This is a genomic window from Arcicella aurantiaca, from assembly GCF_003148625.1.
GTDB lineage: Bacteria > Bacteroidota > Bacteroidia > Cytophagales > Spirosomataceae > Arcicella > Arcicella aurantiaca.
Window position 1 is genome coordinate 1 of record NZ_QGGO01000012.1, and the last position, 57,671, is coordinate 57,671.

General features: G+C 35.5%; 49 protein-coding genes (1 of these 49 running past the window's edge). 19 read left to right on the top strand and 30 right to left on the bottom strand.

Features of this window, described 5'->3' with window-relative positions; genetic code table 11:
* The 4 genes from LV89_RS12275 to LV89_RS12290 form a co-directional block, all read left to right on the top strand.
* On the top strand, nucleotides 1-203 hold a 203-nt coding region (locus LV89_RS12275), incomplete at its 5' end, for a transposase (RefSeq protein ID WP_211321200.1).
* Between the two features lie 218 nt (nucleotides 204-421).
* Nucleotides 422-3,592 carry a SusC/RagA family TonB-linked outer membrane protein gene (locus LV89_RS12280; protein ID WP_109743196.1) on the top strand — a complete coding sequence of 1,057 codons (3,171 nt, stop codon included), beginning with the start codon at nucleotides 422-424 and terminating at the stop codon, nucleotides 3,590-3,592.
* Between the two features lie 84 nt (nucleotides 3,593-3,676).
* The gene (locus LV89_RS12285) at nucleotides 3,677-5,473 is read left to right on the top strand and encodes a RagB/SusD family nutrient uptake outer membrane protein (protein ID WP_109743197.1); all 1,797 of its coding nucleotides are present in this window, start codon (nucleotides 3,677-3,679) and stop codon (nucleotides 5,471-5,473) included.
* Nucleotides 5,474-5,682: 209 nt separating this feature from the next.
* Complete coding sequence (locus LV89_RS12290; protein ID WP_109743331.1) at nucleotides 5,683-9,267, top strand: VCBS repeat-containing protein; 3,585 nt, start codon at nucleotides 5,683-5,685, stop codon at nucleotides 9,265-9,267.
* 134 nt (nucleotides 9,268-9,401) lie between these two features.
* On the opposite strand, the gene LV89_RS12295 is transcribed toward LV89_RS12290, so the two are convergent.
* Both LV89_RS12295 and LV89_RS12300 read right to left on the bottom strand, forming a co-directional pair.
* Nucleotides 9,402-9,869, bottom strand: coding sequence for a hypothetical protein (locus tag LV89_RS12295; protein ID WP_146199153.1), 468 nt, complete (start codon nucleotides 9,867-9,869; stop codon nucleotides 9,402-9,404).
* Between the two features lie 123 nt (nucleotides 9,870-9,992).
* Complete coding sequence (locus tag LV89_RS12300; RefSeq protein ID WP_109743199.1) at nucleotides 9,993-10,547, bottom strand: YqgE/AlgH family protein; 555 nt, start codon at nucleotides 10,545-10,547, stop codon at nucleotides 9,993-9,995.
* A 79-nt stretch (nucleotides 10,548-10,626) separates the two neighbouring features.
* On the opposite strand from LV89_RS12300, the gene folK reads away from it, so the two are divergent.
* The gene (folK, locus tag LV89_RS12305; protein ID WP_109743200.1) at nucleotides 10,627-11,100 is read left to right on the top strand and encodes a 2-amino-4-hydroxy-6-hydroxymethyldihydropteridine diphosphokinase; all 474 of its coding nucleotides are present in this window, start codon (nucleotides 10,627-10,629) and stop codon (nucleotides 11,098-11,100) included.
* A 184-nt stretch (nucleotides 11,101-11,284) separates the two neighbouring features.
* On the opposite strand, the gene LV89_RS12310 is transcribed toward folK, so the two are convergent.
* The 5 genes from LV89_RS12310 to bshA form a co-directional block, all read right to left on the bottom strand.
* A complete protein-coding gene (locus LV89_RS12310; protein WP_109743201.1) occupies nucleotides 11,285-12,670 on the bottom strand; it encodes a HAMP domain-containing sensor histidine kinase in 1,386 nt (461 codons plus the stop codon).
* Between the two features lie 259 nt (nucleotides 12,671-12,929).
* Nucleotides 12,930-13,613 carry a response regulator gene (locus LV89_RS12315; protein WP_109743202.1) on the bottom strand — a complete coding sequence of 228 codons (684 nt, stop codon included), beginning with the start codon at nucleotides 13,611-13,613 and terminating at the stop codon, nucleotides 12,930-12,932.
* 259 nt (nucleotides 13,614-13,872) lie between these two features.
* Nucleotides 13,873-14,523 carry a sterol desaturase family protein gene (locus LV89_RS12320; protein ID WP_109743203.1) on the bottom strand — a complete coding sequence of 217 codons (651 nt, stop codon included), beginning with the start codon at nucleotides 14,521-14,523 and terminating at the stop codon, nucleotides 13,873-13,875.
* A gap of 271 nt (nucleotides 14,524-14,794) precedes the next feature.
* Entirely contained in the window at nucleotides 14,795-16,078 is a 1,284-nt protein-coding gene (locus tag LV89_RS12325) for an NAD(P)/FAD-dependent oxidoreductase (protein ID WP_109743204.1), read from the bottom strand.
* Between the two features lie 537 nt (nucleotides 16,079-16,615).
* Nucleotides 16,616-17,776, bottom strand: a complete 1,161-nt coding sequence (gene bshA / locus LV89_RS12330) for an N-acetyl-alpha-D-glucosaminyl L-malate synthase BshA (RefSeq protein WP_109743205.1) — start codon at nucleotides 17,774-17,776, stop codon at nucleotides 16,616-16,618.
* A 254-nt stretch (nucleotides 17,777-18,030) separates the two neighbouring features.
* Here bshA and LV89_RS12335 point away from each other — a divergent pair, with 254 nt between their 5' ends.
* From LV89_RS12335 to purN, 4 genes are all read left to right on the top strand, one after another.
* A complete protein-coding gene (locus LV89_RS12335; protein WP_109743206.1) occupies nucleotides 18,031-18,918 on the top strand; it encodes a geranylgeranylglycerol-phosphate geranylgeranyltransferase in 888 nt (295 codons plus the stop codon).
* Between the two features lie 114 nt (nucleotides 18,919-19,032).
* Nucleotides 19,033-19,272 (top strand): hypothetical protein, encoded by a 240-nt coding sequence (locus LV89_RS12340; RefSeq protein WP_109743207.1) that lies wholly within the window; start codon nucleotides 19,033-19,035, stop codon nucleotides 19,270-19,272.
* Nucleotides 19,254-19,646: a type II toxin-antitoxin system VapC family toxin gene (locus tag LV89_RS12345; protein ID WP_109743208.1), complete on the top strand. Its 393-nt coding sequence runs from the start codon at nucleotides 19,254-19,256 to the stop codon at nucleotides 19,644-19,646. The genes LV89_RS12340 and LV89_RS12345 overlap by 19 nt, the downstream gene beginning before the upstream one ends.
* Before the next feature lie 39 nt (nucleotides 19,647-19,685).
* A complete protein-coding gene (gene purN, locus LV89_RS12350) occupies nucleotides 19,686-20,252 on the top strand; it encodes a phosphoribosylglycinamide formyltransferase (protein WP_109743209.1) in 567 nt (188 codons plus the stop codon).
* A 74-nt stretch (nucleotides 20,253-20,326) separates the two neighbouring features.
* Here purN and LV89_RS12355 read toward each other — a convergent pair whose 3' ends face one another.
* From LV89_RS12355 to LV89_RS12375, 5 genes are all read right to left on the bottom strand, one after another.
* Complete coding sequence (locus LV89_RS12355; protein ID WP_109743210.1) at nucleotides 20,327-21,580, bottom strand: MFS transporter; 1,254 nt, start codon at nucleotides 21,578-21,580, stop codon at nucleotides 20,327-20,329.
* Between the two features lie 125 nt (nucleotides 21,581-21,705).
* Nucleotides 21,706-22,995, bottom strand: coding sequence for a rod shape-determining protein RodA (gene rodA, locus LV89_RS12360; RefSeq protein WP_109743211.1), 1,290 nt, complete (start codon nucleotides 22,993-22,995; stop codon nucleotides 21,706-21,708).
* Nucleotides 22,996-23,202: 207 nt separating this feature from the next.
* Nucleotides 23,203-25,206 carry a penicillin-binding transpeptidase domain-containing protein gene (locus LV89_RS12365; protein WP_229201508.1) on the bottom strand — a complete coding sequence of 668 codons (2,004 nt, stop codon included), beginning with the start codon at nucleotides 25,204-25,206 and terminating at the stop codon, nucleotides 23,203-23,205.
* Nucleotides 25,207-25,299: 93 nt separating this feature from the next.
* Complete coding sequence (locus tag LV89_RS12370; protein ID WP_109743212.1) at nucleotides 25,300-25,662, bottom strand: DUF1304 domain-containing protein; 363 nt, start codon at nucleotides 25,660-25,662, stop codon at nucleotides 25,300-25,302.
* Nucleotides 25,663-25,990: 328 nt separating this feature from the next.
* Nucleotides 25,991-26,197: an AtpZ/AtpI family protein gene (locus tag LV89_RS12375; protein WP_109743213.1), complete on the bottom strand. Its 207-nt coding sequence runs from the start codon at nucleotides 26,195-26,197 to the stop codon at nucleotides 25,991-25,993.
* 275 nt (nucleotides 26,198-26,472) lie between these two features.
* Between LV89_RS12375 and porW the strand changes: the two genes are divergently transcribed.
* The 3 genes from porW (at nucleotide 26,473) to LV89_RS12390 (ending at nucleotide 32,199) form a co-directional block, all read left to right on the top strand.
* Entirely contained in the window at nucleotides 26,473-28,617 is a 2,145-nt protein-coding gene (porW, locus tag LV89_RS12380; protein ID WP_109743214.1) for a type IX secretion system periplasmic lipoprotein PorW/SprE, read from the top strand.
* A 210-nt stretch (nucleotides 28,618-28,827) separates the two neighbouring features.
* Nucleotides 28,828-31,179, top strand: coding sequence for a penicillin-binding protein 1A (locus LV89_RS12385; protein WP_109743215.1), 2,352 nt, complete (start codon nucleotides 28,828-28,830; stop codon nucleotides 31,177-31,179).
* A gap of 3 nt (nucleotides 31,180-31,182) precedes the next feature.
* A complete protein-coding gene (locus tag LV89_RS12390) occupies nucleotides 31,183-32,199 on the top strand; it encodes a GntR family transcriptional regulator (RefSeq protein ID WP_109743216.1) in 1,017 nt (338 codons plus the stop codon).
* A 123-nt stretch (nucleotides 32,200-32,322) separates the two neighbouring features.
* Here the strand turns inward: LV89_RS12390 and xylA are convergent, their stop codons facing one another.
* Together xylA and LV89_RS12400 are read right to left on the bottom strand one after the other, a co-directional pair.
* Nucleotides 32,323-33,654, bottom strand: a complete 1,332-nt coding sequence (gene xylA, locus LV89_RS12395; protein WP_109743217.1) for a xylose isomerase — start codon at nucleotides 33,652-33,654, stop codon at nucleotides 32,323-32,325.
* 162 nt (nucleotides 33,655-33,816) lie between these two features.
* Nucleotides 33,817-34,692: a helix-turn-helix domain-containing protein gene (locus tag LV89_RS12400; RefSeq protein WP_109743218.1), complete on the bottom strand. Its 876-nt coding sequence runs from the start codon at nucleotides 34,690-34,692 to the stop codon at nucleotides 33,817-33,819.
* Between the two features lie 198 nt (nucleotides 34,693-34,890).
* On the opposite strand from LV89_RS12400, the gene LV89_RS12405 reads away from it, so the two are divergent.
* On the top strand, nucleotides 34,891-35,610 hold the full coding sequence (locus tag LV89_RS12405) for a 3-keto-disaccharide hydrolase (protein WP_109743219.1): 720 nt from the start codon (nucleotides 34,891-34,893) through the stop codon (nucleotides 35,608-35,610).
* Between the two features lie 404 nt (nucleotides 35,611-36,014).
* Here LV89_RS12405 and LV89_RS12410 read toward each other — a convergent pair whose 3' ends face one another.
* Nucleotides 36,015-36,734: a pirin family protein gene (locus tag LV89_RS12410; RefSeq protein WP_109743220.1), complete on the bottom strand. Its 720-nt coding sequence runs from the start codon at nucleotides 36,732-36,734 to the stop codon at nucleotides 36,015-36,017.
* Nucleotides 36,735-36,874: 140 nt separating this feature from the next.
* Nucleotides 36,875-37,465: a Crp/Fnr family transcriptional regulator gene (locus LV89_RS12415; RefSeq protein ID WP_109743221.1), complete on the bottom strand. Its 591-nt coding sequence runs from the start codon at nucleotides 37,463-37,465 to the stop codon at nucleotides 36,875-36,877.
* Nucleotides 37,466-37,774: 309 nt separating this feature from the next.
* Here LV89_RS12415 and LV89_RS12420 point away from each other — a divergent pair, with 309 nt between their 5' ends.
* The 3 genes from LV89_RS12420 (at nucleotide 37,775) to LV89_RS12430 (ending at nucleotide 42,082) form a co-directional block, all read left to right on the top strand.
* The gene (locus tag LV89_RS12420; protein ID WP_109743222.1) at nucleotides 37,775-38,788 is read left to right on the top strand and encodes a zinc-binding alcohol dehydrogenase family protein; all 1,014 of its coding nucleotides are present in this window, start codon (nucleotides 37,775-37,777) and stop codon (nucleotides 38,786-38,788) included.
* Between the two features lie 296 nt (nucleotides 38,789-39,084).
* On the top strand, nucleotides 39,085-41,013 hold the full coding sequence (locus LV89_RS12425) for an HsdM family class I SAM-dependent methyltransferase (RefSeq protein ID WP_109743223.1): 1,929 nt from the start codon (nucleotides 39,085-39,087) through the stop codon (nucleotides 41,011-41,013).
* Between the two features lies 1 nt (nucleotide 41,014).
* Entirely contained in the window at nucleotides 41,015-42,082 is a 1,068-nt protein-coding gene (locus LV89_RS12430; protein ID WP_109743224.1) for a restriction endonuclease subunit S, read from the top strand.
* A 79-nt stretch (nucleotides 42,083-42,161) separates the two neighbouring features.
* On the opposite strand, the gene rho is transcribed toward LV89_RS12430, so the two are convergent.
* The gene (gene rho / locus LV89_RS12435; protein ID WP_109743225.1) at nucleotides 42,162-43,871 is read right to left on the bottom strand and encodes a transcription termination factor Rho; all 1,710 of its coding nucleotides are present in this window, start codon (nucleotides 43,869-43,871) and stop codon (nucleotides 42,162-42,164) included.
* A gap of 378 nt (nucleotides 43,872-44,249) precedes the next feature.
* Here rho and LV89_RS12440 point away from each other — a divergent pair, with 378 nt between their 5' ends.
* Both LV89_RS12440 and LV89_RS12445 read left to right on the top strand, forming a co-directional pair.
* Nucleotides 44,250-44,498, top strand: a complete 249-nt coding sequence (locus tag LV89_RS12440) for a hypothetical protein (protein ID WP_109743226.1) — start codon at nucleotides 44,250-44,252, stop codon at nucleotides 44,496-44,498.
* Between the two features lie 160 nt (nucleotides 44,499-44,658).
* Nucleotides 44,659-45,720, top strand: a complete 1,062-nt coding sequence (locus LV89_RS12445) for an NAD-dependent epimerase/dehydratase family protein (protein WP_109743227.1) — start codon at nucleotides 44,659-44,661, stop codon at nucleotides 45,718-45,720.
* A 19-nt stretch (nucleotides 45,721-45,739) separates the two neighbouring features.
* Here the strand turns inward: LV89_RS12445 and LV89_RS12450 are convergent, their stop codons facing one another.
* The 5 genes from LV89_RS12450 to LV89_RS12470 all read right to left on the bottom strand — a co-directional run bounded on the left by LV89_RS12450 (nucleotide 45,740) and on the right by LV89_RS12470 (nucleotide 48,940).
* Nucleotides 45,740-45,931 carry a hypothetical protein gene (locus LV89_RS12450; protein ID WP_109743228.1) on the bottom strand — a complete coding sequence of 64 codons (192 nt, stop codon included), beginning with the start codon at nucleotides 45,929-45,931 and terminating at the stop codon, nucleotides 45,740-45,742.
* Between the two features lie 13 nt (nucleotides 45,932-45,944).
* Nucleotides 45,945-46,424, bottom strand: a complete 480-nt coding sequence (locus LV89_RS12455; RefSeq protein WP_109743229.1) for a DUF6934 family protein — start codon at nucleotides 46,422-46,424, stop codon at nucleotides 45,945-45,947.
* A 103-nt stretch (nucleotides 46,425-46,527) separates the two neighbouring features.
* Nucleotides 46,528-47,187, bottom strand: coding sequence for a LysM peptidoglycan-binding domain-containing protein (locus LV89_RS12460; protein ID WP_109743230.1), 660 nt, complete (start codon nucleotides 47,185-47,187; stop codon nucleotides 46,528-46,530).
* A 61-nt stretch (nucleotides 47,188-47,248) separates the two neighbouring features.
* Nucleotides 47,249-47,731: a 5-(carboxyamino)imidazole ribonucleotide mutase gene (purE, locus tag LV89_RS12465; protein WP_109743231.1), complete on the bottom strand. Its 483-nt coding sequence runs from the start codon at nucleotides 47,729-47,731 to the stop codon at nucleotides 47,249-47,251.
* Between the two features lie 87 nt (nucleotides 47,732-47,818).
* Complete coding sequence (locus LV89_RS12470; RefSeq protein WP_109743232.1) at nucleotides 47,819-48,940, bottom strand: 5-(carboxyamino)imidazole ribonucleotide synthase; 1,122 nt, start codon at nucleotides 48,938-48,940, stop codon at nucleotides 47,819-47,821.
* 182 nt (nucleotides 48,941-49,122) lie between these two features.
* Here LV89_RS12470 and LV89_RS12475 point away from each other — a divergent pair, with 182 nt between their 5' ends.
* On the top strand, nucleotides 49,123-49,695 hold the full coding sequence (locus LV89_RS12475; RefSeq protein ID WP_109743233.1) for a DUF6580 family putative transport protein: 573 nt from the start codon (nucleotides 49,123-49,125) through the stop codon (nucleotides 49,693-49,695).
* A gap of 221 nt (nucleotides 49,696-49,916) precedes the next feature.
* On the opposite strand, the gene der is transcribed toward LV89_RS12475, so the two are convergent.
* The 8 genes from der to LV89_RS12510 all read right to left on the bottom strand — a co-directional run.
* The gene (der, locus tag LV89_RS12480) at nucleotides 49,917-51,239 is read right to left on the bottom strand and encodes a ribosome biogenesis GTPase Der (RefSeq protein ID WP_109743234.1); all 1,323 of its coding nucleotides are present in this window, start codon (nucleotides 51,237-51,239) and stop codon (nucleotides 49,917-49,919) included.
* A gap of 171 nt (nucleotides 51,240-51,410) precedes the next feature.
* On the bottom strand, nucleotides 51,411-51,797 hold the full coding sequence (locus tag LV89_RS12485; protein ID WP_109743235.1) for a PIN domain-containing protein: 387 nt from the start codon (nucleotides 51,795-51,797) through the stop codon (nucleotides 51,411-51,413).
* Nucleotides 51,797-51,952 carry a hypothetical protein gene (locus LV89_RS25185; RefSeq protein ID WP_158279576.1) on the bottom strand — a complete coding sequence of 52 codons (156 nt, stop codon included), beginning with the start codon at nucleotides 51,950-51,952 and terminating at the stop codon, nucleotides 51,797-51,799. The genes LV89_RS12485 and LV89_RS25185 overlap by 1 nt, the downstream gene beginning before the upstream one ends.
* 96 nt (nucleotides 51,953-52,048) lie before the next feature.
* Nucleotides 52,049-52,954 (bottom strand): GTPase Era, encoded by a 906-nt coding sequence (gene era / locus LV89_RS12490; protein WP_109743236.1) that lies wholly within the window; start codon nucleotides 52,952-52,954, stop codon nucleotides 52,049-52,051.
* Between the two features lie 8 nt (nucleotides 52,955-52,962).
* Nucleotides 52,963-53,394: a group I intron-associated PD-(D/E)XK endonuclease gene (locus tag LV89_RS12495; protein ID WP_109743237.1), complete on the bottom strand. Its 432-nt coding sequence runs from the start codon at nucleotides 53,392-53,394 to the stop codon at nucleotides 52,963-52,965.
* 499 nt (nucleotides 53,395-53,893) lie between these two features.
* Complete coding sequence (locus LV89_RS12500; protein WP_109743238.1) at nucleotides 53,894-54,514, bottom strand: hypothetical protein; 621 nt, start codon at nucleotides 54,512-54,514, stop codon at nucleotides 53,894-53,896.
* A gap of 30 nt (nucleotides 54,515-54,544) precedes the next feature.
* Complete coding sequence (locus LV89_RS12505; protein WP_109743239.1) at nucleotides 54,545-55,276, bottom strand: ABC transporter ATP-binding protein; 732 nt, start codon at nucleotides 55,274-55,276, stop codon at nucleotides 54,545-54,547.
* 101 nt (nucleotides 55,277-55,377) lie between these two features.
* Nucleotides 55,378-57,671, bottom strand: the 3' portion of a protein-coding gene (locus tag LV89_RS12510) for a tetratricopeptide repeat protein (protein WP_109743240.1). It continues 148 nt past the right edge of the window; the window shows 2,294 of its 2,442 coding nt (coding positions 149-2,442); its start codon lies off the right edge, out of view; its stop codon occupies nucleotides 55,378-55,380.

Genomic DNA, 57,671 nt, shown 5'->3' on the forward strand with positions numbered 1-57,671 from the left:
CAATTGAGGTAGAGTCAGCTTTTGGAGACATCAAGTATAATATGAAATACGATAGGTTTATTCTCAGAGGAAAAGAAAAAGTATATATCGAATATGGAATTCTCTCAATGGCTCATAATCTCAGAAAGGTTTACTGCCAACAAAGTGGCTGTTGGAAGGAGTATTATGTCCAAAGAGCCAGTAAAAAGGGTAAAAAGGCATGAAAAAGCCGTTTTATTCACTTTTTCATGCCTTTGAGAGCTAAAATGTTAGAAGTGAATCAACTCAATCTTGAATTTTGTAACAAAAATTACGGGGTTATGGACTTTTTACACAACCCCTAATGATTTGTTGTTGCCTAAAATCAGATAGCATTTAATCGAGTACCTCAAATACATTTAAAATTTTACCATTTTTCTCATTTTTTTAACTTAACAACTTTATGAAAAATAAACATTTACGACAAAGTATTTTTTTATTGCTCACATTTCTGAGTTTTTATGCCTCTGCACAGGATAGACGTGTAACAGGTAAAGTCTCAGGGGTGGACGGACAAGGCATTCCTGGGGCATCTGTATTAGTGAAAGGTACACAAACGGGTACATCAACTGGAGCTAACGGAGAATTTGCTATCAATGTAAAAAGTGGCAATGATGTATTAATGATTTCGTCTGTTGGATATACAGCAAGAGAAGTAAAGGTTGGTTCTCAATCAAATATCGGAATTACGTTAACTGAAGATATTTCTGCCTTAGAAGAAGTGGTAGTGACTGGTTATGGTTCTCAATCAAAAAGAGACATTACAGGTGCAGTAACCACAGTGGCAGCAAAAGATTTACAGTCTGTACCAGCAACTACTTTTGCACAACAATTGCAAGGTCGTGCTTCAGGTTTGAGTATTGTCAATGATGCTACGCCAGGTGGTAACGCAACGGTGCGTATTCGTGGTTTTGGTACAATTGGTAACAACGACCCTCTATTTGTAATTGATGGTGTGCCAACTGAAAACCAAGGAAACTTAAACCCAAATGATATTGAGACTATCCAAATCTTGAAAGATGCTTCTTCTGCATCAATTTATGGTTCTCGTGCGGGTAATGGTGTTGTTATCATCACGACTAAAAAAGGAAAAGCAGGTGTGCCAAAAATCTCATTCAGTAGTTATTATGGTTCACAAAAAACATCGGAAGATGTTCAAGCTTTAAATGCTAAAGAATTGGGTCAGTATTTATATTTAGCTGATAAATATGCAGGAAAAACGCCTTCGCACGGTCAATATTCTTATGGAGCAAGTGGTGAAGTTACTATTCCAGCGTATGTATTTCCAAGTAGAGGAGCAGAAGGAACTGCCGCAGTTGACCCTAAATTATATTCATTAACGCCTGATAATATCTACGCAATCACAAAATCAGCAGATACTGATTGGTGGAAAGCTGTAACACAAACGGCACCGATTCAAAACTATCAATTGAATGCTACTGGTGGTACAGAAAATGGTCGTTATGCACTTTCATTGGGATATTTCAACCAACAAGGTGTTGTGAAATTCATTGGCTATGAACGTTATACATTGCGTGCAAACACAGAATTCTCAGCAGTTAATAAGCGTTTGAGAGTAGGTGAAAACTTCACAGTATCTTTTGATAACAGACAAGGAGGTTTTGGAAATAACGAAGAACAAAATGCCGTTTCAGGTTCTTACAAACACCATCCATTATTACCAATTTATGATATTGCAGGAAATTTTGCAGGTAGCCGTGGTGAGAACTTAGGTAACAACTCAAACCCTTATGCAACACTTTATCGTCAGAAAGATAACCATACTTACCGTCTAAGAACTTTCGGTAATGCTTATGCTGAGTTTGACATTATTCCGAACTTAACAGCTAAAACAAGTTTCGGTATTGACTTAACTGGCGAGCGTGGATTGTATATCGGTCGTGCTAACCCAGAATATGTAGAAGGTAGCTTCAATAACGGTTCAACTTCACAAAATATCTACGATTATCAGTGGACTTGGCAAAATACATTGTCTTACAGCAAAACATTTAAAACTGTTCACAAATTTGATACTTACATTGGTCTTGAGTCTATCAAACGTTTTAGAGAAACTTTTGGAGCTGGTAGAAATGGTTATGCTTTCGAGACTAATCCAATTATTAGCTATTTAGATTTAGGAGACCCAACTAAGGTGTCTAACTATGGTGGTGTAAATGATGACTTTACGCTTTGGTCGCAGTTTGGTAAAATCAACTATGCTTACGACAATAAATACTTAGTTCAATTTATCCTTCGTAATGACGCATCGTCTCGTTTCTTGAGTGCTTCTCGTAGTGCATTATTCCCTGCGGTCAGTTTAGGATGGCGTTTATCGGATGAGAAATTTATGAAAGAACAATTGCCAGCAGTAAATGACTTAAAATTACGTTTCGGTTGGGGTAAAACAGGTAACCAAAAAATTGGTGACTACAATGCCTATACTACTTATCGTTCAGATATTTTCCATGCAGGTTATCCAATTGATGGTAGCCAAATCACGCCAACGATTGGTTATGATGCTCAAAGATTTGGTAATCCAAATGCAAAATGGGAAACAACAACTTCAACAAACTTTGGTTTAGATGCAGCATTGTTAAACAGTAAATTGACATTTGAATTAGACTTCTGGACACGTACAACCTCTGATATGTTATTTACTGTACCTATTACTTTCACGGCTGGTGATGCAACACCTCCTGCCTTGAACGTAGGACAAATGACCAATAAAGGGATTGATTTTGGTTTGAATTACAAAAACTCAATTAAAGACTTCCGTTATAGTATTGGTGCCAATATTTCATCTTACCGTAATAACGTAGATAAATTAGATGCCAGTCCAAATACAAGATATTTCGGTAATAGCTCACGTGTTCCAGCACTTACACTTACACAAGCAGGTTTACCAATATCTTCATTCTTTGGTTATAAAGTATTAGGCATCTTCCAGTCTGACGAAGAAGCAAAAGCATGGGCTCCGTATGCAGATGGTTACAACAAAGCAGGTAAATTCAAGATTGCTGATATTAACGGTGATGGTAAAATTGATGATAGCGACCGTACAATTATTGGTAGTCCGCACCCAGATTTTGTATATGGTTTGAACTTGAACTTAGGTTACAAAGCATTTGATTTAACAGTTTTCATGAATGGTACACAAGGCAATAGCATCTTCAACTATACTCGTTATTTTACTGACTTCAACACATTCCAAGGAAACCGTTCTAAACGTGCCTTATACGAAGCATGGCAACCAACAAACAAAGGCGGTACTGTGCCAATTATGGATGCAAACGACCAAGTTAGTAGCCGTCCATCAAGTTATTTTGTAGAAGATGGTTCATATTTCCGTATCAAAAACATTCAGTTGACTTACAACTTGCCAAGAAGCATTGGTAAAAAAGTTGGCTTGGATAACGCTCAGATTTATGTACAAGCACAAAACTTGGCAACATTTACGAAGTACACAGGTTTGAACCCAGAAATTCAGACAGGTAATGACAACACAATCGGATTTGACGGTGGATATATGCCTGTGTCAAGAACGTTTATTTTAGGTTTGAATCTTGGATTCTAAAATTTTTGTAATTGCTTGATATATAAGTGATTGACGAACGATAAATAACGAAAAATATATTTTCACAAAAATTTTAATTAGAAAATGAAAAGTAAAAATATCATAAAATTTAGTTTGACTTTTGCATTAGCAGCAGGAATTGTTACAGCTTGTAACGACGATTTCTTGACTCGTGAACCACAAGGTCAATACAGCCCTTCTGCTTTACAAACGGCAAAAGGAGTTGAAGGAGTTCTCTTGGGAGCTTACGCAATGTTAGATGGTCAAGGGTTGGACGGTCAAGATGCTTGGAACAACGATATTCAAAGTTGGGTATTCGGTGGACTTGCCTCTGACGATGCTTATAAAGGAACTGACGCAGGTGACCAACCTGAAGAATCATTTATCGAAAAATATGACTTTCAAGCTACAAACGGACATATTAAGAATAAATGGAGAGGTCTTTTTAAAGGCGTTGCTCGTTCAAATGATGCTTTAAATACTTTGAAAGCCGTAACCGACATCAATGCTGACCGTAAAAAGCAAATTGAAGCAGAAGCTCGTTTCTTGCGTGGAGTATTCCATTTTGAAGCAAAGAAAATGTGGAAAAATATTCCATATATCGACGACAAAACGTACAACTTGAATGACTTAGAAAGTACAAAAGTACCAAATGACAAAGATGCTTGGCCTTCAATTGAAGCTGATTTTCAAGCGGCAATGGCAGTTTTACCCGATAAACAAGCTCAGGTTGGTCGTCCGACGAAATGGGCAGCAATGGCATTTTTGGCAAAAGCTTATATGTTTCAAGGTTTTAACATCAGTACAGGTGCTGCCAATACCGCAAAATTGCAAGCAGCAAAAGCAATATTAGACCAAATAGTGGCAAGTGGAAGATTCAAATTGGTTGATAATTTCCGTGATAATCATGATGCAAGTACTCGTAACAACGTAGAATCAATCTTCGAAATTCAGTATGCGGCTTCTTCTGCAAACGCTGATGCTGCCGATGCAGGTGTTGGTTTGGCTCACCCATATACTTCTCCTTGGGGATGTTGTGGATTTTATCAGCCATCACAAAACTTAGTGAATGCTTTTAGAACAGATGCCAATGGTTTACCACTTTTAGATACTTTTAACGATGTAGATGTGAAAAATGACCAAGGTGTTGGACAAGATGACGCTTACGAACCATCAACGGCAAGTCTTGACCCACGTCTTGACCATACTGTTGGACGTAGAGGTATTTTATTTATTGACTATAAAATCCACAACCGTGATTTTATCCGTGACCAAACGTATGCAGGCCCATATTCTCCTAAAAAACACATTCCTTCAAAAGCATTTACAGGTATTGCAGGATGGGGTAATTTAACAAGTAATAACTACCGTATTATGCGTTACAGCATGGTGTTGTTATGGTTAGCAGAATGTGAAGTTGAATTAGGAAATTTAGATAAAGGTAGAGCTTTGGTGAATCAAATTAGAACTCGTGCTGCTAATCCTTCAGGTTTTGTTCAAAAAGCAGTTCAAGGTTCAAGCCGTGACGCATATTCTTTAGTTTTCGACTCAAAGGGCAATCCCGTACCAGCGGCTAATTATGTTATCAAAACATATTCGTCACCTTGGACAGACGCTGCTACTGCACGTAAGGCAGTTCGTTTTGAAACTCGTTTAGAATTTGGTATGGAAGGTCACCGTTTCTTCGACTTAGTACGTTGGGGTATTGCTGCTGAAACTTTGAACAAATACAATGCAGTTGAAGCAACTAAACGTGTTTATAAGAAAGGAGCAAACTTTGTGAAAGGAAAGCATGAATTCTTCCCAATTCCTCAGGAAGCAATTGACCGTTCAGAAAAAGACGGGAAACCAACACTTACACAAGACCCTTCTTACAAATAGTACGATTATTATAAAATAGCAAAAAGAGACGGTAGCAATGCCGTCTCTTTTTTATGGATATAACTTCATGATTAACAAATGCTCATTAGAGTTTTCAATTTAGGATAAATTAAACTCTAATGATTTTAGAAATCTTACATAAAATCGTATTAAATTTATATTTTTATATAAAATCAAAAAAGTATTTCAATTCTGAAAGCATTAGAGTTATGACCCGCAAATACCAACTTTTACTATCAATAATTATTTCCTGCTTTTTATATTCTTGTGGTGATGATACCGTTTTTACAAAACTCCCAACAGAAAAAACCAATATCAGTTTCTCTAATCGTATTACCGAATTAGATACCATGAATATTCTCACTTTTGAGTATGTAAATAATGGTGGAGGAGTTGCATTGGGAGATTTTAACAATGATAAATTAGTGGATGTTTACTTTACGGGAAACCAAGTTGACAACAAACTTTACCTCAATAAAGGAGATATGAAGTTTGAAGACGTTTCTCAAAAAGCCAATGTGGAAGCGAAAGGAAAATGGTGTTCGGGCGTGGCAGTGGTGGATATTAACAATGATAAATTATTAGATATTTATGTATGTGCAACCGTAAAAAAAGTAGCTAATGAGCGTGCCAATTTATTATATGTAAATCAAGGAGTTGGAAAAGATGGTGTGCCAATTTTTAAAGAAATGGCTAAAGAATATGGCATTGCCGACACCACACATACAACCAATGCGGTTTTCTTTGATTATGACAATGATAGTGATTTAGATTTATATGTATTGGTAAATGAAATGGATGATACTCGTTTTCCGAATAAATATCACGATAAAATTGTAGATGGCTCGTCGAAACGTACTGATAGATTATACCGTAACGATTTCTCAAAAGAACTTAATCATCCCGTTTATACCGACATTAGCAAAGAAGCAGGAATTTTAGTAGAAGGTTATGGTTTGGGGGTAAATATTACGGATATTAACCGTGATGGGTGGAAAGATATTTACGTAACCAACGACTATTTAACCAATGACTTACTCTACATCAATAGTGGAAGTGTAAATGGTGCTTCGCCAAGATTTACAGACCAAGCGACTGATTATTTTAAGCATACTTCGCATTCGGCAATGGGTAATGATGTAGAAGACTTGAATAATGATGGTTTGGTAGATATGATGTCGGTAGATATGATGCCAGCGGATAATTATCGCAAGAAAATGATGACGATGGCAAATAATTATTTAGTTTATCAAAACAACGAACAATATCATTATACCTTTCAATACCCAAGAAATACTTTACAGATAAATCAAGGTATTAATCCTAAAACTGGAAAGCCTGTTTTTAGTGAAATGGGTTTACTGGCAGGCGTAGCAGAAACGGATTGGAGCTGGACGCCCATGATTACCGACTTTGATAATGACGGTTTCAGAGATATTATCGTTACCAACGGATTTCCTAAAGATATTACCGACCAAGATTTTATGGCGTATCGAAACGACGTTGGAAATTACACCGAAACAATGTCGCTTTTAGAATTAGTACCCTCTGTGAAAATCTCTAATTATGCCTTTAAAAATAAAAGTAAAGTAGGCGATGCCCAAATTGGTTTTGAAGACGTAACAAAAGCATGGGGAATAGATGTACCAAGTTTTTCAAATGGAGCCGCTTATGCAGATTTGGACAATGATGGCGATTTAGACTATGTTGTCAATAATATTAACGATTCGGCTTCGGTTTATCGTAATAATTCAATCCAACTAAAACCCGAAGAAAGTAATTACCTCAGAGTAAAATTCAATGGTTTGTCGAATAATATAAACGGAATTGGAGCATGGGTAGAAATTGCTTACGATAATGGACAAAAACAGGTTTATGAAAATACGCCTTATCGTGGATATTTATCAACCATTGAAAATGTGGCTCATTTTGGTTTAGGTAAAACCAAAAAAATTGATGAAGTAAAAATTATCTGGCAAAGTGGCAAACAACAAATCCTCAAGAATATTCCTGCTAATCAAGTGTTAATTGTTGATGAAAGATTGGCGGTGAGTAGTACAAACAATGCAAATACTACGGTATCATTATTTAAAGACGTAACTGATTCGTTAGCTATCAATTATGTCCATTCAGAATTTGATGCGATTGACTTTAACATTCAAAAATTATTACCTCATAAACTTTCTCAATTTGGACCTGCCATTGCCGTTGGAGATGTCAATGGAGATGGCTTAGAAGATGTATTCATTGGTGGTTCGATGAAAAAGAAAGGCGTGTTTTTAGTACAGAATGCCGCAGGGAAATTTGTAAAATCAGATTTAATCTTGAATGAAACCGACGAAACAAAATTAGCGGAGGATATGGGCGTGCTTTTATTTGATGCCGACCACGATAACGACCTTGATTTGTACATTGTGAGTGGTAGTAATGAATTGCCCAAAGATTCACCCGATTATCAAGATAGATTTTATGAAAATGATGGAAAAGGACATTTTGCACAGAATAAAAATGCACTACCCAAATTCTTGAAAAGTGGTTCATGCGTGAAAGCAACAGATTATGACCATGACGGCGACCTTGACCTTTTTGTGGGTGGACGAATGGAAGTAAGTGCATATCCAAAACCTGTTTCAAGTTATATTTTACGGAATGACTCTCGTGCTGGACAACCTGCAAAATTTACAGACGTTACCGCTCAAATCGCTCCAAATTTGAATAATATCGGTTTAGTTTGTGATGCTCTGTGGACTGATTTTGATAACGATGGTTGGGTTGATTTAATGCTTGCAGGTGAATGGATGCCGATAACAATTTTGAAAAATACTAACGGAAAATTTGCGAACATAACGCCAAGTACCGCCTCGTTGAACAAAGAAGTGGGTTTGTGGACAAGCTTAACAGCGGGAGATTTTGACAATGATGGAGATATGGATTATATCGCAGGAAATATGGGTGTAAATTCCCTCATGCGTGCGTCTGACGAATATCCTGTGAGTATTTATGCCAAAGATTTTAATACTGATGGTAATTATGATGCCATTCCAACGGTATTTTATAAAACTAAAGAAGGGGAAAGAATAGAAGTTACTTTTCATGGAAGAGACGATTTGGCAAAACAAATGAATACCATTCGTAAGAAATTTGATAACTTCTCGAAGTTTGCCAATGCAGGAATTAAAGACGTTTTATCGGAAGATGATTTGAAAGACGCATTGATATTTAAAGCCAATCATCTAAAAACCAGTTATATTGAAAATCTTGGAAAAGGAGAGTTTAAAATTTCAGCTTTGCCTTTGCAAACACAAACCGCTCCAATAAACGGAATGTTAGTGGAGGATTTTGATGCTGATGGAAACTTAGATATTTTGATGGTGGGTAACGACTTCGGTACAGAAGTTTCAGTGGGGCGTTTTGATGCCTTCAATGGTTTATTATTGAAAGGAAATGGCAAAGGACAGTTCAAACCATTGACATTATCCGAAACTGCTTTCTGTGTGGGTGGCGATGCTAAAGGTTTGGTAAGAGTTACCAATGCCAAAGGACAACCTTTGATGATGGCAACGCAAAACTTAGCCGAACTGAAAACCTTTAAAGGCACGAAAAACTATATTTCAAAACCTCTACAATCGGGTGATATAGTAGCGATTGAGAAATTGAAAAATGGCAAAAGTAGGAGAGTAGAAGTTGGTTATGGAACGTCATTCTTATCTCAATCATCAAGAAATTTATTACTTTCTCCCGATGTAAAATCGGTTGAAGTGATTGATAGCAAAGGGAAAAAGAGAAATTTGTAAGTAGGGGTTGGGATTTGGGGGCTTTTCATCAAACTGTGTCAATTTCTACTTTTGGTTTCAAAAATGCTTATTTCAAGGCAATGAGACCACTTTTTAAAATACTTGACACAGTTTGATGAAAAGCCCCCTGTAATCTATTCTCTATCATCTATAATCTGCTCTCTATCTTCTTCTTGGCTTCCTCTAAAACGTTCTTGATAGTTTTCCAAAAGCTTTTCTAATTGCCAAGAAGTGATGGAAAGTTTATTGATTGGAAATTCTTGAATGCGTCCATTATTGGTAAAAATGAAAGTTTCTGAATATTCACTTTTCTTTATATCAGGACGAATTTGTAGTCCATGCACCATCGCCCAAGACACAAAAGGCTGACCGATTACTTGTATGCCATCTTGACTAAGAATGAGCTTTGGCTGAGCCTGTGAGCTTTTTATATATCTGTAAATCAGAAAAACAGATATTGCCAAAAACAAAATTCCGAGAAAATACTCCGTTTCAATCAAGAAAAAAATCATGTACAAAGCATTCCCCAAACCGCCTAAAAGAAACATAAGGTGGTCGGTCGGACGAGTATAAATGATGGTGTGTTCGGGTATTTCATTCACGTGTTTGGGATATTTATTGGTTATTAGTTATTGGGAATTGGTTATTGGGAATTAGTTCTTGAAAGAATAAAATCACAACTCACTAATTCATAATTCACTAATTCTCAATTCAAAAATTCACAACTAATTAAGTCTCGGGTCGATTGGGTAATTTGCCATTACTTTAAAATCTCCGCCCATATCTTTCAAAATATTTCGCCAAAAATTTTCCGCAGGCGTATCAAAAATTACATCTGCGGTTGTTTTAGAAACAATCCAAGAATCCTTTTTTAGTTCATTATCAAGTTGGTCAATTTCCCAACCCGAATAACCGATAAAGCAACGAATATCATTGGCAGACAAAACGCCATTGTTCAATAACTCCTTGACTTGCTGAAAGTTACCGCCCCATGTTACGCCTTTCATTACTTCTATTCCACCATCAATCACATCTGGGCGACGATGCAAATAATGTAAAGTATTATGTTGCACAGGACCACCCACAAAAAGAGGAATATCTGGATAAATATTTTCTTCTAAAACATCTGCCAGAAATAGACTTGAGGTTTGATTCAAAATCAAACCAAACGAACCTTGAGTAGTTTCGTGTTCACAAATCAACACGACACTTCTTGAGAAATTTGGGTCACCCAAAAACGGTTCAGAAATCAACACAGAGCCTTTTGATATATTTCGCATTTGTTTTATGAGGTGTTTATAAGCCCAAATGAATAAAAATTAGGCTGTTTATTTACGTATCTTTGTTATTAAAAATACGATGCAAACGGCAAATCTCCAAACTGTATATTTACTTTTAGGCTCTAATTTAGGAAATAGAGAAGAAATACTCAATCAAGCTATTACCGCAATTCAAGAAAATGTTGGTGTAATTATTTCACAATCAAAATATTATGAAACTCCTGCTTGGGGAAAAACTGACCAACCTGACTTTTTGAATATCGCTTTAGAAATAGCTACAAATTTAATGCCTTTAGTTGTTTTGGAGAAAACTCAGGCTATTGAACAACAGTTAGGAAGAGTAAGAATTGAAAAATGGGGAGCAAGATTAATTGATATTGATATTATTTTTTACGGGCAAGAAATCATTAATATTTCCGAGCATCTCAATATTCCGCACCCACTGATGCAAGAACGACTTTTTGTATTAGAACCAATAGCAGAAATTGCTCCTGATTTTATACATCCTGTTTTGAAGAAATCTGTATCTGAACTTTTGGAAGAAATTAGTTGATTGGTTATTGGTGGATTGGTTATTAGTTATTAGTGGATTGGTGGATTGGTTATTGGTGGATTGGAAACTGGTTATTGGTACATTGGTAAATTAAGACCGATACTTAAATACAAAACTCGACCAATTAACTAAGCCACCAATCAACCATTAACCAATCAACCAATAACCAATCAACCAATAACCATTAACCAATGCCAACTTTAGCACCGACTGAATACGGTAACCAAAGCACAAAAACTGTCTGATTATCAATACATTGCACTTTGATGTTTCCTCCGTGCAGTTTTACAATTCTATTTACCAACGACAATCCAACACCGTAACCTTTGATACTTGCAGTGTTTTGACTGCGGTAAAAAGGTTCGAAAATCAGGTCTATTTCTGGCTTTTCCATTTTCCCTTGATTGATAAATTGAACCTCAATATGGTCTTTCAAAAAGTGTAAACTTACTTTTACCAAATGGTTTTCGGAAAACTTACAGCCATTTTCCATCAAATTTACAAAAGCAGTTTTGAGTAATTGAGCATTTCCTTTTACCACCAATTGTGTATCTTCTTCCAATTCATCGGCAAAATCTACTTGTACTTGATAATTTTGTTCGGCTTGCAAAAGTAAATCGCCCGCTTCCCAAATTGTTTCATCCAAACGGACTTCATCGTACATCAATTTATGATTCAAATCGCTCACTTTTGCCAACTCTAAAAGTGTGTTTGAGAGCTGTCCCATTTCTCGAATATCCTGCCTAACAGACTGCAAAATAGTTAAATATTCCTCTGGCGAACGACTTTTCAGCAAGGCAACATCAATCTGTGAACCGATTTTCATTAAAGGGTTTTTCATCTCATGCGAGACATTGGACACGAATAAATTTTGTAGTCTGAAAACCTCACTTAAACGTTCTAAAAGTTCATTAAAAGTAGCGGTAAGTCGCCCGATTTCGTCCTTAGGATTTTGTATCGTCAATCTTTGGTTGACATTCTGTGGATAAATGGTTTGTACCTGCTGAATAACCTCCGAAATGGGCGATAAAGCTCGTACTGCAAAATAATATCCTACAAAAGTTACCAATAAAAACACACATAAAAACAACCAAACCATGGTATTAAATAGGTTTTGTAAGTCTTTTTTACCCGATAAATCCATCGCCCCTGCTACCGTAACCACACGATTGAAGCGGTCAGTATAAAGCATTCCTACAATTTTAAACTCCCCTTGCTTAAACCTTGCAAAATGTTGTTTCCTGATTTGATTTAGCATTTCGGGAGAAATCTTAAAACGACTCGTATCGTTTCTGGAATATACTTTTAGGTTTTTATAGTCGTAAATAATGAGGTTTTCACGATAAAGAACGTCGTTATTGGCTTTCTCAATTTTCTTTAAAAGTTTTGCATTTACTTCTTTAACGGTTACCAATAATTCTGCTGATGTTGTGGCTTTTTGAGTAAGGCGTTTGTAAAATTCTTCCTCAATATAGTTATGACGAAGCCAATAAATTACCACGAAGATTGCCAAAACAATCACCGAAACTAATAACGTAAATTGTAAAGTAAGTTTGGCTCGTATTTGCATATTTTCAGTGAACAGTTAGCAGTGAACAGTTATCAGTTAACAGTAAACAGTTAACAGTAAACAGTTAGCAGTGAACAGTAAACAGTTAGCAGTAAACAGTTAGCAGTGAACAGTTAGCAGTTAGCAGTGAACAGTAAACAGTTATGAATTGAACATTGGTAACTGTTCACTATCTACTGTTAACTGTTAATTGTTCACTATCTACTGTTAACTGTTAATTGTTAACTGCTAACTGTTAACTGTTAACTGATAACTGAAATTATTCTTCCATTTTTAGTACATATCCTACGCCATATTGCGTATGAATGAGCTTAGTGTCGTAATTTTTATCTACTTTTTTTCGTAACATGGTCATAAAAACCTCAATGACATTTGTTCCCATATCAATTCTGCTATCCCATACTTTTTCAGCAATATCAGCTTTTGAAATTACCTTTCCGTGATTTCTTAAAAGGTATTCCAACAGAGCAAACTCACGAGCAGTTAAATCAATTTTACTGCCACCTCTTGTAACTGTATGAGCATCAAGATTCATTTCTAAATCCCCATAATTTAGCAAATTACCTGTCAAGGGTAAAAGCGACTGCGTGCGTTTTGCCAAGACTTTTATTCGTGCCAAAAGTTCTAAGAAATCGAATGGTTTTACTAAATAATCATCAGCTCCTGCATCAAAACCCATCAATTTTTCTTCGATACTTCCCAAAGCAGTCAACATCAAAATGGGCGTTGTAATACCTTCCGCTCGTAATTCTTTGCTGAGTTGTAAGCCATTCATTCCCGGCATAATAATGTCGGTAACAATAATTTGATATTGGTTTTTTTTAGCAAGATGCTTCCCTATCATTCCATCGTAAGCAATATCTACCTCAAAGCCATTTTCTTCAAGTCCTTGTCGGAGAGATTGTAACGTTTTGGGTTCGTCTTCAATTAGCAATATTTTCATAACTTATGAGTAGGACAGGTTTCTAATCTGTCTGTTTTGTTTTGACACTTGACAGGTTGGCAACCTGTCCTACTAAATCTATCCAAAGATAAAATAAAAAACTCCACATGAAGCATTATGCTATGTGGAGTTTTTGTTTGTAATTTATACCGAACTGATTACTGTTTGTAAAAAAGGAGTAATTTAAGCTATTGATTTTCAGTAATTTACTCATTCACTTTCTCGCAAATCGCTTTTCGCTTAGTATAATATCTCAATGTTAAAGATTTTCTGAAACTTTCGATTTATCCATCGTTGCCATTGTTCCAAAAACATAATCCCAAATTGGAGACGATACTCCAAAAACGGCATTTCCATCTTTGTAATGATGCACAGCGTGATTAATCCATAATTGTTTTAAGAAATTTTTGGGTGGTGCATACGCATGAACAGCATAGTGTACCAATAAATACGCAGCATATCCCCAAATAAAACCGGGAAAAAATGAATAAGCAGCTTCGCCCATTAAAACAAAAAATATCGTAAAAAGCGTGATTGCAGCTATTGCAGCAAGAATTGGCGGCATTGCCAAACGAGTTTTATCTTTCGGATACTCGTGATGTACACCGTGAGCCACGTATTGAAATTTCGCTCTGGCTTCGGTAGTTGGTTCGATGTGGTAAACACTACGATGAACCCAATATTCAACGAAAGTAAATGTGATTGCTCCTAAAGCAAACAAACCACCAATTGCGGTATTACTAAAATTTGTATGCGTAAAAGCATAGTAGCCCAAAATTGCTCCTGAAATGAAAAACATTGATACAGGAACTGCTATATGGGTATGCGATAGTTTTTCTAAAATTGGGTTGTCAAACAACTGTTTTGTCCCACTATTTTTAGGTCTTATCTTTTTTTGTGTTGCTTCCATAAAACTCTTTTACTCGTAGGTTTTAGCTTATTTTGTTGAGAGATTGTACTCTTAATGAAATTGTACTTATTTAATAAATATTCAAGAATAGTTATCTTTTCATTGAATTATAACCACAAAGATACGGAATAAATTAATTTGAATATTGAGGTTTTACAAAAAAATAGTAATCGGCTATAAGCTTCAGCTATAAGTTTTGTGACATCAATTAATCCAATTACAATTCTCTCTTCTAATTTGAATTGTTCAGCAACTGATTGATTAAAACCTTTTAACTCTTCGGCGACTTAGCCCTAATAATTAATCTCAACGATTGGTCATAAGTAACATAATTCCAAAGCCAGTTTATGAAAATTAAAAGTCTGTTTTTTACGCCTACAATGGCTATTAAGTGAACAAACATCCACGTCAGCCAAGCGAAAAATCCTTGAAAACGCCAAAAAGGCAAATCAACCACCGCTAAATTTCTTCCAACGGTAGCCATCGAGCCTAAATCTTTATAAAAGAACTCAGAAAGTATGTTTCCACGAATGAGATTTCTCAGGTTTTTTGCTAACAATTTACCTTGTTGAATGGCTGGTTGTGCCACTTGCGGGTGTCCGTTAGGATATTTTTCTTCGGTCATAAAAGCAACGTCACCCAAAGCAAAAATGTTTTCATAACCTTCTACCTGATTATAACGATTTACTTTCATGCGTCCACCTCTGGCTAAAACATCAGGATTAATTCCTTCAATTGCATTTGCCTTCACTCCTGCTGCCCAAACTAAATTATTGGTACGAATCGTCGTTCCATCATTGATATACACAAATTCACCGTCAAAATCGGTAACTCTTGTACTTAATCGCACATTTACGCCCAATTGTTCAAGATATTCCTTTGATTTTATCTGAGCATTTTTTGACATTGGTCCTAACAACTCCGCTCCTGATTCAATGATATGAATTTGCATCAAATCAAAATCTAATTCGGGATAGTCTTTCGGAAGAACGTGTTTTTTCATTTCTGCCAAAGTCCCCGAAACTTCCACACCAGTTGGACCTCCACCAACCACAACCACATTCATCAACCCAACTCTATCTTCTTGATTATCAGAAACCAATGCTTTTTCAAAATTTTCTAAAAGTCTATTTCTCAAACCCAATGCTTCTCCAACAGACTTCATTGGCAAAGCTTTTTCTTGAATATTTTTATTGCCAAAAAAGTTGGTATCTGCTCCAATTGCCAATACTAAATAATCGTATTGTAATTCCCCCAAATCCGTTTCAATGGTATTGGTTTCTGTAACAATCTTCGTCACCGAAGCCACACGTACATGAACATTGGGGTGATTATGAAACGCCAAACGAAGCGGAAAAGAAATCGCCGATGGCTCAAGTCCAGCGGTGGCAACCTGATAAAAAAGCGGTTGAAATTGATGATAATTGTTTTTATCAATCAAAACTACTTGAAAATCGCTATCTCCAGCAAGGCTCTGAGCAAGTTGCAATCCTCCAAAACCTGCTCCAATAATAATTACTTTTTTCTGATTAGTTTGTGGAATATTTAAGGGCATAATAGACTATAATTTAAGTAATGGATAATTAACAATGGACAATTCGACAAAACACTGTCAATCAAAAATTCAGTAAAGAGGAAAATCAATTATTTAACGGAACTATCTACTATTTGGCGGAAGATTTAAGGTTAAACTTCTTCGAAGTTTACTACTACACTTTCAATTTTTCTACAAAGGTTAAACCTCTCCGAGGTATAATTTGACATAATTTCGGAGAAATTTAACCTTTGTAGAACCAAAACAATATCAGTTTAGGGGCTTCGGAGAAGCCTAACCTTAAATCCGCCAAATATTAGACTTCCTGCGAAAGTGTTTTATGATTGAAAAATGGTATATTTTCGAGTGAAAATAGAGAAAATTTTGAAAGCATAGCAGAGAAATGGGGGATGCCCAATCTTGAAAAACTTTCGCTATTTGTAGCCGAAAAGATGTTGTTTGACGACTTAAAACACTTTCGCAGGAAGTCTAATATTAAAGTCTATTTTCTCCATCACTTACAATTTATAACATGATTAGTTTCACATTTTACAAACTTTACTTCTCAGCACAAATCTGTGCGGGGAATTTCCAACTTGTTGCCGTTATTTTTTCATAATAACGCTCGTACAAAGGTAAAATATTTTCAATATCAAATTCTTTTGCTCTTTCCAAAGCATTATGTTTAAATTGATTCAACCTATCGTCATCTTCCAAAAGTGAAATTGCATTTTTTGCCATATCATCTACGTCTCCAACTTTTGAAACATAACCTGTTACTCCGTGAATATTAACTTCTGGTATTCCGCCTGCATCTGATGAAATAATTGGCACTTCACAAGCCATTGCTTCTAAAGCCGCTAATCCAAAACTTTCTTTCTCGGAAGTCAAGAAAAATAAATCTGCTAAAGATAAAACTTCTTCAATAACATCTAATTTTCCTAAAAATCTAACGTCTTGTTGAACACCTAATTCACGACAAAGCATTTCAATACTTGTACGTTCTGGGCCATCACCAACCAATAATAATTTACTCGGAATTTTCTGGTTCACTCGATGAAAAACTTGTACGATGTCTTCAATTCTCTTCACTTTTCGGAAGTTAGAAGTGTGCATCAATAATTTTTCTCCGTTCGGACAAATCGCTATTTTAAAATGGTCTTTTCTTAGTTTTTTGAAACGTTCTAAGTCAATGAAATTGGGAATTACTTCAATTTTGTTAACAATTTCAAATTCTTCGTAAGTTTCTTTTTTCAAGCTTTCAGAAACCGCCGTCACGCCGTCTGATTCGTTGATTGAGAAGGTAACGACTGGTTCAAATGATGGGTCTTTACCAACCAAAGTAATATCTGTACCGTGAAGTGTGGTAATAAATGGAATGTGGATTCCTTTGGATTTCAGAATTTGTTTTGCCAAATAAGCAGCAGAAGCGTGTGGAATAGCATAATGAACGTGTAATAAATCAAGGCGTTCGTTAACAACTACATCTACAATTTTACTCGCCAAAGCCGACTCATACGGTAAATATTGGAAAAGCGGATAAGATGAAATACTCACTTCGTGGTAAAAGATATTTTCATTAAAAAAATCTAACCTTGAAGGCTGAGAATACGTAATAAAATGCACTTGATGACCCACTTTAGCAAGGGCTTTTCCTAATTCGGTGGCTACTACACCACTACCTCCGTAGGTTGGATAACAAACAATTCCGATTTTCATTTATCAATATTCAATGTGGAAAGAAATAATGAGCGATTGACAGAATGTTGATTTAGATTAAACACTAAAACCTAATTTTAACATCTATTCATAATTAGAACAAAGAAAATATAAAAATGTCTCATTCATTAAAAGATTTTCTTTTTTGGGGGACTAAAAAGAGATAATTTTGGGTATTGGGGATAAGAAATTGGGATTTAGTTGTTCATAAAATTATGACCTCCTACCTTCTAAGTTTTAATCTCTAAAACAATATGAAAGAACCTCGCAAAGTAACATATCTCCAAACCTTACAAGGATTTATACGTTTAATTCGTTGGCAGAATTTGGCGATTATTGTCTTTACTCAATACTTCACCAGATTCTTTTTAATTGAAGATAAAACACTATCAATCAATCATTTATTTGAAATCCTCAAAGAGAGAAACCTGTTTTTTATTTCACTTTCAACAGTTTTGATTGCCGCTTCGGGTTATATCATTAACGATTATTATGATGTAAAAATTGACTTAGTTAATAAACCTGAAAGAGTTGTTATTGGTCGATATATCAAACGTCGTTGGGCTTTGTTGATTCATCAAATTTTCAATGGTTCTGGCATTTTGTTGGGTTTATTTGTCAGCCGAAAAGTGGCTTTGGTGAATTTGGCAGCCGTTTTTTGCTTGTGGCTTTATTCCAATCAATTGAAGCGGTTAGCTTTTTGGGGAAATTTGATGGTTGCCATTCTCACGGGATTTTCTTTGTTGGTTTTAGCTGTTTATTATCCCGGGCATCAACGAGAAGTATGGATTTATGCTATTTTTTCATTTTTCATAACCCTGATTCGGGAAATAATTAAAGATATGGAAGACGTGAAAGGTGATGAAAAACATGGTTGCAGAACATTACCAATCATTTGGGGAATTGCCCGTACCAAATTATTGCTTTACTTCCTGATTGCTTCTTTTATTTCAACGCTTTTCATTTTAGCAACACAACTTCCAAACAATAGAATTGCTTATATTTTTTTATTAATGATGTTTCCTGTGGGATTTTTGACATACAAATTAGTGTATGCCGACAAACCCCGAGACTTTTCTTTTTTGAGTAACGCCTGTAAAATTATTATGCTAATTGGCGTTTTGACGATGATTTTTGTATGAAAAACCTTGCCATTTTTGCATCAGTATAAAGCAAAGTTGGTTAGTGAATAAAAATCAAATTTTATACATTTGTATTAAACAAATCAATTTGAGCATTATAAAATATTTAAAATCATGCTACAAACTTATGAAGGCACATTGAATAATGGGCAAATTACTTGGAATCACCCAAATGATATTCCTCGTAAGGCAAAGGTTTTGATTACGATATTGGAGGAAGAAAAAGAGGTTGAAAAAAAAACAAAACCTTCTCTACAATTTAGAGGAGCTTTAAAACATTTAAGTCAGGAACAGAAAGACCAAAATAACCAAGAACTCCAAAATTTACGTGACGAATGGGAAAGAGCTATCTAATTGATACCAATGTATTTACAAAATATATTCAGGGAGAGTTGTCCGAAAAAGGCGACGAGTTGTTAGATAACATTTTCAATACTTTTAGTTGTAAAATTTCAGTGATTACACGTATTGAATTATTAAGTTGGAATACCAATCCGACTACATTAAGTTTAATTGAAGAATTCATCAATATTTCAGAAGAGTTTGGATTAACTGAAGACGTTATTGGTAAGACTTCTGAAATACGAAGAAATTTAAAAGTGAGACTTCCCGATGCCGTAATTGCTGCTACTGCATTTGTCAATGACTTAATCTTAATTTCTGACAATGACAGCGATTTTGGAAAAATTCCTTCTTTAAGATATATCAATCCCACGAAACTTAAATAAAATTCGGGTTTACATTCAACTAATTATCCGAAAACAATAATGAAAAACCTTGCCATTTTTGCATCAGGCTCTGGCTCTAATGCCGAGCGAATTGTTGAATATTTTGCTAACTCTCAGGAGATTAACGTAAAAATGTTCCTTTGTAATAATCCCGAAGCTGGCGTTATCCAACGTGCCGAAAGATTACAAATTCCCTTAGTGATGTTCGACCGCCCTGCTTTTAAGTCGGGAGAAGTCGTGAAAACTTTACAAGAAAACCAAATTGATTGGGTGATTTTAGCGGGTTTTCTGTGGCTTGTACCCAAAAATATGGTAGAGGCTTTTCCAAACAAAATCATCAATATTCACCCTGCACTTTTACCAAAATTTGGAGGAAAAGGAATGTACGGGCATTTTGTACATGAAGCCGTTGTGGAAAACAAAGAAACGGAATCGGGTATTACCATTCATTTTGTTAATGAACATTACGACGAAGGAGCAATCATTTTTCAAGCGTCATACCCCGTTACGCCTACCGACACCCCTGAAGACGTAGCCGCCAAAGGGCAAGTTTTAGAACATAAACACTTTCCAGAAGTGATTGAGAAAGTGGTTTTAAACTCGTAAAACTATCAAAAAATAACGCTTTGCATTGGTTCAACAATACAAAGCGTTATTTTTTTGAATAGATATTTATCACATTATTCAACGAAATCTAAATCCTTAGAAAACGTTTCTTCTAATTTATAAGTCCCCAATAAAGCGGCACCATAACAAATTATTCCTATAATTAAAGCAGCAGTAACAAGCCCAAAAGATGGAATCAAAGCTTTGAAACCAACCGTAATTGGAATTAATGCCCCACGTACAAAATTAGGAACAGTAGTTGTTGCAGTTGCTCTGATATTTGTACCAAATTGCTCTGAAGCCATCGTAACGAAAACAGCCCAAAAACCTCCTCCAAAACCTAAAAGTAAACAAAGAATGTAAAAAACATTGGCAGATAAACCGTTGGCATTGAGAAAAACAATGGTGACTAAAACGGCAAAAATCACAAATATGTAAACGGTTTTCTTTCTACTTTTCAAAACTTGGCTTACCCAACCACTCAAAAAATCACCCAAAGAAAGTCCTGTGTAGCAAAACATAATGGTTTTTCCTCCTGTAATTTCTCCTTGAATATTCAATACTTTGCTCATTTCTGGAGCAGTTAAAATTAAAATCCCCACAACGTACCAAACAGGTAAACCAATCAAAATACAGTAAAAATATTTCATAAAACGTTCTCGATTCGAGAAAAGACTTAGGAAATTCCCTTTCTCTATACCTGCTTCTACCTTCTGAAAAAGTACCGATTCAAAAGTTCCAAAACGTAAAATCAATAAGAAAAGCCCCATTCCTCCACCAATAAAGTAGCAAATTCTCCACCATTCTGGGTCTTGACTTGCACCCCCAACTGCTGCCGCTGTTACGGCTCCTAATGCACCTGTTCCAGCAATCACCAACGCTCCGATTCCTCTTTTTTCTCTTGGTAAAGTTTCATTAACTAAGGTAATTCCAGCTCCTAATTCTCCTGCTAAACCAACTCCTGCCATAAACCTGAGGATTCCGTATTGTGTTATTGCTTCTAAAAATGCAGTATCTTGAACAAATCCATTCAAAACATTGGCAGTTGAATACATCAAAATTGAGCCAAACAATACCGATTTACGCCCTTTTTTATCTCCCCAAATTCCCCATAACATTCCGCCAATCAACATTCCTGCCATTTGAATATTAAACAGAGAAAGCCCTTCTGATAATTGTTGTGCTTTATCTAAACCTAAATTAGCAAGACTCGGATTACGCACTACCCCGAAAAGAATAAGGTCATAAACATCCACAAAATAGCCCAAAGCAGCTACGGCAATCAGTATTTTTGCATTTTTAGAAATAGAGGTATCTGTTGTGGTCATATTGGAATTGTATGTTAGAGATTGACGATTAATCTTTTGTTTGAACTACGATTTATTGATTTTAGGATTTAGCACTCTCTCCAACTATTATTCGTAAATCGTAATTCAAAAAATCTTTATTCTTTTTACCATCTTGATAAAACCTGAGAACGGTGAGCATCAATTTTTAAGAAAATGAATAATAAAATAGAGAACGACCAAAGCGAAGAACCTCCATAACTAAAAAACGGCAAAGGAATCCCGATTACGGGCATTAAGCCAATTGTCATTCCAATATTAACCATAAAGTGGAAAAACAAAATTGAAACAACGCCATAGCCATAGACTCGGGCAAATCGAGATTTTTGTCGCTCTGCTAAGTAAATAACTCTCAATAATAAGCTCAGAAACAAGCCCACCACTAATAAACTTCCTGCAAAACCTTCTTCTTCGCCAACAGTACAAAAAATAAAGTCGGTACTTTGTTCGGGTACGAAATCAAATTTGGTTTGTGTTCCTTGTAAATAACCTTTCCCAATTAATCCACCCGAACCAATTGCAATTTTAGCTTGACGAACATTATACCCCGTTTTCTTACGGTCAAAATCAGGGTCGATTAATACTTTTATACGGTTTCTCTGGTGTTCTTGGAGAACATTATTAATTGCCCAATCAACCCCCGTAGCAAAAACACCCATCGCAAAAGCAACGCCCAAAATCATCAGAATATTCCGAGTTTTGCGTTCATAACGTGGTAAAATCCAGATTATTAATCCCGATAAAACCGCCAAACCCACAAATATTTGCCAAGAAGGATAAATCAGTGACAATACAAATAATATAATAATACTCAGAAATGATGCAGGATAAACTCCCGGAAGACCTTCACGATATAACAAAACCATGAATGAAGCAAAAACCAATGCAACTCCCGTTTCTTTTGAAAGTAATATCAACACAGGTGGAATCAAGATGATAAGAGCTACATTAAATTGGTCTTTGAAACGAGACAAATTAACCATTGGCGTACTCACGTATTTTGCCAGAGCTAAAGCCGTTGCCATTTTAGCAAACTCAGCGGGCTGTATCTGAAAACCGCCAATCCGAATCCATGAGTGCGAACCTTTAATCTCAGCCCCAATCACAAAAACGGAAATTAGCATGAAAATAAAGAAACCATAAATGAAAAATGCAGTCGTTTCATAAAAACGGTAATCAATTACTAAAATCGCAATAATTAATAAAACCGTAGTGCCAATCCAGATAAGTTGTTTACCTGCATTGGTATCGAAAAAGCCAGCGTCGCCAATCCAAAGCGGGTTTTCGGGATTATAAATTGCTGCATATATATTTGCCCAGCCTACTATCACACACACGATGAAAAGGAGGACAGTAATCCAATCTAAATTTTTTGATATTTTCTCTTGTCTTGCCATTATTTTAGTGATTAGTGATTGGTTACCGATAATTAGGAATTGGTTATCTCAAATAAGTAGGGGTTGGGATTTAGGTGTTAGGATTTAGCACCATCATAAGCCTGATTATCAATGGCTTATAAAATTCCAAAAATGGTTTAAATTTGAACGATTACTTATTTAAGCACAACCAATAACTAATAACCAATTAACCAATAACTATTTCCTTTACCTCTTCGGTTTCATCGGAATTTTAAAGGTATTTGGTTTTTCTGCCCCCATGAGTGGTAAAGTTTGTGGGGTTGTTAAAAACAATTCTTCATCTACTTTTTTCACAACACTGTCTTTCTTAGCAGAAGGGTTTTTAGAATTGTCTGATTTGGGAGTAGTTCTAATTATATTGATTGGATAGCCCTTATTCATCCATTTTGTTTCAATGGCTTTTCTGTCAGAATGCCCTTTAATGTATTTTTCAACACATAATGAAGCAATTGGAGCTGCATGAGCCCCACCAGAACCTGCATTTTCGACAAAAACAGCAATGGCAATTTTAGGATTTTCTCTCGGAGCAAAAGCTATAAAAATGGAGTGGTTTTCTCCGTGTCGGTTTTGTGACGTTCCTGTTTTTCCACACATCTGAATATCACTCAAACGTCCGTCTCCCGAAACTGTACCATTATTAACTGCCGCAACCATTCCACCGATAACGGTTTCAAAATGACGGCGGTCAATGCCTACGGAAATTTTTTCTTTATATTTTTCGTCAATATCCCCAACTTTCCCAATTCCTTTGACTAAGTGTGGGCGATAATACCAGCCTCTATTGGCAATAATTGCTGCTACATTTGCCATTTTCAGAGGATTTACAATAATTTCTCCTTCTCCAATACTATTACTGGCAATATTTGAAAACTTCCAACGAAGCGGTGCTTTTTCTTGCCCTCCGTACATTTTATCATAATACGGAACATCGGGCAATTTTCCTTTTTTCTCATTCGGAAGGTCAATTTCTAAAGATTGTCCTATACCGAATTTAGCAACCATTTCGTCCCATTTTTCTAAACCTACTGCCGATTTTTTAAAAACATTGGTTTCATTGTTCTTATAAATCATTCGTTTGTAAGTCTGGTAAAAATATGGGTTACAAGAATACTGAATGGCTTTTTGTACATCACTTGCTACGGGGTGATTGTGGCTACAATTTATTGGAGAGCCGCCATGCCCAAAACCTGTTCCTGCCGAAATAGCCCCCATTTGCAAAGCAACCAATGCTTGGATAATCTTAAATGTTGAACCTGGTCGATAATACGCACTTGGTGGACGATTCAACAACGGATGTAATGGATTTAGATTTAAGGTTTGGAAGTATTTAGAGTACGTTCTTCCCGATAACAAACTTGGGTCATAAGTTGGAGCAGAAACCATCGCTAAAACTTCACCTGTTGAGGGTTCAATGGCTACCACACTACCTACTTTGTGTTGCATCAAACTATCTGCATAGGCTTGCAAATTGATGTCGATAGACGTAATTAAATTTTTACCAGCAATAGGGTCTTTATCAAAAGCACCGTTTTTAAACGCACCTTTTTCAACACCCCGACTGTTTACCATCATGTATTTAATGCCTCTTTCTCCTCTGAGTTTTTCCTCATATTGGCGTTCCAAACCTGTAACGCCTACATAGTCACCCTGACGATAATAGTCGTCTCCAGTTTCCTCTTGTTTCAATAAGCGTTCTGGACTGATTTCCCCAACATATCCTAAAGCATTAGCCATAGCTTTCGAGTCGTAGGTACGTAAAGCACTAACCTGAAAGTCGAATCCAGGATAATCAACCATTGCATCTTGTACACGAGCATAGTCTTGTCGAGAAAGCTGACGTAACATCAATGACGGACGAACGGGAGAGTAAATTCTGGCAAGATGAGTAAGGCTGTCAAACTCAGGGCGAGTAATACCAAAAATCTCACAGAAACGAAGCGTATCTGCAACTTTTGCTTTTTTGGGCGTAACATACAAATCATAAACAACGGTATTGCTTACAATCAGTTTTTTGTTTCGGTCATAAACCAAACCCCGAAAAGGTACTTGAATCAACTTTCTGATGGCATTATTTTCAGCATCAAGTTTATAAGTTTCGTCGATGACTTGTAAATAGAATAATCTGCTAACGTAAATCAACGCTATCAGAATAAAAAATCCTTGAATAAATCGTTTTCTAATCTCTTCCATTGGGGAACGAGTAATTGGGTAAAAGATGGATGAGTAATGGGTAATTAATAATGGACAATGAGCAATTAGTAAAGTGAGTAATTATCAATTAATCTATCTCAACAACGTCAAAGCTAAAGCAATAATTGCAGGCATTGCTTGCGTAAAAAATATTGATTTTTGTGCTGTCAAAGCACCGTAAATTCCTGCCACGATAATACAACCTAAAAAGAAGCAAGCCACATTGACGCTCCATTGTGAGTCGGTAATTAATAAAGACCACACAAGTCCTGCTCCCAAAAAGCCATTATACAATCCTTGATTTGCCGCTAAACTTTTGGTTGGCACAAACAAATCTTTCGGAAAACCTTTAAATATTTTTGGACCTTTGGTTGTCCAAGCAAACATTTCAATATACAAAATATAAAAAGCCTCTAAGGCAACTAAACCAATAGCGATTTCAGAAAGTATTTTCATTTTTTTAGGGGATTTAGGGGGGTAAGAGTTAAGAGGTAAGAGTTAAGAGTTAAGAGTTAAGAGTTAAGAGTTAAGAGTTAATTTTTCCCTTACTCACAAACTTATCACTCATAAACTCACAAACTTATCACTCATAAACTCACAAACTTATCACTTATAAACTCACAAACTTATCACTCATAAACTTATCACTCATAAACTCACAAACTTATCACTCATAAACTCATAACTCATAAACTCACAAACTTATCACTCATAAACTCACAAACTTATCACTCATAAACTCATAAACTTATCACTCATAAACTCATAAACTCACAAACTCCCATCACTCCTTCGGTAATCCTTTGATAAATAAGTACATTCCTGCAAAAATGAAAAACAACGAACACCCAACAGTAAACCACGGCGTTTGCATTTTGAATTTTTCATCCAACCAAGTACCCAGATATACGCCAATGACAATCGTCACGAGCATCTGCATTCCTGCCCCTGCATAACGTGCATATTTATTGGGAGTATTATTTTGTTCCATTTTACAAAAATAAACCTTTGTTAGCACAATAGAAATATTAGACAAGATAGTTTTTTGAAGAATTATTTTCAAGGTAAAAAAGCAGTCAAAAAACCATATATTTTGCTCTGATTGTTTAATTTTCAATCAATTATAACCTTGTATTTGAATTCTTATTCCTTTGGCATGGAAACTGATACTATTTTTGTGTAAAATTGCGTTTTAAAATTACGGTTAGTTAGCCGTTTTCTCTTTGTGCCTCTGTGCGACTGTCACCTTGTGCCTCTTTTCAAGAAATGAACAAAAAATACTTTCTATACATAGCCATCATTTGTGGAATCCTTTTGGGATGTTCACAATATAGCAGTTCGCCTTTAAGCGTTGGTTTTCACAATGTTAATGCAAAATACAATGCTCTTATTCAGGCTAATGTAAAAATGCAAGAGGCAGAAAAAATCCTTTTTGAGGCACATAAAGACAATTATTCTCAACAATTACCAATCTTAATTCCGATTGACTCCAACTCAGCAGGGTCTGTTAGCGAACAATTAACATCCATTATCAAAAAGGCATCCTTAGTTGCTGAACGTCATCAAAATTCAAAATGGTTGGATGATGCCTATGTTCTTATCGGAAAGGCTCGTTTGATGAAAGCTGACTATAAAAATGCGATTGAAACTTTTAAATATGTGAATACCAATGCCACGAGCGACAAAGCACGTGATGCGGCACTTATCGGACTTATGCGTGCATACGTTGAGCAAGGCGAGTACCAAACAGCATTGAGAGTTGCAGAATTATTGAGAGAAGAACCTTTGGACAAAGAAAATACTCGTGATTTTTATTTGACAAAAGCATATTTACACCAACTAAAAGGCGAATACGAAACCTCCGTTGCCATTATTGAAGAAGCCTTGCCATACATGAAAAAGAATGAGCAAAAAGCTCGTGTATTGTACGCAGCGGGACAAATGTATGAAGGATTAGACGAAAAAGATGCCGCTTCTGAAATGTATTTGGCAGTCAATAAAAGTCGTCCATCTTATGATTTAGGATTTTACGCAAAACTTAATAATGCTTTAGTATTAGGACAAACAGAAGGTTTTGAAAAACTTTTGAAAGACTCTAAAAATAAAGATTTGCAAGATAAAATCTACGAAGCGATGTCGATGGTAGAAATGCGAAAAGGGAATTCAAAAGATGGCGTGAAATTATTACAAGCCTCTGCCCGCAATAGCCAGAATTTGCAACAATTACCTTATACTTTCCTGAAATTAGCTGATTTGTATTACAATAAAATGGGCAATTATGAACTGGCAGCAGCATATTACGACAGCACGGCTTCATTATTACCTCCGCAAGACCCTGCTTACAAACGAGTGCTTGAAAAGCAACGTTCTTTGGGTGATTTTGTTAAACAATTCACCATTATCAAAACGGAAGATTCTTTGCAAAAATTAGCTAAAATGAATCCTGCTCAATTAGATAAGGTTTTAGAAAAAATAGTTTTAGACAGAAAAGCAAAACAACAAGCCGATTTACGTAAAGCTCAAGAAGTGGTAAACAGAGGCATACAACAACAGGTAAAATCAAATACCGATGTTTTTACTGACCCTAATAAAACCTCTTGGTATTTTACAAATCCCATTGCTCAACAACAAGGAAAAACCTCCTTTACAACTGTTTGGGGAACAAGAACTTTGGAAGATAACTGGCGAAGAAAAAGTAAAGACAATGTCATGAGTTTTGACAGCCCCGCCAACAATACACAGGCAAATAATAACAATACAAGTTTAAGAAACCTTAGTGTTCCACAAGATTCAGAAAACAAAGCAGACATAACAGAATTAAAAGCTAAAATTCCATTTTCGGCAGAGGCTTTAGTGGCATCTCAAAAACGCAAAGAAGAAGCCTCTTTTGAATTAGGGAAAGTCTATAAATTCAAATTAAATGAGCCACGAAATGCCGTAATTACCTTTGAGCATTTTTTGAGTGATTATCCAAAATCATCGCACGAACCAGAAGCCTTATATTTACTGTGTTTATTGAATGAAGATAATCCCGCAGGAAAAGAAACGTACAGAAAAAGGTTGATGAAAGATTATGAAGACTCCTATTTCGCTCGATTATTAAACCGAAATACCAACGAAACATTAACGACAGGCAAAGAGTCGGAAGCTCAAAAACTTTATGCAGAAGCTTATGATTATTACACCCAGAATAATTTTACGGATGCACAAACGTTTGTTGATACAGGTTTAAAACAATATCCAAACAGTCAAATTGAAGATAAATTTGTATTCTTAAAAACAATGCTTTTAGCCAAAACACAATCATCAGAAGTTTATCAAAAAGCATTAAAAAATTTCATTACCGATTATCCTAAAAGTCAATTAATTGCAATGGCAAAAGAACGCTTACAAGCTGCCGAAAAAAAATAGCATTATTCAGATAATTATAAAAACACACATTTAGGGCTTAGGTATTGGTCAATGAGGATTTCTCCGTTGTTCAATGTCTAAGCCCTAACATCTATCTTGACTATAAGAATTGTCATTTAATATTTCTAAATTTGTATAATCGAGCTATTTCAAATATTTTGTATAAAAATAGCTTTCCCTAATTCTAAAAATCCTTACAATTTATATAGTATGATTCAATTACAAAAAGGTAAATATCAATCCATTATAGCTAAAATTTGGCAATGGTCTGGCTTTGGTCTGGCTTCATTTTTATTATATATTTTAGCCGTTCAGTTCAATTTCCTTTGGTTATTTGGTGGTATGCCCAGTTTACAAGAATTGGAAAATCCCAAGAGCCAAGTTGCCTCAGTTTTATATTCCGAAGATGGTGTAGAATTGGGCAAATATTTCCGTGAAAACCGTTCACCTGTTGAATACGAAGAACTTTCTCCTAATTTAATCAAAGCTCTTATTGCTACTGAAGATGCTCGGTTTACGCAACATTCGGGGATAGATTTACGCTCTACATTCAGAGTAATTACACACTTGGGAAGTGCAGGGGGTGGTAGTACATTATCTCAACAATTAGCCAAAAATTTATTTGATACCCGCCATAGTGCCGAAGAAGACAACACAGAAGATGGAACAAGTTACAAAGGAATTTTAGCCAAAATTCCATTAATCAGAACCGTTATTGCCAAGACCAAAGAATGGATTTTGGCGGTACGTTTAGAAAGCCGTTATACCAAACAGGAGATTTTAAAAATGTACCTCAACGAAGTATCATTTGGTAATAATGCCTATGGAATTAGAGTAGCTTGTAAAACGTATTTCGGAAAAGATGTCAATAATGTAACTGAAAAAGAAGCCGCAACTTTAATTGGAATGTTACAAAATCCTTCACTTTATGACCCACGTCGTCATCCAGAACGTTGTGTAACTCGTAGAAATGTTGTGCTTGGACAAATGTATCGTTATGGTTATATCGACAAAGAAGAAGCCATTGATTTACAAGAAAAAACACTTGGACTTAATTTCAAAGTAGAAAATCAGAATACTGGCGATGCTCCATATTTCCGTGAAGCCCTTAAAAAACAATTGCAGAATGCTTTAGCAGACATCAATTCAACTCGTGATGATAACGATAAATTGAACCTTTATACCAGTGGATTAAGAATTTACACGACCATAGATTCAAGAATGCAACAATACGCTCAGGAATCTTTGGACGAACACATGAAAGACCAACAAAAAAAGTTTTATGCTCATTGGAAAGGGCGTAATCCTTGGGTTGATGAAAAAATGCACGAAATCAAAGGTTTTTTGAAAGATGCTATGAAACGTACTCAACGTTATAAATCTTTGATGGAAGAATATAACGGCGATGAAGAAGCTGTTTGGAAAATATTGAAAACGCCTGTGAAAATGACCGTTTTTTCATGGCAAGGCGACCGAGACACAACACTTTCACCTTTGGATTCGATGAATTATTATAAGAGAATCTTAAACTGTGGTTTTATGGCGATGAATCCAAACGATGGTCACGTAAAAGCATGGGTTGGCGGTATCAATTTTAAATTTTTCAAGTTCGACCACGTTCGCCAATCGAAACGTCAACCAGGTTCAACATTTAAGCCATTTGTATATGCGGCGGCATTGGAAAACGGTTCTGCAAGCCTTTGTGAAAATGTAGTAGATGAACCCGTAACTTTTGGAGCTGAAGATGGATTAGTTGGCAAAACATGGACTCCGCAAAACTCAGAAGGACGATATTCTTATGCAAGCATGAGTTTACGTCACGCTATGGGGCTTTCGATTAATTCGGTTTCTGCCAAATTAATGAAGGCTTTAGGCCCAGAAAAAGTAGCAGAATTTGCCCACCGTGCAGGAATCCAAAGTACATTAAATGAAACGCCTGCTTTGTGTTTGGGTGCAAGTGAGGTCTCCGTTTATGAGCAAGTGGCAGCATATTGTACTTTCATGAACGAAGGTGAAAGAATTGACCCAATCTTGATTTTAAGAATTGAAGATAAAAACGGCAACGAATTAAAGCGTTTTGAAACTACTTCTAAAAAAGTAATCAGCTCGGAAACTGCCTACCAAATGACCCACATGTTGAAAGGAGCAATCCAAGAATCTGGAGGAACGGCACAAGGTTTGAACCGATATAATTGCACTAAAGAAAATGACATTGGAGCAAAAACAGGTACAACTTCCAATTATTCAGATGGTTGGTTTATGGGGGTAACTCAAAACTTAGTGGCAGGTGTTTGGGTTGGTGGCGACGACCGCAGTATTCACTACCGTAGTTTATCGCTTGGACAAGGAGCAAAAATGGCAATGCCTGCCTATGCTATGTTTATGGATAAAGTTTATGCCGATAAATCTTTAGCCATTGCAGGTTTCAAAAAAGAGCCTTTCCGTAAGCCAGAAGGTGCCGACTTGGGCTGTAATTCAAGTTATACCATCAGTACAGATTCAACGGGAATGCAACAGCCAACCGCCAAACCAAAAGAAGATGAGGAGGGCTTTTTGAAGTAGATAATGAAAAAGCCACTACAAATAGAACCTAATTCTCAAACACCAAAATACCAGCAAATAACTGATGAAATCATTGAAAGAATTCAGCAGGGTGTTTTGAAAAGAGGTGACCAATTACCTACTATCAATGAGATTACGAGTTCGTTGGGTGTTGCCCGCATGACGGTTATTCGTGCGTATGAGGAATTGCGTGAGCGAGGCATTGTAGCTCCACAACATGGAAAAGGCTACTATATTATTTCTACCGATGTTCAAGCAAAAATGCACGTTTTTGTCTTGTTCGATGCAATGAATTCCTACAAAGAAGCTCTTTTTCTTTCGCTTCGTGAAGCTCTTGGCGAGAAGGTTTCTATTGATTTATACTTTCATTATCACGAATTGAATGTATTTGAAAATGTGATTGTCAATAACCTTGGCAACTATCATTTTTACATCATCATGCCTCACTTCAATGAAGACGTTTCTGAAATTGTGAAGCAGATTCCGAAAGATAAATTATTGATTTTGGATATTGATGTAGAACAATTAGACGATACGTATCCAACGCTTTATCAAGATTTTGAGCAAAACTTTTATCAAGGACTAACCGACGCTTTGCCCCAAATCCAAAAATATAAAAGCCTAACTTTATTTTTGAGTAAAAATCAGTTTCAATATACTCCAAAAGGGATTTTGAAGGGTTTTCTAAAATTTTGCGAAGCCAATCATATCAAAAATGAAGTGGTTGATAGCTTAGTTTTTGAATCTTTAGCAGAGGAAAACGCTTATATTTTATTCTTAGAAAATGACCTTGTTCGCTTTGTAAATTATGCAAATAGGAAGGGATTGAAATTAGGAAAAGACATCGGACTTTTGTCTTACGACGATACGCCCATCAAAGAGATTTTAGCAGAAGATGGCATCACTACCATTTCAAATGATTTTGTGGAAATGGGAAAATTAGCAGGCAGAATGGTTCACAATAAACAAAAAGGAAAAGTAAGAAGCGAAAGCAGATTGATTGTGAGAGGGTCTTTGTGAGTTAGCAGTTAGCAGTTAGCAGTAAAAAAGCCAGCTTGGGGATTGTTAGTTCCACAAACTGGCTTTTTTAATACTTTTTTATTTTCGGTTACTGTTAACTGCTAACTGTTTACTGTAAACTGACTAAATGTATTGATTAACAATATTTTCGAATAACTCCTGTTTTCCGCTTGTTTGAGCAGGTTCGCCAGCTTCGAAAGCGTAGTTTCTCAAGTCTTCTAAAGTCAAGATTCCTGATTCATAATCAGCACCTTTTCCTGCATCAAACGACGCATAACGGTCTTTGCGAAGTTTCTTATATGGAGATTTTGTTAAAATATCATCTGCGATAACCAATGCACGAGCAAAAGCGTCCATTCCACCGATATGTGCCAAGAAAATATCATCTAAATCAGTAGAATTTCTACGAGTTTTAGCATCAAAGTTGATACCACCGTGCGTAATTCCACCCGCTTCTAAAATAATCAACATTGATTCTGTCAATTCATTTAAGTTTGTCGGGAATTGGTCAGTATCCCAACCATTTTGGTAATCTCCACGGTTAGCATCAATACTTCCTAAGAAACCACTATCAGCTGCAATTTGCAATTCATGTTGGAAAGTATGACCCGCCAAAGTAGCGTGGTTTACTTCGATATTCAACATAAAATCGTTTTCTAAACCGTGTTCTTTCAAGAAACCAATTACTGTTTCAGAATCGTAATCGTATTGATGTTTTGTTGGTTCACATGGTTTTGGTTCGATAAAGAATTTACCTGTAAATCCATTTTTACGAGCATAATCACGTGAAATTGTTAAGAATTTCGCTAAATGAGCTTTTTCACGCTTCATGTCAGTATTCAACAAAGTCATATAACCTTCACGACCTCCCCAGAATACATAGTTTTCTCCACCTAAAGCAATTGTTGCATCAATCGCATTTTTCACTTGCGTACCTGCATGAGCCAACACATTGAAATCTGGGTTGGTAGAAGCACCATTCATGTATCTCGGATTAGAGAAAACGTTGGCAGTTCCCCACAATAATTTCACACCACTAACTGCTTGCTTTTGTTTAGCATAGTCAACAATAGCCGCCAAATTACTTTCGTATTCCGAAAGAGAATTTCCTTCGTCAACCAAGTCAATATCATGGAAGCAGTAATATGGAGTACCTAATTTTGTCATGAATTCAAAAGCAGCATCCATTTTATCTTTTGCACGCCCAACAGCATCATTTTTAGCGTCCCATGCAAATTGTTTTGTTCCCGGTCCAAATGGGTCAGCACCTGTTCCGCAGAAAGTATGCCAGTAAGCCGTTGCAAAACGCATGTGGTCTTTCATTGATTTACCTGCCACAATACGGTTTTCGTCGTACCATTTAAACGCTAAAGGATTGTCAGATTCTCTACCCTCAAACTGAATTTTGCCAATGTTTGCAAAATATTCTTTGTCTCCTAACGTGATGTTTGCCATTGTTTTGAAATGTTGATTGTTTATTTTTTGAATGTTTTAATCAAGTGTTCTATACTGTTCTATAAATTTAAAACAAAAGTATAATTTGTTCTAAGAAAATCAAAATAAATTCATTGAATTTTATTGATTTTCTTCAATTTGCGTAAAATGAAAACTTGGAATTTATGCCTTTTGCTTTATTTGCCATTCATATCTATATGCTAAGGGAGTTGTTCCATTAAAACGCTTAAACATTCGATTAAAAAAAGACTGACTCCCATAGCCTGATTCGTAAGCGATAGTTTCTATACTTTTATTGGTATGAGCCAATAATTTACAAGCATGAGCAAGCCTGTATTCATTCAATGCTTCTTTAAAGGTTTTTTGTGTATGTTTTTGGAAAAAACGGCAAAATGAAGAATCCGTAAAATGTAATAATTCTGCTACATTTTGACTACGAATATCGTTCATGAAATTATTGGTAATAAAATTGAAAACCTTATCAATACGCTCAATACTGAGTGAAGGAATGTGCGTATTTAAAGTGGCTTCTACACTTGTATAATTTTCATTCGACATTAAGTGCAAGATTTCAAAAAAAACTAATATTTGTCGAACAGGTTGAACACTAAAAAGCTCTTCAAAATATTTATGAAAAAAGTCGTGTTCTTCCTCCAATCGCAAAATTATTCCCTGTTTAGACGCTTTTAACATTTGTTCTATTTTATCAAATTCGGGAAATAGAACTGAAATATTATCCAGTTTCTCAGGCAAAACTTGCACAAGATATTCTTCGTAAATTTCATTCTCAAAGCCAAAATCAAAACAACGATGTGGTATATTTGAGTGCAATAAAATAATTACTCCATTCTCATAAGGTTTGACTACATTGGAAATATACAATCTACCTTTTCCTCTGGGTATATAAACCAATTCAATCTCTGGGTGAAAGTGCCATGCTAATTTTAAACACGGTGACTTTGCTCGTAAATGTTTTAACACTAACGAACTCCCATACTTAGCTGATATAACTTCCAATGCTATCTTTTTAGCCTTCATTTTTCCTTATTTTTTCAATAAATCTTCTATTCAGACAATTTAGTTCAAAATATGGAAAATCAAATTAAAGACTCTTGTTTTTATACAACTTTACTTTGCACTCATATTTAAACTTTCATGGAAGAACTTATACAATTAAAGTTATTTATCAAAAAAGAATTTCAAATAGTATTAACAGAGTCTCAAAATTAAATTAAAATGAAAAAAGTAATCACAACACTTTGCTTATTGATAAGCATTTTTAGTTCATTTTCACAAAATAGAACTTTAACAAACCAATTATCTACTAAGGAAAAAAAAGAGGGTTGGCAGTTGTTGTTTGATGGTAAAACAAGTAATGGCTGGCACTTGTACAACAAAGGAAAAGTCGCTTCGGCTTGGGTAGTTAAAAATGGAGAATTGAAGTGTGATGCCACGATTCTGGATGTAGAGCGTGAAGATTTAGTGACCGACAAAGAATTTGAAAATTTTGACTTAAAATTTGAATGGAAAATTTCAAAGGAAGGAAATAGCGGTGTTTTTTTTAATGTTGTAGAAAAGGAAGATGTTCCAAAGGCTTGGGCTTCTGGACCTGAATATCAATTATTAGAAAAAACTCACCATGATTACGCTTTTAGTACCAAAAAACGCTCAGGGTGTTTGTATGGATTTTATGAACAAAAGAATCCTGCTCCTGATAAATCAGCAGGACAATGGAATCAGTCTGAAATTAAACAAGTAAATGGAAAAATTGAGTTCTATTTGAATGGTGTTCTTACTGCAACAGAAGACCTAAACAGCGAAAATTGGAAAAGTTTGGTTGCCAATTCGGGCTTCAAGTCTTTCCCAGAGTTTGGAAAACATACTAAAGGACGTATTTCTTTACAAGATTGGTCTAAAGGTATTTCTTTCAGAAATATTAAAGTTAAAGAACTTTGAAATTGTTAATCTCGTCCTCGCTAACTCTGATTTGCAATCAGGCGTGAAGTGGTTTTGCATTGTTAAGGCTAAAAAGAGTGGTTCAAGCGAGGACGTTTGAACCAGAGATAAGAATTACTAACTCTTGAGTAGTTAGTAATTCTATGTCAAGCGAGGACGCCTAACCATAAGGAAATTGCGGCACAGTCGCCAAACCATTTATGCACTAATTGAAAATTAGTACAAGCGAGAGTTGTTCAAGCGAGGACGTTTGAACCAGAGGACAGAGCAGATTTTAGATGATAATGATAGAGAATAGATAGTAGAGAATAGGTTACAGAGCAGAATTTCATAGAAAAAATCTCTATCCTCTATCCTCTATCCTCTATCCTCTATCCTCTATCCTCTATCCTCTATCCTCTATTTTAAATTTCCATCGGAACGTCCATCAATAAAATTTGGGCATCGTCAGAATTGGCAGTGATGGTAATTTTATCAGTATCCCAAATTCCGAAACCGTCTCTTGTATTTAATAGTGTACCTTCAATGGTTACGTCACCTTTCAAAATAAAGGCATAAACGCCGTTTCCTGCTCGTTTGATGCTATATTCTGTTGAAAAATCTTTATCAAAATTCCCCATCGAAAACCATGCATCTTGGTGAATCCAAACACCTTCATCATCTGGATTTGGAGAAAGAACTTGCTGAAATTTATTATGACGGTCGTTTTCATTCAACGTAATTTGGTCATAACGTGGCGTAACATTTCTTTTATTTGGAAATACCCAAATTTGTAAAAACTTCACCAATTCATCTTGATTACGGTTGTATTCGCTGTGAGAAATACCTGTTCCCGCACTCATTATTTGAATATCTCCTTTTCTGATAACCGCCAAATTGCCCATACTGTCTTTGTGTTCGAGGTCGCCTTCTAATGGAATAGAAATAATTTCCATATTGTCGTGTGGGTGCGTTCCAAAGCCTTTTCCCGAAGAAACTGTATCGTCATTCAACACTCTCAAAACGCCAAAGTGCATTCTTTCTGCGTTACGATAACTTGCAAAACTAAAAGTATGAAAGCTGTTAAGCCAACCGTGATTAGCGTGTCCACGTGTTTCTGCTTTATGAATTACTGTATTTGCCATGATTTCTAAATCTGTTAAATGGTTGAATTTTTGTCGAGGGTAAGAAAATGCCTATGTCCTAAAACCTAAACCCTTTTACCTTTTTGACGATACAAAGTTGGTACATTCTCGAAGCCAAAGCATTGAACTATGACAAGAAATTAACGTTTCGTTGCCATTTTTGCTCTAATTTTACTCAGAAACTCCGCTGAAATTCCCAAATAAGCAGCGATATAATGTTGAGCTACTCGTTGAGCAACGGACGGATAACGTTCCAAAAACTCAACATAGCGGTCGTGGGCAGGTTTTGCAATAGTATTTACCAAACGATTTTGAGTAACCGACAAATTTCGCTGAACCATTAATCTAAAAACACGCTCAAATTGTGGAATTTTAGCCAATAATTCTTCTTTTGCTTCGTGCGTAAGTATGAGTAATTCACAATTTTCTAACGTCTCGATATACAATTTACTGGGCGTTTGCTCATGAAAACTGGCAATGTCACTGACCCACCAATCTTCTACGGCAAATTGTAGGATAACCTCCGCACCATTTTCGTCCATACAAAAAGTACGAATACAACCTTTGAGAATATAGGCTTCAAAATTGCAAATTTCCCCTTCACGCAAAAGCATGGTTTTCTTTTTTACCGTTTTTTGTTGCAATAAACTATCAAAAAGCTGAATTTCGGTTTCTGAAAAAACGGCACATTTATTAACATATTGATTGATAGCGTTGAAAGTAGATTGCATGGTTGAATGGCTTTATAAAGAAGCGTTTGGATTTAGAAATAATGATTGAAATCAATCTCGAATAAAAATATCTGTCGGAGATAAGTTTCTATTTAGTACCTGTACTGGTTCGTTAAGTTGTACTCAAATCCAATTCAAGTACCCGTTATAAAATAGTTTATGTTTTATTTTAGGATAATCTATTTATTATCAATGTATTATGGTAATAAATCCTAATGCCTAAATCCCAACACCTACTTTATAAACTGAAAATTACCTTTAGAAAATCTATTAAACAAACCCTCAAATCAATATTTAAGAATATAATTTATGAAAACATTAGTTTGCAATACTCCTAAACAATTTGAATATAAAGAAGGAGAAAAACCTCAACTTACTGAGGGCTATGCGATTTTAAAAGTTAAAAGAATTGGTATTTGTGGAACAGATTTGCACGCCTTTGAAGGCACCCAACCATTTTTTAGTTATCCTCGAATTTTAGGACATGAGTTGGCTTGTGAAATCGTTGAAATTGAAGAAAATCCTGATTTTTCGGTGGGTGATGCTGTTACTTTTATTCCATATTTCAACTGCGAAAAATGCGTAGCTTGTCGCAATGGGAAACCAAATTGTTGTACTGATATTCAAGTTTTTGGCGTGCATATTGATGGTGGAATGGCAGAATATATCCGTGTGCCAATCAGGCTTTTGATTGCCAGCGAAGGACTTTCTTTTGATGAATTGGCATTGGTTGAACCTTTAGCAATTGGGGCTCATGGCGTAAGACGTGCCGATGTACAAACAGATGAGTTTGTGTTAATTGTAGGTGCAGGACCAATCGGTTTGGGGTGTATGGAATTTGCCCGAATAGCAGGAGCAAAAGTGATTGCTTTAGACGTAAATGAGTCGAGATTGAATTTCTGCAAAGAAAAATTAGGCGTTGATTTTACCATAAATGCAATTGCTGAAAATGTTTTTGAGAGATTACAAGAAATCACCAATAACGATATGCCAACTGTCATTATTGATGCTACGGGCAATCAAAAAGCGATTTTGAATGCTTTTCAATACTTAGCACATGGCGGAAGATATGTTTTAGTAGGTTTGCAAAAAGGCGAAATTTCATTCAGTCACCCCGAATTTCATAAACGAGAATCGACCTTGATGAGTAGTAGAAATGCCACTCGCCAAGATTTTGAAAAAGTGGTTAATTCAATGAAAAAAGGTTTAGTAAAGCCAACAACTTATATAACTCACAGAGTTTCTTTTGACCAAGTAAAAGATAATTTTGAGTCGTGGCTTGACCCTAAAAATGGGGTTATTAAAGCGGTTGTAGAGGTTTGAAAATAAGAAATCTAATCGCTTAAATATTCTTTATCCTCATTTTTGATATATCTTTGCAAAAAACGAAAACAACCAATTTATCGAATAAAAAACGAAAAAGACATATAAATTTTAGCGTTTAGCTTAAAAATCCTGCCCAATCAAAACCTGAGAAATTTTGTAGCACAGCGGGAAACGGAGCAAGAAACGTCATGCGGTATGTGTGACGTTACTTCGTTTTGCTGTGCAGGTCTTCTCAGGTACCTTGATGGGCAAACAAGTAACGTTCACGCTATTTTTATGCCCTTTCTGACCGTATGGCGAAAACCCGAATAACAAACGAAAAAGTAACTGATTTTTTTATAGGCAAATTACTTGATTTAGCGAGTATCAAGTTTACTCCTAATAGTAGTAGTATCATCGAAATTCAAGATGCTCTAAAAAGTGCTTCAAAGAAAGGAAATGGAAAAGCTGGCTTTCCTGATTTTGTAGGAAAATCGAAAGATTTTATCCTTGTTATTGAAGATAAAGCCGAATTAGATAAACAAGTATATTATCAAGATGATGAAAAAAAATCATTGTCTATGGATGCCCATGCTATTATCAATTATGCAGAAAATGGTGCATTGCATTATGCTAATGAAATAATACAAAAAACTGGCTTCAAAAAAGTATTTGCTTTTGGCTGTTCTGGGGATGAAAAACACCATGTTATTAAACCTTTGTTTGTAGATGAACATGGTTATAAAATGCTTAAAGAAGTTGAAAATTTTGAGAACTTCTCTGAGCAAAATATCGAAAAATATTACCGAGAACAAGTATTAGGAGAAACTCCACCAGAAACGCTTGCACTTGAAGAAGTCCTAAAAAAATCTGCCGAACTCCACGAAGCTCTTCGTAATTATGGGCAATTAGGTGATTCCGAAAAACCGTTGGTTGTTTCTGCGATTCTTTTAGCTTTACAAGAACCGTCTTTCTCTTTGGATGCCCTGACAGGCGATACCATTAAAACAGATGGGCAAAAGATTTTTGATGCCCTTTCTACTTATATGGTACGTGTAGAGGTAAGACCAGAAACCAAAAAAGAACAGGTTTTGAGTCAATTCAATATCATTAAAGACCGTACTCTCCTCAATCAGGTAGATGAACGCCTAAAAAATAAAGATTCAGAATTAGGGAAAACACCTTTGAAATACTTTACTGAATTTCTTAGTAAAAATATTCTTTCTACCGTCGTCGCTAATTCTACGGAAGATGTTTTAGGACGTTTTTATGGCGAATTTATTAGGTATAGCGGAGGTGATGGACAGACTTTGGGCGTAGTCTTGACTCCAAGCCATATCACCGAATTATTCTGTGATTTGATAGATTTAAAACCTACCGATATTGTATTTGACCCATGCTGTGGAACAGGTGGTTTCTTGATTGCAGCCATGCACAAAATGCTTGAAAAAGCAAAGCCAGAGGAAAGAGAGATAATCAAAAAAGATAGAATTCATGGTATTGAGATTAGAGAGGATATGTTCTCTATTGCCACGACCAATATGATTCTTAGAGGTGATGGAAAAAGTAATCTTATCAAAGACGATTTCTTGAAACAAGATGTAAAAAAACTAAGACAGTTTAACCTCTCTGTAGGCTTTATCAATCCTCCTTACTCGCAATCTAAAGGAAAAGATACTGCCCATCTCTCTGAAATTCATTTCATTAAACATATTTTAGATAGTTTAGCCGATGGAGGAAGATGTGTAGTAATTGTTCCACAATCAACAATGGTAGGGAAAACAAAAGAGGATAAATTAGTAAAAAAGAGAATTCTACAAGACCATACCTTAGAAGGAGTAATAACGCTTAACAAAGAAACCTTTTATGGCGTAGGCACAAACCCTTGTATTGCCATTTTTACGGCTCACAAACCCCACTCTACTAAAAAATACTGCAAATTTATCAACTACGAAGACGATGGTTTTATCATTCGTAAGCATGTTGGACTTATAGAAACCGAGCGAGCAAAAGAACGCAAAGCTCATCTTATCAACTGTTGGTTACATGATGCTCCTGCTGAAAGTAAATTTATGGTAAAAACCACAATTGATGCAGATGATGAATGGCTACATTCTTTCTATTATTTCAATGATGAAATACCCAAAGATGAAGATTTTGAAAAAACAATTGCCGATTACCTAACTTTTGAGTTTAGTATGATTGCACAAGGAAGAGGCTATTTATTTGAAAACACTTTATAACATGGAAAAGCAGCTAAAAGATGTTAACTGGGGAGAGTTTTATCTCAAAGATATTTTCAAAGATATTCAAAGAGGAAAAAGGTTAAAAAAAAATAACCATATAGAAGGTAAAATTCCATATATATCCTCTACAGGCATTAATAATGGTGTTGATAATTTCGTTGGGAATATAAATAACGTTCGTATTTTCTCGAATTGTCTAACTATTGCTAATAGTGGAAGTGTTGGTGTTAGTTTTTATCAATCATTTTACTTCGTAGCAAGTGACCATATAACTAAATTGAAAAATGAAAATTTTGAAAAGTACGTTTATCTTTTTCTTTCGATGATTGTTTCTCAATTAGGTGAAAAATATAGCTTCAACAGAGAGATAAATGACAGTAGAATTTATAAAGAAAGAATTCTCCTACCAATGACACCTCAAGAGCAACCAGATTATGTCTTCATGGAGGAGTATATGCGAGAAAAAGAACAGGAGAAAATAAATGCGTTTCAAAAACAGATTGCCCAAAGGATTGTTGAAGTAAAGAATTATAAAGAAGTAATACCACTTTCTGAAAAGGAGTGGAAAGCGTTTAAAATTGGAGACTTATTTATCAAATTGGAACAAGGAAAGTCCAAAGGATTGAATCATTTAAGAAAGACTAATTTGGGGGTCAATTATTTGGGAGCAACTAACTTAAATAACGGTGTACTTTGTCAAGTAGAAAAGCAAAATAACTTAATTCAAAAGGGCAATTCAATAGCTTTTATCAGAAATGGAGAAGGCTCAATGGGGTATGCTATATATAAACTCGAAGATTTTATCGCAACGTCTGATATAAGTGTCGGGTATAGTCCCGAATTAAACAGATATGTAGGACTATTCATTACGACTGTGGCAGATAGAGTAAGAGGTAAATATAATTTTGGCTATAAACGTAGTGGTGAAAGATTGAGAAAAGAAAGTATTCTTCTTCCAATAAACACTAATGGACAACCTGATTATGAATACATGGAGCATTACATAAAAAAGATAGAATACCAAAAGCTGATGGCGTTTTTAGAGATGAAGAAGATTTCGCTATAGGGTTAATCTTAAACTCAAAAAACCGCTTCAAAACCCAATAAAGGCTTTTGAAGCGGTTTTTTGTAACCAAAACAAAAATCTATCTATTCATCGAAACCAAGAACTCTTCATTCGTTCTTGTTCCTTTCATTTGCTGTTGTAAAAACTCCATGGCTTCCACAGAGTTCATATCGCTCATGTGTTTACGCAAAATCCATACACGTTGAAGCGTTTCTTTATCCATCAATAAATCTTCTCTACGTGTACCAGATGCCGTAACGTCAATTGCAGGATACATTCTACGGTTCGATAACTTACGGTCAAGTTGGAGTTCCATGTTACCCGTACCCTTGAATTCTTCAAAGATAACTTCGTCCATTTTAGAACCTGTATCAATCAAAGCCGTTGCGATGATGGTCAATGAACCACCATTTTCAACATTACGAGCCGCTCCGAAGAAACGTTTTGGTTTGTGAAGAGCATTCGCATCAACCCCACCCGATAAAATCTTACCCGATGAAGGAACGACTGTATTATACGCACGAGCCAAACGAGTAATTGAATCCAATAAAATCACCACGTCGTGACCACACTCAACCATACGTTTTGCTTTTTCCAAAACAATACTTGCCACTTTTACATGGCGTTCAGCTTGTTCATCAAAAGTTGAAGAAATTACTTCTGCACGTACACTACGTTGCATATCTGTTACCTCTTCAGGACGTTCATCAATCAATAAAATCAATAAATAAACTTCTGGGTGATTTTTAGAAATGGCATTCGCAATTTCCTTTAAAAGCACCGTTTTACCCGTTTTAGGTTGTGCCACAATCATACCACGTTGACCTTTACCGATTGGAGCAAATAAGTCTAATATACGTGTTGAATATTGGTCTGGACGAGAAGATAATCTTAATTTTTCTTCTGGGAAAAGTGGCGTTAAATATTCAAATGGAATTCTATCACGAATTTCTTCGGTAGTCTTTCCGTTGACAGACTCTACTCTTAAAAGGGCAAAATATTTCTCTCCTTCTTTCGGTGGACGAATTGCCCCACGAACGGTATCACCTGTTTTCAAACCAAATAATTTGATTTGTGATGGAGACACATAAATATCATCGGGAGAAGCCAAATAGTTATAATCTGCCGAACGCAAGAATCCATAACCACCATCTTGCATAATTTCCAAAACACCTTCATTTTCAATAATTCCATCAAATTCTCTAATGGCTTGATTGTAAATAGGTTTTTTGAAATTGCTATTTGATTGTCTGGTTTCTGGACGAGTTTCTGGTTCTTGTGGTAAGCCAGAAGTTTCATCAGGTGTGATGAAAGATGTATCTACTGAAAAATCTTCTTCAATATCAGAAGGGAAATCAACGATTGGTTCTTCGTCAAACTCATAACTTAATGATTCAGCGGGAGTTTCAGAAGTATTTGCAGTAGGTTTTGCTTCACGAACTGCCTTTGTTTTTGTTTGGTCAGGTATATACGCAGGCTCATTAACTGCCACAGATTCGATAGTCGAGACTTCGTTTTCATCTTTAGAAATACGTTGTCTTTTAGGCCGTGGTGCGTCAGACTTTGAGGCGGATTCTTTTCTTACCTTTCTTTCGGTTTTATTATCGTCTTGCATGATGTTGTTGCTGGCAGGTTTACGGTCTGTTATTGGCATTACCGCCTGTTTATTAAGTATTTTGTAGATAAGTTCTTGCTTAGGAAGGTTAATTATTTCAGGGATAGCATACTTTTGGGCAAGTTCACGAAGCTCTGAAATGAGCATCATCTCTAATTCTTCAATTTTATACATAAAAATTTATTATCGAAAACTTACAAAGCAAACACTTTGTTGTTTGGTGGTTAAGTAAAGAAAAATTCTTTGAAAAATGTAAAGATTAAAATCAAATTGGGAAATCTTGGTACGAGATGGATGTTTGACGTTAATCTCTTGTTAATCAGAGTTTTAACGGGAGAAATCACAGGTTAGTGAAATGTTCTGCAATGATAATACCAATATTTGGGATTATCAAGATTTTTTTTAATTATTTAGGATTATTCTGTATTTTACCGTAAAAATATAGTCTTTTTACAGAAAATATTTCAAAAGATGTTTAATAATACAGAGGCAATTTTTTTAATTAAGGATACTGCACTAAATTTGCATAATTAAAAACAGAATTTTACGAAAATGAATCGCAAAAATATTTTAACCATCGCTGGGATTGCTCTATTAGCAACAGCTTGTAATTATCAGAAAAACAACACTATCAAGCAGGCAGACCTCAACGAAAATGATGCGTATGTTTATGGAGTTCATCCAGATTCTGCAGCACGTCAGACTAAAAATAAATATGCTTCTAAGCCTGAGAATGAAGTAAGAGCTAATAAAATTCGTGAAAAATTATTTAGCGATAGCACTAACGCTCAAGGTAACTAATTTAGTAATTAGCAACTGGTTTACAGCTTTTTAAAATATTACAAAAAAGCGTTGCGGTATAACTTCGTAACGCTTTTTGTATTACAAATAAGTTCAATTGAGAATATAAATATCTGTATTTCTAACTTGGACTCAAATCTTATAACTCATAAACTTACGTATGAACATTGCACTTGTAACGGGTTCAGCGGGCTTAATTGGTAGTGAAGCCGTTAACTTTTTTTCAGATAAGTTTGATTTAGTGATTGGCGTTGATAATAATATGCGTCAATATTTCTTCGGTGAAGAGGCTTCTACGGCTTGGAATCGTAGTCGTTTAGAAGAAAAATATTCTAATTATAAACACTATCAGGCAGATATTCGTGAAGTATCTCAATTAGAAGTTATTTTCAAAGAATACGGAACTGATATTAAATGTGTTTTGCATACAGCTGCACAACCTTCGCATGACTGGGCTGCCAAAGAACCGTTTACTGATTTCTCAGTAAATGCAAACGGTACGCTAAATATGTTGGAAATGACTCGTCTGCACTGTCCAGAAGCGGTGTTTATTTTCACATCAACTAACAAGGTTTATGGAGATAATCCAAATTACTTGCCATTGATTGAAACTGAAACTCGTTTTGAAATTGATGCAAACCACCCATATTTTGAGAATGGTATCGACGAATTACACAGTATCGACCATACGAAACACTCATTATTTGGTGCGTCTAAAGTAGCGGCTGACGTATTGGTTCAAGAATATGGTCGTTATTTTGGAATGAAAACTGGTGTTTTCCGTGGAGGATGCTTAACAGGTCCAAATCACTCAGGAACGCAATTACACGGTTTCTTGGCGTATTTGATGAAATGTGCTATTACAGGAAATCACTATACAATATTTGGGTATAAAGGCAAACAAGTTCGTGATAATATTCACTCTTACGATTTAGTAAATATGTTCTGGCATTTTTACCAAAACCCACGTTCTGGCGAAGTTTATAACGCAGGTGGTGGACGTTTTGCAAACTGCTCAATGTTGGAAGGAATTGCTATTTGTGAAGAAATTACAGGTAAGAAAATGAGTTATAGCTATTCAGAAACAAACCGTATTGGTGACCATATTTGGTATATTTCTGATTTATCTAAATTTAAAGCTCATTATCCAACTTGGAATTGGACATTTGGTTTGAATGAAACCTTACAACAAATCCACGACGGTATCGCTTCGAGATTGTAAATAATAAAAAATCCTCTGTTTAACTGACAGAGGATTTTTTATTGATTTTGGTCATTATTTCTTTGGGTAATCCATATTTTTGTATAGTTTGGATAGCTTCATCTAACTGTTTTTTGAAAATAACTTTATCTTCTAAATAATCAAGTGCAGGGTTGTACTTACTTTTGGGGAAATTCTGCTCTGATTTAATATTTCTGTTTGCTGTTTTCATGTTACTAAAATAATTAATCTTTCTGTGAAATCAAAAAAGCTATATAGTTTTTATCTACTACAAATATTTCCCAACCAGTATCGGTTAATCCAAAAATATCGGCAACTTTATTGATTTCGGTAAAATACCTATTCATCCTCATTTGATATAATCTTGTTCTGAGTGGCTTTTCCCCTAATGGTTGGCTACCCTTGAAATACAAAAAAGCATCAGGGTATTCTTCCCAAAATTCATTTGTTGTATTGGCTACTGTAGCTAACACCTTATCTGTATCACCATTATTACTTGTTATTTGGTCGTTAAAATCTTTTATTGCGTCATCCCAATCACCAAACCCCAAATTATATACTTTTATTTCAGAAGGTAAACCAATAAATGCGGGATTTAATTTACTATATTCTACTACCTTTACTATTGTTTTTTGTCCAATACTTTCAAAAATGTAGGTTAACTTATTAATAGATGCTTCTGTTGTATATTTTTCTAATTTCATTAGCTGTAAATAATTTATCTATGACAAAATTTCTTTTCTCATACTCAAAAAAAAACCTCCCTCTTGTAGATTAGAGAGAGGTGATGAGAAATATATCTAAAACCTATTGCAACGGGATAATTAATTTTTCTCCACGTTCAGCCATATCTTTTGTTTTCTTGTTTGCATCTATCAAGGCCTGTTTGCTAATACCATATTTTTGAGCAACAACTCGAAGGACATCTCCAGCACCTACGGTATGGATGGTTCTAATTTTAACCTTCAATTTTGTTACACCTACTTTAATACCCTCAGGTTTTACATCAGGATTAAGTGTTTGAAGCGTTGCTTTGCTAATATTGTAACGGTTTGCAATACCAAAAAAAGTTTCTCCCGACTGTACGGTATGAGTTATCGTTTCTCCTTTTGGTATTTCTGTCTTTTTCACTGGTTTTTCCTTCTCACTTTCCTTTTTCTCTTTTGGCTCAACCGTTTTCTTTTCTTCTGGGTCTTCTGAAACTTCTTTCTTCTTTTCGTCTGTTGCAACATTGTCGCCTGTTTCTTCAAGAGGAGGAGGAATAACGACTTCTTCATTATTTTGTCCAGACATTGCTACTGAGTTTGGACTCTTGCTAACGAGTTCTTCATCTTTTGTAGAGCTGTTTCTTACAGACTGCCAACCCACATAAAGTAGGGCAATTACCATAGCAATTAATACAAATAGCGTAATAGTGGGAAGTTTTGAAGTTTCTTCAACGGGGCGAGGATTACGGTTTTCTTCCATAATAACGTTTTTTACGAGTAAGGAGGTTATGAGTGAGTACGAAATTTAACTTCTGAAAAAATTATTTATTTCTTAATTCCGAAACCATTTCCGCTACTTTATCACTCAATTCTGTTTTATATTTTTGCAATTTAATAGCAATTTCCTGATTTTCAATACCTATCATCTGAATTGCTAAAATTCCTGCATTTTTTGCTCCGTTTAAAGCAACTGTCGCAACGGGTACACCTGATGGCATTTGAAGAATAGACAAAACTGAGTCCCAACCATCAATAGAATTGGAAGATTTTACAGGTACACCAATAACTGGTAAAGTGGTAACTGATGCTACCATTCCCGGTAAATGAGCTGCTCCGCCTGCACCTGCAATGATGACTTTTACGCCACGTTCACGTGCTGTTTGGGCATATTCTACCATTTTCAAAGGAGTACGGTGAGCCGAAACGATGTCGATTTCGTAAGCTACGCCAAATTGTTTACAAATTTCTACGGCTTCTTCCATGACTTTTAAGTCTGAAATACTACCCATGATGATTCCTACCATTTTTATATAAGGATGTTTATTTACAGCAAAGTTAATTTTAAAAACTGAAAAACCCTTTGAATACCTAAATTCAAAGGGTTTTATACTTTATGCTACGACCTTCAAAGTTTCTTTTACCTTTGAAACTTTAGCTTTTAGACTTTCTAAATCTTCATCTACAACGGTAATATGTCCCATTTTACGGAATGGTTTGGTTATTTTTTTTCCGTATAAAAATGGATATACTCCCGATATACTAAGACTTTCCTCCATGCCTTGATACTTTGCTTCACCTGTGAAACCGTCTTCACCCAAAAGATTTACCATTGCCGCTTTTGAATGTGCGGTAGTATCGCCCAAAGGCAATCCTAAAACAGCTCTGAGGTGTTGCTCAAATTGTGAAGTATGATTTGCTCTGATGGTATGATGCCCGCTGTTGTGTGTGCGTGGAGCAACTTCATTGATAAGAATTTGTCCATCTTTAGTCAAAAACATTTCTACCGCCAACAAACCGACAATGCCTAATTTTGCTGCCGTTTCAATGGCAATTTTGCAAGCTTCATCATGAATTTGGGTTGAAACTTCAGCAGGAGCGAAAAGATATTCTACCAAATTATGAACAGGATGAAAAACACATTCAACCGTTGGGAAAGTCTTGATTTCTCCGTGTTCGTTACGAGCTACGATTACGGCAATTTCTTTGTCGAAATCAATGGCTTTTTCTAATAAACTGGGTTCTGTGAATGCTAATGAAATATCTGCTTCGGAAGATAATTTTTGTACGCCACGACCATCATAACCGCCTTTTCCTAATTTATTGAAGGCAGGTAAAAAGTCAATGTTTTGCTTAATGTCCTCAATAGAATCGGTCAAGATAAAATCGGAAGTAGGCAGGTTATTATCTTGATAAAATTGCTTTTGAATACGTTTATCCTGAATAATTTCTAACACTTCGGGTTGAGGAAATACTTTTTTCCCTTCCGCTTGTAATTTTTTAAGAGCTTCAAGATTGACATTTTCAATTTCGATGGTAATCACATCACAATCTTGCCCAAATTGATAAACGGTATCAAAGTCTAAGAAAGAACCCACCACAAATTCGGGGGCAATTTTGGCACAAGGAGCGTCTGGGTCTGGGTCAAGTGATTTTACATGAATATCTAAATCCATAGCAGCTTGGAGCAACATTTTACCCAATTGTCCGCCACCTAATAATCCTAATTTTTGCATTTTTTTAGCGATATGCTATAAGCGATATGCTGTAAGCGGTCGGACTCATAGAAAAAGCCTATTGCTTAAAGCCTGTGCGTAGAGCAAACATTTATTTCCTCAAAATTACGCTGAAATCTCTAAACCTTCTTAAATTTGTAGAATAGAATTAATTAGCGACTATCAAAATCGCTTTATGTAATATGAAAAATTCAGTAAATCTTCGTTTTGGAGTAATTTCGGGAATGATATTATTAGCGGCAATTAGTCGTTTTATACCAGTGATGATACCTTCATTGTCAAATTTTTCTCCAGTTGGAGCAATGGCATTGTTCGGTGGAGCCTATTTTACTCGTAAATCTTGGGCTTTTGCAGTTCCATTATTTGCTCTTTGGATTTCTAACTTGGTATTAAATAATGTTTTTTATAAGCAATATTACCCAACATTTTCTTTTGGTTTTGAAACTACCGTTTTCATTAGTATTTCTGTGATGGTAGCTATCGGAATCGTAACGTTGAAGAAAGTGAATGTAACAAATGTATTATTAGCCAATCTTTTAGGAACGATTGCTTTTTTTACAGTATCAAACTTCTTGGTTTGGAATGGCGGAACAATGTATCCTAAAACTATGGAGGGTTTAGTTACGTGTTATACAATGGCATTACCATTTTTGAAAAATTCTTTAATGAGTAATTTATTGTTTTCGGCTGTGATGTTTGGAATGTACGAATATGCTAAAACACAAGTGAAAGAATTAGCTGTTGTTCGTGCATAATCATTTCACGAGCAAATAAAAAGCCTGCAAATTTTAAAATTTGCAGGCTTTTTTTGTTGTAATTTGTCGGAACTTGGATTGATTAGATTAATGGATTTTAAGATTTTGGTATAATAAAATCAATCTTCTGTAAAAACCAATCTACCAATTACTAATTTCCAGTAACTACTTACAATCTTCTGTAAAAACCACTCTATCAATAACCAATTTCCAGTAACCACTTACTTCTGTCTAAAGAAAATCTGAATGGGTACACCCGTAAAGTCGAAGTGTTCACGCATTTGATTTTCTAAATAACGTTCATAACTTTCACGAATATATTGTGGTAAATTACAGAACATCACAAACGATGGTGACTTAGTTGGTAATTGCGTCATGTATTTGATTTTGATGTATTTCCCTTTCCAAGCTGGTGGAGGATAATTTTCGATTACCTTCAACATCACATCGTTTAATTTTGAAGTAGGAATTTTCTTCGTTTTGTTCTCATAAACGTCCAAAATCATTTCAACTGCTTGGAAAATACGTTGTTTTTCTTTCACAGATGTAAAAATGATAGGCATATAATTTAGAGGAGCCATACGCTGACGAATTGCATCTTCCATACGCTTAGAAGTCATTGAATCTTTTTCAACCAAATCCCACTTATTAATCATCAACACGATTCCTTTTTTAGCACGGTCAGCCATTGAAATAATGTTCATGTCTTGTGCCTGTAAACCTGTCTGTAAATCAATCGTAGTAGCATCAATCAAAATAACCGCAATATCACATTCTTCCATTGCCTTGATAGTACGCAAGAATGAATAATACTCGATGTTATCTTCCATTTTTGCCTTGCGACGAATCCCAGCGGTATCGGTAATGATAAAATCCTTCCCGAACATATTATAGTGATTGTCGATAGCATCACGAGTTGTTCCCGCAATATCTGTAACAATACTTCTTTCTTTACCCAAAAGTGCATTCAAGAATGAAGATTTACCAACGTTTGGTTTTCCAAGAATAGCAATTTTGGGAATTCCTGCATTTGGATTTTCAACGCCTTCTTCTTCAAAATGACTAACTACGGCATCTAATAAATCTCCCGTTCCCGAACCACTTTCTGCGGCAATAGCGAAAGGGTCGCCCATGCCTAATTCATAAAACTCAACGGCATCCATACCTTTTTCGTAGGTATCAGCTTTGTTAGCAACGATGTAAACAGGTTTTTTTGATTTACGAAGAACTTTTGCGAAGTCTTTGTCCAAATCAGTAATACCCGTAGTACAATCCACCACGAAAAGACAAACGTCTGCTTCTTCGATTGCCAATTCTACTTGCTCACGGATAGCACCTTCAAAGGTATCTTCAGAGCCAACAACGTATCCACCCGTATCAATGACGGTGTAATATTTTCCAATCCACTCGCCGTATCCGTAGTGGCGGTCACGAGTTACCCCCGAAACGTTGTCCATGATTGCCTTTTTCTGTTCGATAAGGCGATTAAAAAGTGTTGATTTTCCCACGTTCGGGCGACCAACAATTGCAACAATATTTGACATTTTACTTGTTTTTTGAGCTGTTCCCTACAAACTGTGAATTAATTAAAAACCTAAATTTTAGTGTTTTAATCTTAGCTTGCAAGCACCTCGATTTTTGAATAATATACTTTTAAGGAGGGGTAGAAAATGGTGATTAATATTTATGTTATCATTAAAAATCAGTAACGCAAACTACCTTTTATCAATAGCAGGCAGTAAAATAACATTTACTGTTTTTAAAGATTCAAATTTTTCGTCACAAGTGATTAATGAGATATTGCTTTGTTGGGCGGTCGCTCCAACGATGGCATCCATTAATTTCAAACGAGTGGTAAGTCTTATCTTAATGGCTAACTGTTTGATGTTTTCTGAAAGAGGAATGATAATGGTCGTATTCAAAAACTCTTTCAACATCTCTCGTTCACCTTTACTTATGTTTGGATTACACTGAATTTCCATTTCGGTAATTTCAGAAATGATGATTTGTTTATCTCCCACTAAATCCATTTCAAATGAATAGCCTTCTAAATAATTCATTAAGGTATTCGTATCAAGAACAATACAGGTTTGATTATTCATCAGCGTAAATCTCTTTGAAATGCTAAAGAGTCTATTTTAAAATTGAATTTACCTGCAAAATCTTTAGATTTTTTCTGAGGGTTATTTTTAGCTACTTTAGTGAAAATATCTTCTAATTGTGCCTTTGTGGCATTTTGAGGAACTTTAATAGTCATGACTGTTTAGATTTAAAATATTTCACAAGATGTTAAATATATACAATGTCGGCGTTTAGACTTTATATCAATATTTTTTTCAAATATTCTCTAATCTCAATCCTGCCCATACCCAAACATTCGTAATTTTTGAGCTTTTTGTCTCCAATCGGGTTCTACTTTGATGAACTGCTCCAAGAAAACTTTTTTACCAAAGAATTTTTCCATTGCTTCACGAGCTTGCGTACCTACTTTTTTGATGGATTCGCCTTTGTGACCAATCAAAATGGCTCTTTGGGTTACTCGCTCCACGTAAATTTCGGCTGAAATTCTAATCAAATTATCTTCTTCTTTAAATGCTGCAATTGATACTTCGCAAGAATAAGGCACTTCTTTTTTATAATTTAAAAATATCTTTTCTCTGATTATCTCTGAAGCAAAAAAGCGTTCGGGCTTATCGGTCAGCTCTTCTTTGTCAAAATACGGCGGATGATTCGGTAAATGTTCAACGATTGAATCAAAAATTTCACCTGTATTTTGTTCTTTCAAAGCAGAAATTGGAATAATTGCTTGTGTTGGGAAACGTTCACGCCAATGAGCAATTTTTTCGGCAATTTGTTCTTCGGTTGCTAAGTCAATTTTATTAATCAATAATAAAACTGGAATATGGTCAATACGAGCAAGCTTGTCGATAACATCATCTTCATCGTATTTTTCAAAAATATCCGTTACAAACAAAATCACATCGGCATCTTCCAAAGAGCTATGCACGAAGGTCATCATAGATTTATGTAACTCATATTTGGGAAGAATAATTCCCGGAGTATCAGAGTAAACTAATTGAAAATCAGTGCCATTATGAGTTCCATTCAAAATGCCCATAATACGATGACGAGTAGTTTGAGCTTTTGAAGTAATAATACTGAGACGTTCCCCGACCAAGACATTCATTAGTGTTGATTTACCCACATTAGGTTTTCCAACAATACTAACAAAGCCTGCTTTATGATTGATTTGTTCCATTTTCTGAACTATTGAATAGCTGATTTGAGTAAATGCCAAGCTTCTCTGTATTCGGCAGACTTGGGCTTTCGTTGTCTTTTTTCGGATTCTACAAAATGAATTTCAGAACTGTAACTGATGAATACATGAATTGGTAGAATGTAAAAGACTTGAATTTTGTCTAAATAAATAATGGCAAAGTCGAAGTCTGTTTCATGATACTTTTCTCTTAACATTACTCGTCGATTTGTTTTTGTACGACGATTATCAGCCACATAATTTTGTCTGGACTCGTCAAACCAAGCACCTTTTACTTGAATTTTGATAAACTTTCCATCAATATCAAAAACCATATCGTAAGGTAATCTGTCTCCAAGTGGTTTCAGGACGTTCCAACCTTGTTTTAAAGCATGAAGGATAACGGCTTGTTCGGCAATATCTCCTTTGAGTTTTGTATCCATATAGTGATTTGATAATTGTAGAAAAAAGAAAAAAGCCAACTACTTTTTTATTAAGTAATTGGCTTTAAAATTAGTAGCAGGAACAGGACTCGAACCTGTGACCTTTGGGTTATGCTTACCACTATAGTTTTCACTACCCTTACGGTTTGTGGTCTGGACTGTCTCTTTACCTTCAACTTAACTTGGTAAGGTTCTTGCCATTCAGTCTCTACACCTTCCTTATTGCTAAGGCTTGGCTCGGGATTGCCATACTTAAAGGGTTCCCCGAATTTGACAAATAATCACGTAAAAGTTTCTTTTTACGCAGCCCTCTTGCAAATTGATTGAATAAATTTTAAATAAGTAAATTTTAAAATTCTCAATTAACAATAATTTGAGCCCAACGAGCTACCTACTGCTCCATCCTGCGGTGTTGTTTCCATTTGATTGGACTGCAAAGGTACGAAAGTTTTTTGGTTATGCAAGCACTTGATTGAAAAAAAATAAAATATTTTTAAAACTACTGAATATTTGGGTCAATATCTTCGGCTTCTCCAATTTCAATTAGGCGGTCGAGGGTGAGTTTGCAGAGGGTGAACCATGATTTTAATATTTCAATGTCTTCTTCAATACCTATATTTTCAATTTGTATCCAAAGTATTTTTGTAGGTATTTTTTTTAGAAAGAAAACAGGATGGTCATCGTTTATCTTCAAAACTAAGTCTGTACCTTCAAATGCTTCAAGAAATTTTTCTTGAAGATATTTTGTATCTAAGAATGTTAATAAACGTTTTTTTTGATTTGACTGTAAATAGATTTCGGCATCAAACTTTGTATTTCCAATTTCAATATCATTTATTCCAATATATTTTGCTGCGTAGCTAATTGCATTCTCCGAAGAAATTTCAAATGTAAATCTGTTTGTAGTAATGTACGGGCAAATGATTCTGGTATAAGTTTTTGAACTCCTTCCATTACCTTTTGAAAAAATATCTAATGTAATTTCTGTATTTCTATAATTAAATTTAACTTCGTTCGTTTCCCAAAATCCACCATCTACAAATTTTCCTTGTATTTCATGTGCTAATAATTTCCAATTTTCTTTTGCCCTCGAATAGAATAAATCTGTAAAAAAACTCATAGTTTTCAACTAATTACAATTAACCAATAACTAATCCTGTGATTTCAAGTTCATCATCAATTCCTTAGCTTGCTTTACATTCGGGTTGATTTTATCTGTTTCTACCAAGCCGTCACGTAGGCGAACGATGCGGTGGGCGTATTGGGCAATGTCGTCTTCGTGCGTAACCATCACGATGGTGTTGCCTTTTGAATATAATTGGTCAAATAAATCCATGATTTCATAGGAAGTCTTGGTATCTAAGTTCCCTGTTGGTTCATCCGCCAAAAGAATAGAAGGGTCGTTTACCAAAGCACGAGCAATGGCTACACGTTGACGTTGTCCACCCGAAAGTTCGTTTGGTTTATGTCCTGCACGGTTTTCAAGTCCGACACCTTTCAAAGCAAGCATGGCTTTTTCGATACGGTCGGCTTTGTTATAACCTGCATAAATTAAAGGTAAAGCAACGTTTTCAAGCGAAGATTGACGTGGTAAGAGGTTAAATGTTTGGAAAACAAACCCAATTTCTTTGTTACGAACAGTTGCCAATTCGTTTTCGGTCATTTGGCTAACGTCTTGATTATTAAGAATATATTGTCCAGAAGTAGGCGTGTCTAAACAACCAACAATGTTCATCAGTGTTGATTTTCCCGAACCCGAAGGACCCATGAAAGCCACGTATTCGCCTCGATTTACTGAAATAGAAACGTCTTTAAGAGCTTGAATGATTTCTTCGCCCATGACGTAACGTCTTGAAATATTGGTAGTTTTGATGATTTCCATGTTAAAAATATATCGGTTGAGCATAGATGCTCACAGTTATGATTCAAGTTTGTTGAGATGAGCCAATATTAAAACCCATTCTACAAAACAAACTTAGTAATTTACTGAAAACCAGCACTTGCCTTTTCGATGGATTGTTGTTTGGCTTGATAGGTTGGCAGAAAACGCTGATAATCGGTTGGAGATAGTTTTTGAAGAATTGCCAAACCGTCATTGGCATATTCTTTCATGCCAATATTTTGGGCTTGCGTGATATAGATTTCGTATAATTTCGGAGAATCTTTTCGCCAAGAAATCGCTCGCATCACTACGTCGTAGGCTTTTTCTGGTTGTTTATTTTGGTTGTAAAGATTAACCGCTTTTTCAACAACAGTCTCATGCAATGGAAACTGCTTTAAAACTTGCTCTGCTTCTTTAATCGACTTAAAATCAGGTGTTTTTGTATTGGAAAGAGCTTCTTTTTTCAAAAATGTATTTAACAGAAGTCCAAAATATTTCCCTTTTTTATCGGTTGAATCAGCATTTGACCACATTTGCAAATTCTGAAATGCCAATAATTTATCGCCTTTGTAATAATCTTGAATCATATTGGCAAATGAAAGGTCTTCGGCATATTCTTCGTTGCCTTCTTCTTCGGCAAGTTTGCGAAGTGAAAGGGTATCACCTTGTGATTTTTGAGCCAAAGCATAATTGTAAATCCACGCAAAATCTGACACATTTCCTTTACTTAGTGGAGGTACTTCTGTTTCCGTATTTTCAGTAGATTGTGCAACTAATTTTAAGGCTAATTTATTGCCTTGAAACGAATTGTACGCAATATTTTCGGTTTTACTTAATATGTCTTTGGCGGTGCTATTTTTGCCATTGGTTGCCCAAAATGCCAATAAATTGCTGGCTGGCACTTCTGATTTTTTAGCATTTTTTACCGCCATTTCATAATAAATTACGGTAGAATCGGGCAAGTTAGATTTGTTGTAGAGATAGGCTAAATTGTTCTGTAATTCGCCCGATTTTGGGAATTTTTGCAAGCCTTCTTTCAAAGTAAAAATAGCATCAAAGAAACTTTTTGCATCAAATAATGAGCGACTTAGTGCTTCATACGAGTAGGCAGAAGGATTTTTCGCCAAAGCCTGACGGAAATAAACGCCCGCCGTTTCATTGTCGCCCTGCGTGAGAGAAAGTGATGCTAAAGCGTAATTGGTTTTATGATTGCGATGTTCATAAGCTAAGGCTAATTTGTATTCAACTTCGGCAAATTTATAGTCTTTTTCGGTGGTGTAATAATCGCCAAGACCGTTATAAAATGCAGCGGAAGCTTGTTTTACAGGGAAAAAATCTTTTAAAACTAATAACGAAGCAATGACGATAACGGCTAAAATTTGAAACATCCAAACGGGGAACTTCAAAGGTTTAAAAACCACTTTATGAACCTCCAAGTTTTGCTTAAATAATCCCGAAAAATTGACAAGAACATAGCCTAAAAACATAATGCCCATTGCCAAATGAGAATAGGTAATGGCATCTTCCAAAGCTTCGGTCATGGGGTCGTTGGCGGTGGCAAAAGAAAGTCCGCAAGTGGCAAGTGTAATGATGGCTAATCCTACGTAAATAAATGCTCCAGATTCTTCAAAATCCATGATTGAAGCACTCAAATTTCTACGACTTCGGAAGCCCCAAATTCCCAAAATACTTGAAATGATTAATAGCAAGAATGGACTCAAATAAATCATATTCCAGTCGATAATCTTGTTGTTGTTTAGGAATGTTAATAATACATTTGCTAAGTAGATAATGCTGATAATCAAAAAGTTATTAAGTGGCTGGTCGCTTTTGGTAGAAGTTGAGATGAATAAAAAAACGTTAACAATTTCATACGAAATCAAGAATGTAAATCCAATACTTAACAACATTGCACCCGCAGTTCGGTAGCTGGCGAGCAGTAAAAAAGGATGGCTTACTGATGAAAATTTATAGATGCCAATTCCCAATAAAACGGTGATGAAAATAAACGTTCCAAAGCGTTTTAGAATGTCAATATCTGGGCGAAAAGCGTGGAAAAAATAGCTTGAGCCTACATACAAAACGATGAGTCCAACGTTGAGATAATTATTGGCAAGGTTGAAAATTAATCCAAAATTGAAGGTCACAATCAGCAAAATAACTGAACCCATGAAAATCAAGTACCAAAAACGATTTACAGCTGATAATGCCGAAAGGATTAACAAAAAACCAATCACGAAAAGCCCTAAAAATATATAATTTCCAACGGTATTAATTGCCATCGACGAAGCCACAAATTGCTCTGTAACGGTGATTGCTTTGGCAGGAATGGTAAGCGTTTCGTCGGGCGAAACTTTAAATTGGTCAAGCACAACGGGCAAATCGTTTAATTCAC

Bases quoted from the DNA above. Each gene is read 5' to 3' on its own strand.
- LV89_RS12280 (WP_109743196.1), top strand. From the start codon at position 422: ATGAAAAATAAACATTTACGACAAAGTATTTTTTTATTGCTCACATTT.
- LV89_RS12285 (WP_109743197.1), top strand. From the start codon at position 3,677: ATGAAAAGTAAAAATATCATAAAATTTAGTTTGACTTTTGCATTAGCA.
- LV89_RS12290 (WP_109743331.1), top strand. From the start codon at position 5,683: ATGACCCGCAAATACCAACTTTTACTATCAATAATTATTTCCTGCTTT.
- LV89_RS12300 (WP_109743199.1), bottom strand. From the start codon at position 10,547: ATGCGAAATATATCAAAAGGCTCTGTGTTGATTTCTGAACCGTTTTTG.
- folK (WP_109743200.1), top strand. From the start codon at position 10,627: ATGCAAACGGCAAATCTCCAAACTGTATATTTACTTTTAGGCTCTAAT.
- LV89_RS12310 (WP_109743201.1), bottom strand. From the start codon at position 12,670: ATGCAAATACGAGCCAAACTTACTTTACAATTTACGTTATTAGTTTCG.
- LV89_RS12315 (WP_109743202.1), bottom strand. From the start codon at position 13,613: ATGAAAATATTGCTAATTGAAGACGAACCCAAAACGTTACAATCTCTC.
- LV89_RS12320 (WP_109743203.1), bottom strand. From the start codon at position 14,523: ATGGAAGCAACACAAAAAAAGATAAGACCTAAAAATAGTGGGACAAAA.
- LV89_RS12325 (WP_109743204.1), bottom strand. From the start codon at position 16,078: ATGCCCTTAAATATTCCACAAACTAATCAGAAAAAAGTAATTATTATT.
- bshA (WP_109743205.1), bottom strand. From the start codon at position 17,776: ATGAAAATCGGAATTGTTTGTTATCCAACCTACGGAGGTAGTGGTGTA.
- LV89_RS12335 (WP_109743206.1), top strand. From the start codon at position 18,031: ATGAAAGAACCTCGCAAAGTAACATATCTCCAAACCTTACAAGGATTT.
- LV89_RS12340 (WP_109743207.1), top strand. From the start codon at position 19,033: ATGCTACAAACTTATGAAGGCACATTGAATAATGGGCAAATTACTTGG.
- LV89_RS12345 (WP_109743208.1), top strand. From the start codon at position 19,254: ATGGGAAAGAGCTATCTAATTGATACCAATGTATTTACAAAATATATT.
- purN (WP_109743209.1), top strand. From the start codon at position 19,686: ATGAAAAACCTTGCCATTTTTGCATCAGGCTCTGGCTCTAATGCCGAG.
- LV89_RS12355 (WP_109743210.1), bottom strand. From the start codon at position 21,580: ATGACCACAACAGATACCTCTATTTCTAAAAATGCAAAAATACTGATT.
- rodA (WP_109743211.1), bottom strand. From the start codon at position 22,995: ATGGCAAGACAAGAGAAAATATCAAAAAATTTAGATTGGATTACTGTC.
- LV89_RS12365 (WP_229201508.1), bottom strand. From the start codon at position 25,206: ATGGAAGAGATTAGAAAACGATTTATTCAAGGATTTTTTATTCTGATA.
- LV89_RS12370 (WP_109743212.1), bottom strand. From the start codon at position 25,662: ATGAAAATACTTTCTGAAATCGCTATTGGTTTAGTTGCCTTAGAGGCT.
- LV89_RS12375 (WP_109743213.1), bottom strand. From the start codon at position 26,197: ATGGAACAAAATAATACTCCCAATAAATATGCACGTTATGCAGGGGCA.
- porW (WP_109743214.1), top strand. From the start codon at position 26,473: ATGAACAAAAAATACTTTCTATACATAGCCATCATTTGTGGAATCCTT.
- LV89_RS12385 (WP_109743215.1), top strand. From the start codon at position 28,828: ATGATTCAATTACAAAAAGGTAAATATCAATCCATTATAGCTAAAATT.
- LV89_RS12390 (WP_109743216.1), top strand. From the start codon at position 31,183: ATGAAAAAGCCACTACAAATAGAACCTAATTCTCAAACACCAAAATAC.
- xylA (WP_109743217.1), bottom strand. From the start codon at position 33,654: ATGGCAAACATCACGTTAGGAGACAAAGAATATTTTGCAAACATTGGC.
- LV89_RS12400 (WP_109743218.1), bottom strand. From the start codon at position 34,692: ATGAAGGCTAAAAAGATAGCATTGGAAGTTATATCAGCTAAGTATGGG.
- LV89_RS12405 (WP_109743219.1), top strand. From the start codon at position 34,891: ATGAAAAAAGTAATCACAACACTTTGCTTATTGATAAGCATTTTTAGT.
- LV89_RS12410 (WP_109743220.1), bottom strand. From the start codon at position 36,734: ATGGCAAATACAGTAATTCATAAAGCAGAAACACGTGGACACGCTAAT.
- LV89_RS12415 (WP_109743221.1), bottom strand. From the start codon at position 37,465: ATGCAATCTACTTTCAACGCTATCAATCAATATGTTAATAAATGTGCC.
- LV89_RS12420 (WP_109743222.1), top strand. From the start codon at position 37,775: ATGAAAACATTAGTTTGCAATACTCCTAAACAATTTGAATATAAAGAA.
- LV89_RS12425 (WP_109743223.1), top strand. From the start codon at position 39,085: ATGGCGAAAACCCGAATAACAAACGAAAAAGTAACTGATTTTTTTATA.
- LV89_RS12430 (WP_109743224.1), top strand. From the start codon at position 41,015: ATGGAAAAGCAGCTAAAAGATGTTAACTGGGGAGAGTTTTATCTCAAA.
- rho (WP_109743225.1), bottom strand. From the start codon at position 43,871: ATGTATAAAATTGAAGAATTAGAGATGATGCTCATTTCAGAGCTTCGT.
- LV89_RS12440 (WP_109743226.1), top strand. From the start codon at position 44,250: ATGAATCGCAAAAATATTTTAACCATCGCTGGGATTGCTCTATTAGCA.
- LV89_RS12445 (WP_109743227.1), top strand. From the start codon at position 44,659: ATGAACATTGCACTTGTAACGGGTTCAGCGGGCTTAATTGGTAGTGAA.
- LV89_RS12450 (WP_109743228.1), bottom strand. From the start codon at position 45,931: ATGAAAACAGCAAACAGAAATATTAAATCAGAGCAGAATTTCCCCAAA.
- LV89_RS12455 (WP_109743229.1), bottom strand. From the start codon at position 46,424: ATGAAATTAGAAAAATATACAACAGAAGCATCTATTAATAAGTTAACC.
- LV89_RS12460 (WP_109743230.1), bottom strand. From the start codon at position 47,187: ATGGAAGAAAACCGTAATCCTCGCCCCGTTGAAGAAACTTCAAAACTT.
- purE (WP_109743231.1), bottom strand. From the start codon at position 47,731: ATGGTAGGAATCATCATGGGTAGTATTTCAGACTTAAAAGTCATGGAA.
- LV89_RS12470 (WP_109743232.1), bottom strand. From the start codon at position 48,940: ATGCAAAAATTAGGATTATTAGGTGGCGGACAATTGGGTAAAATGTTG.
- LV89_RS12475 (WP_109743233.1), top strand. From the start codon at position 49,123: ATGAAAAATTCAGTAAATCTTCGTTTTGGAGTAATTTCGGGAATGATA.
- der (WP_109743234.1), bottom strand. From the start codon at position 51,239: ATGTCAAATATTGTTGCAATTGTTGGTCGCCCGAACGTGGGAAAATCA.
- LV89_RS12485 (WP_109743235.1), bottom strand. From the start codon at position 51,797: ATGAATAATCAAACCTGTATTGTTCTTGATACGAATACCTTAATGAAT.
- LV89_RS25185 (WP_158279576.1), bottom strand. From the start codon at position 51,952: ATGACTATTAAAGTTCCTCAAAATGCCACAAAGGCACAATTAGAAGAT.
- era (WP_109743236.1), bottom strand. From the start codon at position 52,954: ATGGAACAAATCAATCATAAAGCAGGCTTTGTTAGTATTGTTGGAAAA.
- LV89_RS12495 (WP_109743237.1), bottom strand. From the start codon at position 53,394: ATGGATACAAAACTCAAAGGAGATATTGCCGAACAAGCCGTTATCCTT.
- LV89_RS12500 (WP_109743238.1), bottom strand. From the start codon at position 54,514: ATGAGTTTTTTTACAGATTTATTCTATTCGAGGGCAAAAGAAAATTGG.
- LV89_RS12505 (WP_109743239.1), bottom strand. From the start codon at position 55,276: ATGGAAATCATCAAAACTACCAATATTTCAAGACGTTACGTCATGGGC.